This is a genomic window from Serratia sp. M24T3, from assembly GCF_000257645.1.
Lineage (GTDB): Bacteria > Pseudomonadota > Gammaproteobacteria > Enterobacterales > Enterobacteriaceae > Rouxiella.
Genome location: NZ_AJHJ01000016.1, coordinates 52,033 through 93,896 on the forward strand (window position 1 = coordinate 52,033; position 41,864 = coordinate 93,896).

A 41,864-nucleotide genomic window follows, 5' to 3' on the forward strand; every position below is an offset into this window, starting at 1 on the left:
TGCCCTTATCGAGGGTGCTAGGTCATAAGTTTCAAAATAAACAGTAGCAATCAAGAGTGGAGAGGCTCTGGTTGATAGGAGCTGTGTCACAGGGATGTGGTTTGAGGAGACGTTTGATTAGTACATTAAGGAGAAGGTATGGCATTTAACGACTTAGAATTTCACGCGATTAAAAAAGAAGTGGAAGTGTTCGTTGAAAGCATTCGGCCTCCTGTACACATCAGGGATGGACTGGATATCGTCTTCACTATTGATGACCAGTCAATCGAAATAGGTGAAAAACGCCCTGTCTGGAGAGGCGAGCCGGGCGAGTTTTCTGTTCTCGCATCGGTAAAAATAACCTACGTTCGCACGGGGAGTGAATGGAAACTCTACTGGATGCGTGCGAGTGAGAGGTGGGAGCTTTATCAGACAGTCGATACGCTTACCGAAGCGCTTGAGATAGTCCGCGCTGATACTCATTGCTGCTTCTTTGGGTGAGGCCTGAAGAGACGTTTGGGTGATTTTACAGTATTAATATATTTCTGTTAAGGGATTAAAATGACTACTTTTGCTATTTCAACATCAGATAAAAATGACAAATTAAACAGTAAGTTAATATCTCTTTATGGTACACAGAACTTTCTTTTAGTTGACGATTTTTTGCGTATTGTCATTTCAGATAAAGATGTAACATCCGAAGATGTTTTTAAAAAGCTTAATCATCAAGGTGATGTTGATGGGAAACTTGTTATATTCGCAGTGAACTCCTACTTCGGATTTCATAACAAAACTACCTGGGAGTGGCTTAAGGCTCGGGGGGTATAAAGATGCGTGGCAATGATAGAGATGCTATAGTTACCCCAACAAGTGATAGTGCATCAACTGGGGGTGGTTCTACAGAACACGCCCTTCAGCAATGGATTATTCAGACTATCAATAGCCTCAAGGATGATTTTGCGACATCTAATGCGAGGAGTGAAACTATGCATGGCAATATTACTGATCACACTATTTCGCTTGGTCGCATGGCTTCGTCTCTTGAGAGGATAGAAGAACTTCTTAAAAACCAGACAGCTAAAGTTGAAAAGCTAGATATATCTGTCAAAGATGTTGATGCTACTATTAAAAAATATAAATATATTATTTTAGGGTTCACAATTGCTCTTAGTGTTGTAGGGACCATAATTACTTACTTTTTTGGATCCACCTTGTCTACGATAGCTCATGCTGTGATGGCCCTGCATTGAATTAACAATAAACACAGTTTCTTAGCCATTTTTTTTCTCTTACCTATTGAATGCCTATAACAACACTAGTCCGTACTATGCTGTTCGCCGGGACCTTACCCGGCTTTTTTGTGGACGCACCTTACCTCAAGTTTTGTATGCACAGCAATTACCCAAAACGATCCAATACCCTGATAAATACACAGTGTGAATTTTTTGTAAAATGTAATATTATGCTGTTATCAAAGGCTTCCAATCGAAGTCTACCATTGAATACTTATAATAAAACTGTGTGTAGCATTCCTTTTGACGCCGGGTTCACCGGCTTTTTTTTTGCCCAAACTTTGACCATAAGCAAAATTATTGTTAATCTGCTAAAGCAAGACCAGTGATGTGGTTGAGCATTATCCCTCCAATTGGTTTCTTATTTTCTGATACCTTATAATCCGATACTTCCGGCCATTGCGCCGGTTTTTTTTGCCCTTCATACCCCCTTCCTCACATGCTCAGCTGCATCCTGCAAAACGCCTACTCCTCCAAAATCCGTACTGCCAACTCCATACACTGAAGCTGCTCCTCATCCCACTTCTCTATGCCCTTTGCTAACTCAGTCCTGAGCACGTCGGCTATCGCCACCCTCTTCGTCTCATAACGTTCCGAAGTTAGTACAAAGACAGCATCCCCCACTATCCGACACATTTCTTGGTATCGGCGCTCTGCCTCTGCTTCGTAGTCCATAGCCAACCCTCAAGATAGATTGAATTTCATACAACATTACCTCCATGCACCTGCTTTTGGCTAGGTGCGATGAGTCACGTCTGAAGGAGAGTGAAAATAAATTATCAATTTAATCAAAATGATAATCTACCACCTTAGCAAATTTATCATTTTGCTATTGCCAATAATTTATCATTTAGATAAAGTCACTCCATCGAAACGAAACATCGATGCGGAGCAAGAGGCGCCGTGAAGTACTCACCAGGATGGTGAATCAATCGAGCGCTGAAAAGTGCAAACAACCAAGCGAGATAGTTTTGGGGTGTGGTGAAGAGTTCATGGACGGGAATATGTCGCACGTAGAGCGGCGAGGCCAGCTCAATTCACTTAATGATGGTAAGCGGGTCACATTGGGAATCTCACCTACCACACCACCCAAACCATTTCAGGAGGTCATGATGATTAAGCTTCACAACATCAAAGCTAACGCTCGTAGCCGTCGTGACGAGCAGCGCAAAGCGAAGCAGCGGGTATGGGCCACCGCCAATCCATTACTCGTTGGCAGGACGTATCAGGTAGCACCTCAGCGCCTATCGCTCATCAAGCGTGCTGGTTACTCACCGGCACCACTGAAATTTCTCGCCGCCAGCGCTAAAAAGCGGGTGAAGGAATACAAGATGCAAATAATCAGAGCTTCGTACCTGTTCGAATATGAATTTAAACGCAAGCCTCTGACTGAGGGCTCTATCTGCTTGCCAGATGTTGCACGATTCGCAGCCGGGCATCGTAAACCAGTTGAAACAGTAACAGCGAGGTAATCAAGAGATTCCATGACGCCATCTACACTACCTAACAAGCTCTGGCGGGCCGCCTCTCAAGTTAAAAGCTTCGTTGAGAAAATGCCTAATGGTGTTTCATTATCTGTTATACGAGACAAGGTTAGCGCTTATAGCTCCCTTATAAATCATGACAGAAAGAAATTAGTTGAGCACCTCAAGCAACGGGAGAATATTTTAGTTTTTGAAGTAAAGCCCCCTGCAGGCGGCAGGAAAGCAACCTTTTTGCGTCACAAGAAATTCGGGTGGCCAAAGGATATGCCATGCAATCTTGCACCAGAAATAAAGAGCTGCTCCAAATGTCACTTAGAAAAGCCAACCGGTGAGTTCTATAAAAACTCTACAACTTCTGATGGTAAGCAATCTTATTGCATTGAATGCGTAAAGGCCTCGTCAGCAGAAAGGAGTTGGAAAAAAGGCGACTCTTATGCAAAACGCCCCGCCACGACAATAAACGAGATTAATGAAATGGAAATTAAGCCAGCTATTACAGTAAGCCCTACGGCCCTTCGTCAGCAGGCCGAAGAGTTAATTCGCAAGGCTGAAGAAGCGGAGAACGCTGCCAAAAACAATGACCTGTTCAATAAAAAACTACAACCAATTCGTCTTGAGATTCTTCAGGCAATAGCTGGGGCTCAAAAGCTATTCGACCAGCAAATGGATGCCATGGCCTCACTTGAAGTAGCAGCAGCAAAACTCAGAAATCTGACTGCTTAAGGCAGGCCATCGTAAATCATCAGAAACAGCTCGATAAGGAGTGAGTATGGAAGAGTTAATTCAAGAAATTAAAGTGGCTTACAACGAATCGGAAAAGGCTTTCACGCACGAACCAATGAATTTTGATGAACGCATTTTCGCAATGAATTCTTGGTGGGCAGCCGTAACGCCAGAGAAGGTGATGAAGTTGGTAAGGGCACTTGAAAAAGGCGGATATTCAGCACCGCCTGAAGGAGAAGGCGCAGCATGTTCAGGCTCAGCGTCTAGCCTTGGGAAGTTGCCACGACCACCGCAAAGTTTCTGAAACCAAAACATGTGGATGTATGTTTAATGCGTTAGCAATTCCAAAAACCTGTTCCCTGACCTGTAAAGCGTTGAGGTTATTCTCTCCTACATACTCCGCATCAGGAAGCTGATAGCTGACCCCATCATCTCCTGTTATTTCTCTGGAATATCCGTGCTCCTTCATTTTTTCATGAAGCTTGTTATATGTATCCCAATCAGAACCACGCAATTCAACCCGAACTGTGAACATCGGCATTTATAAGACCCTATCTTTGACTGTGGAATAACCAAATTATCAGTTTCCTTTGACTGTGGAAAGCAGGGAAACCACCTCGCCTGACGTGGCTAAAAGCAGGCACTATCCAGTGACTTTACCCTGCGCCTACTCAGCAAGGGCGCATGAATAAAGGCATTAACAACGAGCTGACTTAGGTCGGCTTTTTTTGTACCTAAAAAACAGGAAAACAGAATGAGCAAAGAGAAAGTCATTGCCTATAAGGGTTTCGACAAAAACATGCAGTGCCGTGGATTTCAGTTTGAAATGGGTAAAACCTTTGAGCACACCGGCAAGGTTGAAGCTTGTGGCTCTGGCTTTCATGCCTGTGAAAACCCTCTGGACGTATTCAGTTATTACCCGCCAGGTGAAAGCGTTTATGCCGAAGTTGAATCATCAGGCGAAATTGATCGCGATGGTGACGATAGCAAAATAGCCAGTGCGAAAATCACAATCACTGCTGAAATTTCGATTCATCAAATGGTGGCGAAAGCTGTTGAGTGGATTTGGGGCAAGATTGATAAAACCATTGAACAGACGATCACCAAAGGCAACTGGTCAGCGGCAACTAACACTGGCAACCGGTCAGCGGCAACTAACACTGGCGACCAGTCAGCGGCAACTAACACTGGCAACCGGTCAGCGGCAACTAACACTGGCGACCAGTCAGCGGCAACTAACACTGGCTACCGGTCAGCGGCAACTAACACTGGCAACCGGTCAGCGGCAACTAACACTCGGCTACCGGTCAGCGGCAACTAACACTGGCTACCGGTCAGCGGCAACTAACACTGGCAACCGGTCAGCGGCAACTAACACTGGCGACCAGTCAGCGGCAACTAACACTGGCGACCAGTCAGCGGCAACTAACACTGGCTACCGGTCAGCGGCAACTAACACTGGCTACCGGTCAGCGGCAACTAACACTGGCGACCAGTCAGCGGCCGAAGTGAGTGGATCACAATCTGTGGCAGCATCATTCGGAGAAAGCGGGAAAGCTAAAGCCTCTGCGTCTGGCGCTATCGTGCTGTGCTACAGAAATGACGACGGTGAAATTATTCACATCCGGGCTAGCAAGGTTGGTGACAACGGCATTAAGCCCGACACATGGTACTCGCTGAGTGAAGATGGTGAATTTGAAGAAACAAAAGCCGCCTAGAGCGGTTTTTTGTTACCCCTACCCAAATCAGTATCGGAGCTTATATGTCTTACAACGAAAAGTTTTGGCCTTCATTAACGTTTGGTTGCGTGCTGTTTTGGGTGTTGATGGGATTTCTAACTTTTATTTTTCTGATGTGAGGATCGGATTATGAGCAAAGAAACAGGTGGTCCAGCATTTCCTAGATCAAACAATTTCTCGTCAGGCGGTGGTGGTGGTAACTCTAGCGGCATGACGCTGCGCGATTACCTGGCTGCTAAGGCGATGCAGGCCACTCAATCAAACCCTGAGTGGAATCACTGGAGTACGGAACAACATGCTGTGTATGCATATGGAGTGGCTGACGCCATGCTGGCAGAAAGGAGTAAGCCATGAGTAATTGCAATAATAGGTATTGCATAGGCGGCGTTGAATTTATTCCCTGCTGTTCTGGCATTGAATGTGGCTGTATGGGTCAGCCTGTAGCAGCAAAATACTGCCCCGAATGTAATACAGAAAAGCGCGAACCTACCCACGGAGATGCAATTGAACGCCTCGAATACGTTGAGTGGCTTGACGAATAGCCCCATCCTGCTGCGCATTCACTGAGTGCTCAGCGTGAAAACCCCTCGTTGTTCTGTTTAGCCCTCCAAGTGAGGGCTTCTTTTTGTCTGGAGAAAATCATGAAAGAGTTGCGGTTCTATGGTGCCAGTGACGATCTTTTTGAATGCGACGGCGCCATTCGAGAGGAAATTAGCTGCTTCGATAGTGTTGGTTTATATCACCTGAAATCTGCCGATGGCGAGGTTATGGTGGTCGCACAATATCTTGAAAGCGGTCTATGGAGTATCGGTATATCGCCAGTAAATGAAGGTTTACCAGTACCGTCTTGGCCTTGCTCCTATTCAATTTACAAGCACGGCTACAGCACACTGTTGACCATGCAGGTACCGGACGACACAGAGATTGTGAGCAAAGAAGATTGAATAGCAGCCGCTTAACTAGCGGCTTTTTTTCGCCTGTACATATCCCAAGGAGATCGCCGTGAGCGAGACAACGGAATTATCAGTAATTGAGATTAAGCCGGAACAGGCTCCGGCGATTTATGTTGCCAATGGGCTTGACCAGTATCTTTTGCAGATCCGTGAGTACGCGAGGGAAGCGCCAGACGTTACAACCAAAAAAGGACGTGACCGCATTGGATCACTTGCCCTGCTAGTCGGGAAAAGCAAAAAGCTGATTGAAGAGCCAGGCAGATCTTACCTAAAGCACCTCAAAGAAGCGGTTAAACCAGCAGAGGAAGAGCTGCGCCGCTTTACTCGTGAGTGCGATGCAATTCGTGACGCAATTTTAAAACCCCGCGCAGAGTGGGAAGCCGAGCGGGAACGCATCGCCGCGGCTAAAGCAGCCGAACAAGAGAAGCTGCGTATTGAGGCCGAGCAACTAGCGGCGGCGGAAGTACTGAGGAAGCAGAAGGAAGTAGACCACGAGTTAGCCCTTCTCATGAATACCCAGTTCGACCGTGATGCCGCCGACGCTCAAGCCGAAGCAGAACGCCAGCGCATTGCTCATGAAGAAGAGATTAAGCGTCAGGCGGTCGAGCAGGCCCGAATTGATGCCGAACAGGAGGCAAAGCGTGAACGCGAGGAATCAGCCCAGCGCGAAGCTGCTTTAAAGCTCAAGGTTGAGCAGGAAGAACGGGCGAAAATTGAAGTTGAACAGAAAGCTGAGCGTGAAAAGAAAGAAGCTTCTGAAAAGGTCGAGCGCGATAAGAAAGAGGCGCTGGAACGCGCTGAGCAAGAAAAACAGGACGCTATCGCAGCAGAACAGCGCAAGCAGCAGGAAGCTGAACAGCGCCGACTGGCAGAAGAAAAGCGCATCAAGGATGAAGCCGACAAACGCGCTGCCAATATCGAACATCAAAAAAACATCAACCACCAAGTGATCGCAATTCTCACCAAGTCGGGTATTTCAACCGAATGCGCTCAGGATTGTGTGATTGCCATCGTTAAGCACCAAAGAGAAGCGGCCGCATCCGGCCAGCACCCGCCCGTTCAAATCAACTATTAGCAATCTGGAGTATCCCATGCAAACAACGCAACTTGCAGGGTGGCCTTGCGTGGGCTGCTCTGAATCACTGCTCGACATCATCTTTCGTAATGCCAAAGACGCGGCTAAGCGCATTTGGAAAACACTTCAGCAGAAAGGTGAGCCATGAACATCAAGCGCGCAATACAGCTTTTAGCCGCCTTGGCTATAGAGAAGCACGACAACGATTTATTCAGCGTTGCGCACTGCCTATTTAATCAACGGGAGGCTTCAAAATGACACTTGCAGTATCAATTAAAGAAAGCGAGGAAAAGCGCAAGGGGCATCTACAAGACGCGCTGTACTTTCGCAGAAATCGACTGACTAAAGCAAAGCAAACGGCATTAATGCGAGCAAAGATTGAAAAGATGAATCAGCAGTATTTCTTGGGCGAACAACCATTCTGAGGTGTTATGTGAGCATAGCAACATTAATACTTGGTGAGTCAGGAACAGGTAAGTCAACCAGCCTGCGCAACCTAAATCCAGAAAATACCTTGCTAATACAGTGCATAAGTAAATCACTGCCCTTTCGGTCACCTGACTGGAAAACTTTCACCACAGAAAACCCAAAAGGTAACGTTTTCCGAACCGATAAATCAGCAGATATTCTGCAAATCATCAAAAAAACCAAAAGAGATATCATCGTTATTGATGATTATCAGGCGGTCATGGTTAACGAGTTGATGGAGCGTTCTGGTGAGCGTGGGTATGACAAGTTTACTGACATTGGGAAAAATGCATGGAACGTATTCAATGCAGCCGGATCGCTCGCTGAGAATAAGCGAGTCTACATTATGGCGCACACTCAAACTGACGATTTCGGCAGCACGCGGATGAAAACAGTAGGAAAAATGGTTGATCAAACCATAGTCCCTGAGGGCTATTTCACTATAGTTCTGCGTACCCACGTACAGAATGGTAGCTATCAGTTTTCCACCCAAACAAACGGTCAGGACTGCTGTAAAAGCCCGATGGGAATGTTCACAGACCTTTTGGTAAATAATGACTTATCTCTTGTTGATGGAGTTATTAGCGACTACTACGGTATCAATAAAATAGAGGACAAAGCATGAGCAATGTAATTTTTACATACAACCAAGAGCAGGCGCTTTCTGCGGGGCAAAGTGGTTTTATAAACGAGTCTGGCGCTTACATCTTCACCATCACCGAAGCTAAGTGCATGACCAGTTCTGGCGGTGCGAAATCTATTGAATTCTCTGTTGAAGCTGATGACGGGCGTAAGGCGAACTACCTGAATGTCTATACGGAGAAAAAAGATAAGACACCAAACCAGTTCGGCATCAACATGATAAACGCCATCATGGGCTGCACATCAGTAAATTCACTGACCATGGTAATGAAAGATATTAATACCCATTTGGTTCCAGAGCTTATAGGTAAGAGGGTTGGTTTTGTTCTGCAAAAAACGCTCAAGAGTAAACAGGATGGCTCTGATACTTATAATTTCGACATCCGCATTCCGTTTATTGCCCAGACCAATCAGACTCTACAAGAAAAAATTGACGGTAAGCCTGCAGAAACCATTGCGAAAATAGCATCTACCCTAAAAGACAAAGACGAGCGTAAGCAGGGGAATAATCACCAACCTCAGCATTCAGGTGGATATCCGGGTGATGATCAGTTCTTCAATCAATACGATAACATCTAAATTTTAGGGTAATCATCATGACGCCAGTCGGAATACTGGCACTCCTCCGTAAGCACCCCGATGCAAATATCACCTTCTTCCAGCGCAATTCAACCAGCGCTGGGCGTTCTGGTGGGCGCTTGTCTGGCGGTGCGACAGTGGGGTGCACAATTAACTACACAAACCCCAACTATGCGGGTTGGGGTCGCCTCATGGAAGAGGAATCAATTTTCATTCAAATAGTCTATGTGCAGCAAATTCAGCACCTGCTTACGGAAGAGAAATGGAGTATTCCACACCTCAAGGCTGAGGGGACTATCTATCGGTTGAAGCCTGAATATTTTGCACATGACCGCCCCGCTTATTTCACCACTCAACAGCAGTTGGATCAGTGGCATGAGGAGTGTCGCCAGTTAATCAGCTAGAAGCTTGCCGCCTAACCCTCTCAAGTAAGGAATAAATCATGACCCGCGAGGTTGTTTGTGATTACTGCGGCAAGACTGCTGCATTCGTAACCGGTAGAAAGATTTACCCGCACCGCCCTGACCTATCCTTACTCCATTTTTATCAGTGTGAACCATGCAAAGCATATGTCGGTTGCCATAAAGGCAGTAATGGCGTTCCTCTTGGTCGCCTGGCTAATGCTGAGCTACGAGCAGCTAAAAGCAAAGCCCATGCTGCCTTTGACCCAATTTGGAAGGGTCGTTCCATGAGTCGCGGTAGCGCATATTCATGGCTCGCTAAATCTCTCGGCATTCCTCAGCAGGAGTGCCATATCGGAATGTTTAATATCGAAATGTGCGAGCAGGTTGTCATTGCCTGCGAGCTGAGGGCTCAATCATGACCATTCAAATATTCAAAGGCGTAAAGAATCAAGAGCTGGTTCTTAAGTCGGACTATGACGCAGTAGCTGAGATGGCGGGAGCCGCTGAAATTCTGGCTGAGTTGCTGAAGGCATCAAAGGCTGACTGCGGCTCCCTGCAACGCCGATACGACGACTTAGCAGCAATGTTCGACACGGTGAATGCGGCGTCGAAAGCGAAAGATGTGCGTATTGCTGAGTTGGAGGAAGTTGAAGAACAGCTTATTAGCATGGAAGGAATAGCATCCCTTGCAGTCCAAAAATACAACGAATTAAAGGCCGAGATTGCAGAGATGCGTGGTGCTGCGGTGGCTGTGGCCTATATGCACCATAGCGGGCAAGTGGTTACAAGAGCGGAGTGTTGCGACGATAAAACTTTCGCCATTTGCTGCAAGGTAGAGACGCCACTATTCACCCACCCTGCGCCGCCTGTCGTGGTGCTGCCGATTCGCGCCGAGCACGCCGAATGGTCTCAGGCCACGTTCGGTAATGTCGGTCCAGTCGGGCCGCTAAAGCATCTATCCAAAGAGGCTATCGAAGCCGCCGAAGCGCCAGAGGATTTATCCGAGTGGGCCGATATGCAATTCCTATTATGGGATGCCCAGCGCCGCGCCGGTATCACTGACTCGCAGATTGAGCAGGCAATGATCGAGAAGTTGGCAATCAATAAGGCGCGTTCATGGCCTGAGCCAAAGGACGGTGAGCCACGCCTGCATGTTAAGCAGCCTAAATGGCCGCGTATCTAGTTAGTTACAATCGTCAGAAATTTTTACCAACGCCGCATTTAAGACTTCATCGTTATCTGAAGAAAACACAGCGTTTCCTTTCACAGGCTTACCATATTTCAACATGCCACTAGTTAATTTTTCATCAACAGTGTCAAGATTGAACTCTTTATTGTCCTTGGAATAAGCCTTTAAGCAAAGCTTTGATATATCAACACTTTCTCCTGATAAATTTGCTAAGACGACCTCGAAGGTTTTTGTATAGGCGTTTTTACTTCCAATAGATACAGAACCTTGAGATTCTTGTGTGGAATACACCCCAATATTATCGAGCGTCGTAGCATTTGCCCCAACACAAATGCTACTCAGAGCCAGAGATAAAACAATAGTATAAACCTTCATATCAATTCCCTTTTTTAGGTCAATAATCTTTGCCGTACATGTTAATAAAGCAGATTCATCATGATTGTACACTGTACATACTGAATAATCACTTTATGGACAATTTCACTTCACCAGTTTTGCGGATTTTCTGGGTGTTGATCGAGAGTAATGAATGATGAGTAAATATTGTTACGCTATTTCTGTTTTTACTTGTTCAGGTGATAATGGTTTCCTAATTAAACATGGCAAGTGCATTCTTGATTTAACTCCTGAATTATCCCGGCGCTACACTCCCCCCAACAAGGAGGAATCATGTCAAAGAATCTCGCCAATTTACCCAAAGAAGAAATGGAAAAAATCAACGTTGATAAAGCAGCGGGTGTTGTCGCGTTCAAAGAGCGCTACAGCGTGCCAGTTGTCGCTGAAATCGTTGCTCGGGAGCAGCCGGAGCATTTGCGCCAGTACTTCATGGAGAGGCTTTCACATTATCGAAGCATGAAGGACAGTCTTGGCAAAATGGACCCTCCGCCACCAAATCCATAATTAATGCCTGTATCTAACGAACCTCGCAAATGCGGGGTTTTTTATTGCCAAAAATCGAGGGCAACCCTATGCGAATAACTGTTAATGCTCCAGACAAGGAATGTGCTGGGGTTGCGATGTCTTGTGCTCAGGATTTTATAGCCAAGAAAAAAGACGACGACGGAACGTCTGATGGCTGGGGGTATCTGCCGAAGGGATTCAACGTTTACGTGGTGAAAAAGAAGAATGGGAACATCTCCGCCACCTGCCACCGAGCACCAATCAAAATTCAGGAGGCCGCATAATGGCTGATGTAGCAGACGACGCAGCAAAAGAATTTGAACAACACTTAACCGCGGCTATCGCGAACCGCGCCAAACCGGAACCACCCTCACCTGTTTGCAGGAACGGCGACTGCGGTGAGCCCTCAGTCGGCAAGTCCAGTTATTGCTGCAGTGAATGCCGGGAAGATGCGGAGAAGGTTGAACGGGCTAAGCAGCAAAGGAAGGCAGCATGAGCTATCAACTTATCTACGCCGATCCGCCCTGGCATTACGATAACGTAATCAGCAATGGGGCTGCTGGTAATCACTACGGCACCCTAACGCTCACTGATCTTATGCGCCTGCCGGTCTGGTCAATTGCCGCCGATAACGCTGTGCTGGCGATGTGGTACACCGGCACTCACAATGCCGAGGCAGTCAAGCTTGCTGAGGCGTGGGGCTTTAAAGTTAAAACGATGAAAGGTTTCACCTGGGTGAAGCTGAACCAGCTGGCTGAGCAGCATATCAATAAAGCACTGGAAGCCGGTCAGGTTGAGGATTTTTATGATTTCCTCGATCTGCTGAATACGCAGACGCGCATGAATGGCGGGAACTACACCCGAGCAAATAGCGAGGACCTGCTGATCGCGGTGCGCGGTGCGGGTCTGGAAAGGCAAAACGCCAGCCAGAAGCAAGTGATCTACTCCCCTCTTGGAGAGCACAGCGAGAAGCCTTGGGAGGCGAGGCACCGGCTTGAGCTGCTTTACGGTGATGTGTCACGCATTGAGTTTTTTGCCAGACAGGAAGTACCTGGTTGGGACACGTGGGGGGATGAATCACCAGTCAGCAGCATTCAAATTTCACCGGCTAACTTTCAACAAACAGCGCAGCCAGTCGAGGTTAAAGCGGAGTAATCCATGACACCCGAAGAGACCGACAACGCCGCCCGCGCAATAGCAAAGAAACTCATCACAGAACTCAACAGCAAATCAAACAAACTCACCTTCCGCCAACTCCTCGATAAATACGCCAGCCAGGCTAAGCCGTTCTGCCCTAAAAAGCATGAGCCTTGGCTCTGGCTATGCGTCATCGTGCATAGAGTAGTGGAAGGTAAATAGAAGAGGTAAATTATCATGAGAGAACTAAAACACGATTCCCTGATTACTATGAAGGATATGACGGAGGATTCAGGCTTTACCGCAAAATACTTCTATTCTCAAATCAAGGGGGGTAGACTCCCAGAGCCAACAAAATTCGGCCATCATTCCCGCTGGCTATATTCCGATTATCAAGATTGGAAATCGAGCTACTTCCCCTCCTTAAAAAAAGCCTCTTGATGACCTTTGCGGGTATAAATGCGGGTATAATTCTTCAATCAATCTTAAAAATCCTTTCATATAAGTCCCTTACCTACCCTGTTTGATGTCTGTAGGGGACACCAATAACTCATTACCTCCTGATACCCAATCAAACCAAAACCATTGCAGTACTTAGCAAAACCCCTTTAAATCAGCACCGCCGTCAAGAAACAGTTCGCCACAGTTCTTACTAGTGTGTTGACAGCCACCCTTTGCTGGGTAAAAACTGGGTAAATAATTTTACCCAGTTTTTACCCATGTTGGCCGTAAAGCAGGTCGAAGCTGCAAAGCCTCAGAAAAAACCCTACCACCTTTTAGATGGCAATAGCCTCTATCTATACATCCCAGTTTCCGGCAAAAAAGTTTGGCAGTTGAGATTTTTTTGGCAGGTAAAGAAAAGGTAATGACAGTGGGTAAATACCCATTCATTTCATTGCAGGAAGCAAGGGAAAAATCCTTCCTTGCTCGCAAGGAAATATCCGAAGGGATAGATCCAACCAAAAAAAAGAATAAAGTCGATTCTGACGATAGCTTCTCTTTCATATTCCGTGAGTGGTTCGACCATAAGAAAAAGTCTGGTCGCTGGTCTATGCAAATGAATCAGAAAGGATCTTTATGGAGGACGTTTTGCCCATTACAGGCTCGATGAAAATAACGGAAATCGAGCCAGTAATGTTGTAGCTTCAGAATTCATGCTATAAGTTATATTTAACATTCCATGCACTTTATTCCGCTACCCAGATCTAAAATAGTTCGCCAACTGTTCTTTCTCAACCATAACTGATGGAGAATAATAGCCTATGTCAAGCACTGATCCTTACGAGTTGGAAACCAAGATAATGGCAGGTCTGAAAGGATTTTTTGGCCCTGGAGATGTCTCGCCAACAACACATTCTAGCCCACCGAAGAGTAAATCAGTTCGATCACTCCTTATCCACTTTGCCAACTACACGAGCTTAAATCTCGCAATTAATAACGTAGAAGGCCCATTCGGGCGTTACGCTCCTAATACCAGCAAACTCTTCGAATATAGCGGAAAAGGGGGTTATGTTCAGTGGCTAGCTGAAATCGACCACGACGATACTTTAATCATCTCTATGGACTTTTTTCTCCAGGCAACTCCCTATTCGCCTCATGTTGATGAGACAACAATTCCATTTAACCTGAATGCTTATGTTGAAGGTAGGAAAGCAGAAGCAGACTTGTCATGGCTCGACGGTAATACTTTTGAGCAAGTCATAGATGGCAAAGAAATAAGGCTGAGCCACACCATTATTTATCCAGATTCTAATGGACGCGCTATCCTTAATGCCAAGATAGAGCAAGTAGGATATGACGGATAACGCGGCTCAATAACAAGCAGATATTTAGTAAAACATTAGCACCTACCCACCTCGCAAATGCGGGGTTTTCATTGCAAAAGCAAGATTTAATAATGTTATGTTCATAACCCTATTAAAGAAATTACTAGGTCAGACTTATAGCACTCATAAACCCATTTTTTTGGAATTCCTCTGCACCCCTTGTTTTTAGCTATTATTAAATTTAATAATAAAAACATTTCTTAATGAAAAACAATAAATACTGATCACTCAACACCCTTTCTATTAAAGAGAATACTAGGCTCTAAAATTTCTGATGTTTTAAAGATATGATGACTATTTTCAGTAATGGAGAAGTAGAGATCAATAATATTTATCAGCCTTGCATTAATTGGTGTCTAGTGTATTAACAGATAACCTATATAATGAAGTAACATATTTTTGTAACTTAAAAATGGGATCTTAAATGAAGAAAATAACGACTTTGCTGATATTAACGCTAACCTTAGCTTTTGCCTCCAGCGCAATAGCCTGCCCAAGGGGAACTCATCCACATGGTGGTTCGGGATCCCATCATAAAGGTGGAACCTGCTATTAATTAATTTAGCCCGCAAATGTGGGCTTTCACTTATCAGTGGCATTTTATAGTTTAAAATAAACTTTATGTTAGTAACCAAGGTTACTATTAAATAAATTTCACCATTGGTTAATTAATATTTTAAACATAGACATTCTCTTCATTTAAAGAGATCCTGAGATAAGTCAAATTTCTCAGTAAATAAATCACGTATTACCGTTGACGACGACTACTCTCATTTTCACTTACTAGCCTGTTGTTAGGCTTTATTTTCTAAACATGTCGTTTTCAGGGAAGTATAATGATTATTTCACTGGTTGTTCCTGTATATAATGAACAAGACGCAATCCCAATATTTTATAAATCGGTGCGGGAAGAGTTAGCAGAATTTACCATTGAGATAGTGTTTATTAATGATGGGAGCAGTGACGCTACTGAATCTATAATAAATAAGTTAGCCGCCGATGACTATTTAATTAAAGCCCTTAATTTTGTTCGTAATTTTGGTAAAGAAGCTGCTTTAATAGCCGGTCTGGAATCCTCAACCGACGATGCAATCATCCCGATTGATGTTGATTTGCAAGATCCTCTTCACATCATTCCGTTACTAATTGAAGAATGGAAAAAAGGTTTCGACGTTGTTTTGGCAAAAAGAATTGATCGAACATCAGATGGTACGATGAAAAGAGTTTCAGCTGAACTGTTCTATAAACTGCACAATATGATTAGCAAACCCCGAATAGTTGAAAACGTAGGTGATTTTAGACTAATGTCGCGCGAAATAGTCGAAAGAATCAAACTTCTACCTGAAAGAAACGTTTTTATGAAAGGGATATTAAGCTGGGTAGAGGGAGAAGAATCAATAGTTGAATACACACGCATGGCTCGCATCAGTGGAGTTTCTAAATTCAATAGCTGGCGGTTATGGAATCTGGCACTTGAGGGCATTACCAGCTTTTCTACGGTTCCCTTACGAATCTGGACCTATGTCGGCGTCTTTGTTGCCTTTTGCTCGTTAATATATGGGACGTTAATGCTAGTCAAAGAGATCCTTTGGGGAAATGTCGTACCCGGCTACCCTTCTCTAATCGTTTCCATTCTCTTTCTGGGAGGCATACAGTTGATAGGGATTGGGGTATTGGGCGAGTACATTGGCCGTATTTATGTTGAAGTAAAACACCGGCCACGCTTCATACTTAAGAAAACCAAAAAGCCCTGAGTTCTCACCGCAACTGCCGTTAACAAGGATGAGTCATGAAAGAGAGTAATACTGGAACTGCCGAACCATCATTAAAAAAAGTAAAATTTGACCATCTTCGTTTTCATCGCAAGCATCATAAATTATTACCGACTTTTGGCGAGAGCTGGTTTGCTCTCAAGGCTGAAGCTTTCGCTCGTTTTTTTGGTACACCGCTTTTTTTAGGTGGGCAGACTGCAATAGTCATTTTATGGGTGGCGGTTAATGAATTGGGATGGGTTAAATTTGATATCTATCCGTTCATTTTGCTTAATTTGGCATTCAGTTTACAGTCGGCTTATGCCGCGCCGCTGATCCTGCTGGCGCAAACTCGCCAGGCAGAAAGGGACAAAGCCAATGCCGAAGCGGATGCTTTGCACCGAGAAGATCTTGCTCATCTTAACGATCAACGTTTGGAAACGGCTGCCAGGCAGAACGAGCAAATGCTTCATTTACTGCAACAAAACACTGAATTAACTACGTTGACTAAACAGCTTACAGAACGTGTAGAGCACTTGACGATAGAGCTACATAAAAAGTTGATGGAAACAAAAGAGACCTGATTCAGAAATCAGGCCTTTTGGGAGTGCTTAAAATTTTAGCGACGCTTAACGCCAGCCCATTGCCGGAGCGATATGCGTAAGAATCGACTGCAGAACGTGAACGTTGTAATCGACACCCAGCTGGTTAGGCACGGTTAACACTAGGGTATCAGCCTCGGCAATGGCTTCGTCCTGTTTAAGCTGTGCAATCAGCTTCTCTGGTTCAGCGGCGTAGCTGCGGCCAAAAATAGAACGGTTATTTTCTTCCAGGAAACCGACCTTATCGCCTTCCTGCCCGCTGCGTCCAAAGTACGCGCGGTCCATATCGTTGATCAGCGCGAAAATACTGCGGCTTACCGACACGCGAGGTGTTCGTGTGTGCCCACTTTCCTTCCATGCCTGGCGATAAGCGCGAATTTGCCTGGCCTGTTGGATGTGGAACGGCTCGCCAGTCTCATCATCCTTCAAGGTTGAACTTTGCAGATTCATGCCCTGTTTTGCCGCCCATATCGCCGTGGCATTTGAACCGGCACCCCACCAGATTCGTTCACGCAATCCCTCAGAATAAGGTTCGAGGCGCAACAATCCCGGAGGGTTCTGGAACATCGGCTGAGGGTTTGGCTCAGCGAAACCTTCCCCTTTCAACACCTCTAGCAGCGCCAAAGTGTGACGACGCGCCATGTCAGACTCGGTCTCGCCTTCAGCAGGTTGATAACCGAAATAGCGCCATCCGTCGATGACCTGCTCTGGTGATCCACGGCTCAGTCCGAGCTGCAAACGACCACCTGAAATCAAGTCGGCCACGCCGGCATCTTCCGCCATATACAGCGGATTTTCATAGCGCATATCGATAACGCCGGTTCCGATTTCGATGCGACTGGTTTTCGCGCCTACCGCTGACAACAACGGGAATGGCGAACTTAGCTGGCGAGCAAAATGGTGAACGCGGAAATAGGCGCCATCGATGCCCAGCTCTTCGGCCGCAACGGCGAGATCGATAGACTGCAACAGGGCATCAGCCGCAGAACGGGTGCCAGATTGCGGTGAAGGAGTCCAGTGACCAAAAGACAGAAATCCGATCTTTTTCATGAGACATTTGTCCTGTTATGACGAAAATATATTAGAGCCATCATATAACAATGAGTGACGAGAAATAGTGGCAAGACATGGCAAAATTATTGAAGATTTCTGATGGTTTAGTTCCAATATACTGAACGATAGAAACAGGAAGAGCGCAATTAAGCGCTCTTTAATAAAATAATTGGAGTTAAAAATTTCGTTAGCGGTTCAGTAATTCGCGCTCAATGCGTTCTCGAGTGGCGACGGCCTGCTGAGGCATTTTTTCCGGATAACCAAATAATGATGTGGCAATAATCGACTCACCACCAACTTTAAATTTCCGATTAGCAAAATCCATCTGGCGCAGGCTTTCAAACAGCGCCTCAAAATTCACTTCCCCTTCCCCTATCCCGACGTGCTGATGAACAACCGCGTCAACACCCGGCGGATTAACAATATAGCGGCAATGTTTAGTGTGATTCATGGTATCGGCAATCAGCACGTGCGACAGGTCGTCACCGGCATATTGCAGCATGCTGGCTACATCGCCCTTGCCTTTGTCGTAAAAGAAGGTGTGCGGTACGCTGTAAAGATATTTAACGTGGTCGCTGCGCAGCGATTTTACAATGTCAGCCGTTTCGTTATTTTCTTCGCAGAAATCCCACGGATGTGACTGAATCTCGACGCGAATACCCTCACGTTCGATGATTGGCAACAGTTCTTCCATCGACTGGTACCAGCGTTCCTCACAGATTTCTGGCTGATTAGGATCGCCAGAAAGCTCGGTATTAATAACCTCTACGCCCATATCTACGGCGATCTCAATCATTCGTTTCCAGTTACGCACCGCGGCAACACGGCGATCTTCATCCGGTCCAGACCAGCGATATACCACGATAAAGGACGAAATCTCCACGCCATAGTTCGTCAGCGCACGTTTATATTCATTCATCACATCCAAACCCGCTTTCGGATGTTTATAGAAAGGATTAATGCGCGGATGGGGGGATTGTTCAATGTATTTATAGCCCCATTCGGACACCTGGCGCACCATTTCGGTGATGCTTCGATCCCTGATTACGTCAACGTCAAAAGCAATTTTCATATCCTGCTCCGATCTTATGTTCAGAATTAAAGACGGTTTTACGGGATGCAATAAAACTGGCATCCCGTAAACGCGATTAGTATTCGCGTGCCTTATCAATATTTTCGCGCAGCATCTGCGCCACTTTATCGACTAATTCGCTCTCAGAAACCATCGCCCCGCCCACGCGCCACCAGCTGAAATACTTGTGGATCATCGTCTTAGGCAATACTTTGATATCGATAAGCGTCGAGATAGTTTGACGTTTGGCGTCTTCAAGTGCTTCATGCAGCTGTTCAAGCGTGGTGACCGAGTAAGTTTTGCAGCCGTAACCTTCAGCAATTTTGGCGAAGTTAACCGGTACAAAACCGCCGTCGAGCTTAGACGTTGAATCTGCTCTAAAACGGAATTCGGTGTTGAAACTGTCCATGCCGTGCTCCATTTGCAAATTATTGATGCAGCCATTGGTCATGTTATCGAGCAGGATCACGTTGATTTTCAAATGTTCCTGTATCGACGTTACCAGTTCTGAATGCAGCATCATAAATGAACCATCTCCTACCAGCGCATAGACTTCACGCTCTGGCTCGGCCATCTTCACACCCAGCGCCGCATTGACCTCATAGCCCATACAGGAGTAGCCGTATTCAACGTGATAACCATTGGTATCGGTGGTGCGCCAGATACGCTGCAGATCGCCAGGCAAGCTTCCCGCCGCCGCAACAATCACAGCATCTTTGTCGATCGCGCTATTCAAAGTGCCAAGTACGCGGCTTTGGGTGAGTATCGATCCGGTAATCGCTTCGAACTCGGCATAAACCTTTTTACGATCCAGGTGATCGTTAATTTCCGGAATAAAATCTTCACCGCTGTAATCCACCTGATATACGCGTTTTGTTTCGGCAATCAGTTCTTCGCGCACGTCAGCAATCTTATGACCCCAGCCAGCACGGAAATCGCTGCCTTGCAGAGCCTGATTCAGGGCTTCCAGCCCCAAACGAGCATCTGCAATCACCTGCACGGCATCGAGCTTGAAGGCATCAAAGCGGTTAACATTGATGTTAATGAAAGAAACTTCCGGGTTTTGGAATATCCATTTCGACGAGCTAGTGAAATCGGTGTATCGCGTGCCTACGCCGATAATCAGATCGGCTTCTTTGGCTAGCTGATTGGCTGCCAACGTGCCGGTTTCACCGATACCGCCGAGATTGAACGGATGTTCAGAGGTCAGCGTGCCTTTACCAGCTTGCGTTTCAGCAAACGGTATCCCATAAGTTTCGGCAAACTGTTGCAACGCAATACCGGCCTGTGAATATTTTGCCCCACCGCCGCAAACGATTAACGGTTTACGTTTACCTTTGAGCAGCGTTAAGGCATCGGCCAGCGCGCCTTCGGTAACCGGCAGACGATCAATGCGATGAACGCGTTTCTGGAAGAAATATTCCGGATAATCGTAAGCTTCACCCTGCACATCCTGCGGCAGAGAAAGAGTCACTGCACCGGTTTCAGCGGGATCGGTCAGCACACGCATGGCGCTGATACAGGCGGTCATCAGTTGTTCAGGACGCACGATCCTGTCCCAATACTTGCTAACAGTGCGGAACGCGTCGTTGGTGCTGATGCTGAGATCGTGACTTTGTTCTATTTGCTGCAATACCGGATCGGGTTGACGCGAGGCGAAAACATCACCCGGTAACAGTAATAGCGGAATTCGGTTGGCTGTTGCCGTCGCGGCAGCGGTCAGCATATTGGCTGCACCGGGACCGACGGACGAGGTGCAGGCGTAAATCTGCTGACGTAATTTCTGCTTGGCGTAACCGGTAGCAGCATGCGCCATCCCCTGCTCGTTACGTCCCTGATGAACAATCAGTTTGCCGCTGTCCTGTTCAAGCGCCTGGCCCAGCCCGAGCACATTACCGTGTCCGAAGATGGCAAAAATGCCGGTCACAAATTTAATTTCTTCGCCGTCTACACTCACGTATTGCTGATCCAGAAAGCGGACCAACGCCTGTGCCATGGTTAATCTGATCTTTTTCATCTTCCATTCCTTGCGGTTAACGCCGATACCGTGGTGATGTTTTTATCTAAAATGATATGAAAAGATTATAAAGATTTTATTGCGCAGTGAAATGAAAAAACCGAACCAATTTTTCATTTTGAGACTGATATCATAAAAATAAAACAAAAATATCGTAGATAGGCATGGTTGAGTGTTGATGTGAATGAGGTAAGTGCAGCAATATAAACTAATTTACCCTTTGTTTTTTATCGTTTTATTTTTAAAATTCGTTAATTTCAAGCTGGAAAATCAAAATGAATCAAAATTTTCATTTTTATTTATTTTGAAATTAAAGGATTTTAGTTCTGAGATACCTGTTCCCCCACGCGTGATAGAGGGGGTAAAATTGTGATTCATTGGTTCGCCCCTCCACATTGAAGGTGAAGGGAGCAAGAGCTGGCCCCTCGCCTTTTGGTCGAGGGGAAAAATCGTGATTCAGAGGCGGTTAACCATGCGCTGGCTGCGGTTTACTTTTAAAGCCTACGCTGCAAAGAATAATTGCTCCGGCCATGAGTACCATATCGGCAACATTAAACACCCCAGTGTGCAAGCTGCCCGCGCTGATATTCATAAAATCAACCACATAACCGCCGTAGACGATCCGGTCAAGCAGGTTGCTGATACCGCCCGAGAACACCATGGTCAGGGAAACCACGGTCATAGCATTGGCACGCTTGTTGATTAGCGTATAGATCAACAGAGCTAACAAGAAAGCCCCTAATCCGATAATCATCAAACCGTAGCGGACATTTTCGGGAAGCGTTCCACCTAATCCCAGAAAAGTACCGGTATTGTGGGTCAGTAAAAGTTTGATGCTTCCGCCCAGATATTCACGAACATAATCCATCGACAGCGTATTTTTGGCTATCGCTTTGGTGATTTGGTCGATTCCAACGCATAGCGCGAATACGAGAGTAATCAGGCTAAGCCGTTTGCTGAATTTCATTGTTTACACCATTGATAAAAGAGATAGCAGCAGTATAGCCAGCCTCTTCGGCAGCATCCAGGTATCTAAGGCGGAGGGCGTTATTCATTAAGTTTCTTTACAAAAACAGAAGCACGGCGCGATGGCGCCTGCAGAGTCGCTTAATCGAAAGCGAAATAATAAAACCGTCTGCAAACTCACCCTTGGTGTCTGGAAAGCAGTGAGCATTAACCGAGATTTTGTGCTCTATGTCATAAATTCAAATATTCCAAATAAATTTAATTTGAAATATTAATTTCGAATGTTTATATTAATTTCCACGGCATGACTTCTCTCCCATGAAGAGAGACAGTTAAACGTGATTTACAGAAGCAAGTCAGGGAAGGCGAACAGATTCATGCATATCTGGAAAGGCTAACGTTCATCGTCTCGGTTGCGGCAGTGCTCCCTGCACGTCCCGAGGTTACACCGAAGAACGTAAACCCTTTCAGCGTATGGCCATTTACGACAAGGATGTCGTAAAGCTGGCTGTTATTTTGCTGCTATCTTGCTGGCGCTACTCAATGCCAGCGACATCATCAGCGTTTGTGCCAAACACATCGAGGCAATCTGCGAGCGGAAACCGTCGACCTGTGCTTCGCGCACGATAAAGCAGACTTCACTAAATGCGGTAAGCGGGCTGACAAGACTGTCGGTAATTGCAATTTGCTTCGCACCCTGTGCGGCACCCATCGCAACCAGATCGACCACCTCTTGTGCATACGGTGAATTACTGATTGAAATTACCACATCGGTAGGCCGTACCATGTTCAGCTGTTCGTTGAACATTCCCCCGAGTCCATCAATCAAAAATGTGCGTCGCTCCAGATGGCGAAAAGCGTAGGTCAGATAGGCTGCGATACTGAACGAACGGCGAAAACCGATAACATAAATATTCTCGGCTTCGTCGAGCAATTTTACCGCGCGTTCGAGATCTTCTGCCTTAATTTGCCCGCTAAGCTGCTGTAATGCCTGCTCGTTAACCATGCTGAAAACCTTGAGAATTTCAGCGGGCGTTTCTGGCGCACCGGGATCGTCGCTGGCCGTTTGCCGCGACAGGCTGGCCCGTTCGGCATAATTTACCGTTCCTTCCATCAAATGCTGACGGAATACCTGTTTCATCTCGTTAAAACCATCGAAGCCATAGTTATTGGCAAAACGGATCAAGGTAGAGGGAGGGACATCGGCTTTTTCAGCGATTGAAGCGATAGTTTCAAAAGGGATCGTGTTGCCGTTATCAAGAATATAACGCGCCACCTGCTTAAGCCTTTTGCTTAGAGAATCATAGCTGGTACGGATCTGATCTTGCAGCTGCGCGAGTTGTGAAGGAGTAGCCATAATGATTATCAACACCTTAAGTCAAACTATCTTGGCAGCAAGGGGCTCCCTCTCTGCTCCATACTCATAACTTTCATGAGTTTATCTTAACAACTCACCCCGTTACTGAGAAAGTAGTTTACCCGTTTCAGACAGAGACAAACAGGACGCGGATCAGAATTTAGTAAAACTGTGCTGGTTTAACAATCAGTTAAGCTTTCAGGCCGCGCATTACTTGCCCGGCATCATCCTCTTCAAGGTGTCATCCTTGATAAAATAGTGATGGAACAAAGCAGCTATCGCGTGCAATCCGACCAGATAATATCCGATGGTAGCCACCAGCTCGTGAGTATTTCTTAACCCCGAACGCCACTCAGGGTGCGGAGTGATGAACTGTGGTATCTCCCAACCCAATAGATAGATGCTGCGCCCGGCAAACATTACTGTCAGGAATCCCAGCGTCGGCAACGATAAAAAAAGCAAATAGAGTAGCCAATGCGTCAGCGTAGCGACGTGAGCCTGCCAGCGCGGCAACGACGGCGTGATCGGTGGAGTACGATAACGATGGCGAATAACAATGCGGATAAGGACCAACAGCCAAACGCTTAAGCCAAAGTTATAATGCAGTTGGCGTACCAGTTGCCGATAATCATCAGGAAAATAGTCGCGGCCTAGCATCATGGTATAAGCAAGAATGATCATCAGTAATGTCAGCCAGTGAAGGCTGATTTGCAGCAATGAATAGCGATTCTTCATCAAATATCCCCAAAAATGCCAAGAGTGACAAAGTACGTCAGGTTATTAATAAATAATAGACTTAAATTGGGGAGGGTTTGTGAAGTGGAAGATCGGATGAAAGCAAACACGCCTAAAATTAAAGACCGGGCATCGTGGCCCGGCCTTTTCAGATAAAAACCTAGCGAAAATCAGACTTCGTCGCTGAGCGTTTTCTTTTCATGAGAGCCGGCATCAGCGGTGGTTTTCTTTTGCGGGATTAAGCCGTCGGCACGGAACATGGCTTTGATACCACGCACTGCCTGTCGAATACGGTCCTGATTTTCGATCAGCGCAAAGCGCACGTGAGTGTCGCCGTAATCACCAAAACCAACGCCGGGAGAAACGCAAACCTTGGCTTCGGACAACAAACGTTTGGCAAACTCCAGTGATCCTAACTGCGCATAGGCATCAGGTATTTTCGCCCAGACATACATTGAAGCCTTGGGATTTTCTACCATCCACCCAGCTTCATGCAGACCGCGAACCAATACGTTGCGACGCTGGCGATACTGCTCGGCAATATCTTTCACGCACTGCTGCGGGCCTTCCAGCGCGGCAATAGCCGCCACTTGCAGCGGCGTAAAGGTGCCATAATCGTGATAACTTTTGATACGCGCCAGTGCGTTCACCAACTCTTCGTTGCCGACCATGAAACCAATTCGCCAGCCCGCCATATTGTAGCTTTTCGACAGTGTGAAGAACTCTACCGCGATGTCTTTCGCCCCCGGCACCTGCATGATAGACGGCGCTTTCCAGCCGTCGTACACAATATCGGCATAAGCCAGATCGTGAATAACCATCACGTTGTACTGTTTCGCCAGCGCCACTACGCGCTCGAAGAAGTCCAGCTCCACGCACTGGGCCGTAGGATTGGACGGGAAACCGAGAATCATCATTTTGGGACGAGGAATACTTTCTTTAATCGCGCGTTCAAGCTCGCCAAAGAAATCCACCCCCTCGACCAGCGGCACGGAGCGTACTTGCGCACCGGCAATTACCGCGCCGTAAATATGAATAGGATAACTTGGATTGGGCACCAGCACGGTATCACCATGATCCAGCGTTGCCAGCATTAGGTGAGCCAGGCCTTCTTTCGAACCGATAGTCACAATCGCTTCACTTTCGGGATCGATTTCCACCTGATAACGATCGGCATACCAGCGAGAAATAGCGCGACGCAGACGCGGAATACCGCGTGAAGTTGAATAGCCGTGAGTATCATCTCGCTGGGCAACGGTCACCAGTTTTTCGACAATGTGAGGAGGCGTTGGGCCGTCAGGATTCCCCATACTGAAATCGATAATATCTTCGCCGCGACGTCGCGCAGCCATTTTCAATTCAGCAGTAATGTTGAAAACATAAGGGGGAAGACGATCAATGCGGGTAAAACGGCGTTTAGGACTGGATTCAGTCATGATTTCCTCGATTAACGTAAGCGCCCGGACCATCCGAGCGACGCTGGTTTATTTCCTTTGCCGTGGGGGCTAGAAAACAAACCGATAAATCAACATATCGCAGTGAGGAAAAACTGTCGATAGATTAGGCAAATATTTTTTACTCAAACTCAGGTCGTAGCAATATCGCTGCGCAGTAATCCTAAAAGCCAGTCATTATGCCACTCTCCGCCGATGCGGTAGCTTTCTCGCAGTGTACCCTCAAGACGAAAACCGCATCTTTCAAGTAAACGTCGCGAGGGAAGATTACCTTCAAGCACGTTGGCCTGTAGCCGATGAAAACCACACATCTTAAAGGCGTAATTCACCACTTCATGCAGTGATTCCTGGCCGTAGCCTTTGCCCTGATACTCTGGCAGCAGCATAAATCCCACTTCGGCCTGCTGATAAGGCCGCCAGTCGGGGAAAAAGCCGGTCAGGCCGATAGCCTCGCCGGTAGCTCGCTCGCGGATCACCAAACATAACCAGAAATCGGAATATTTGTCCCATTTCCCCAGGCGCTGATCGAAGCGATAGCGGATCTGGGCCGGTGTTTCTATGTCGCCAATGAATTTCATTACGTTATCGTTTTGATATAACTTCAAAAATAGCGGCCATTCTTCTCGTTCGATTGGTCTCATTTCCAGCCGGGGTGTGGTCAATACAATCATGGCAACAGGCTCTTTTTATAGATTAAATGTGCATCCGGGTACGCTTTAAATATACGCATTTGCGGCAGCTTCTTGACAGTAATTTCATCGATTTTTCTATAACCCTGCTGCTTATAGCGACCGGGGGCACAATTCCCTATAATCACACCATTCCCTATAAGCGCGATGCCCAGGCATCCTACCGAGAGTCTGTTGTGCAACACATCTTTGATATGACGCTTGCGGTGTTTGACCGCGCGGCGTTAATGCTGATTTGCCTGTTTTTTCTGACCCGTACCCGCCTGTTCCGCAGACTGCTACAAAAAGAAAATGATGCGCACACGCCGCTGGAACTGGCCGCCGTTACGGCAATATTCTCGCTGTTTGCCATTTTCGGTACACTTTCGGGTATTAACGTTGAAGGCTCACTGATTAACGTTCGTACCATCGCGATTGTCGCAGGCGGTATTCTTTTCGGGCCTTGGGTCGGCATCATTACCGGCCTGATTTCAGGTACTCACCGATTTTTGATTGATATTCACGGCGTGACCTCGGTGCCGTGTCTGATCACCAGCGTAATCGCCGGTTTCCTTTCGGGCTTTATTAATCTGAAAGTTAAGAAAAATCATCATTGGAAGGTGGGTATAGCCGCAGGCATGCTGTGCGAATCGTTGACTATGGTACTGATTTTACTGCTATCTCGGCCATTTTCACTGGGCCTGGATATTGTGATGAGTATTTCTGCCCCACTGATCCTCGGTGCGATTTCCATCGGCCCTATCGTGCTGCTGGTGCAAAGCGTCGCCGACGAAAAAGAGGCTATCGCCGCGCGTCAGGCTCGTCTGGCACTGGATATTGCCAACAAAACGCTGCCCTATTTTCGAAATATCAATGCTGAGTCGATGGCTACGGTCTGCAATATCATTCGTGAAGATATCAATGCCGACGCGGTTGCAATTACCGATACCAAAAACATTCTTGCCTACGTCGGCACAGGCGCAGATCAGTACAATATTGGCCACGAAATTATCAGCGAAAACACCAAAGAGGTGATCAGCAGTGGCAGGATCACGATTAAAAACAATGATGAAATGGACCGCACCCCGCAGATTCACTCGCAGATGATCATTCCGCTGTGGGAAAAAGGGGTGATCACCGGATCGCTGAAAATTTACTATTGTCACGCGCACCGCATCACTTATTCGCTAAAAGTCATGGCCGTCGGGCTATCGCAGATTATCTCGACTCAAATGGAAGTTTCCCGCGCCGAGCAGCTACGGGAAATGGCCAATAAAGCTGAAATGCGGGCGCTGCAAAGCAAAATTAATCCTCATTTTCTGTTTAACGCGCTCAATGCAATCTCCTCGTCAATCCGTATTAATCCAGACACCTCGCGGCAGTTGATCATCAATCTGTCGCGCTATTTACGTTACAATCTTGAGCTTAATGACGAAATGATCGACCTGCGAAAAGAGCTGCATCAGGTGCAGGATTATATCGCTATCGAGCAGGCCCGGTTTGGCAGCAAACTCACGGTGATTTACGATATTGACGATGATATTTCCGTTTCAATTCCTAGCCTGTTAATTCAGCCGCTGGTCGAAAACGCTATCGTGCACGGTATTCAGCCACGAAGCGGCAAAGGCGTAGTGGTGATTGCCGTTAAACATGCAGGCGATAAAATTAAAGTGTCGGTGAAAGACACCGGGCAAGGTATTCTGCAATCGGTGATCGAGCGAGTCGCTAAAAACGAAATGCCGGGCAATAAAATCGGCCTGCTTAATGTCCATCACCGCGTAAGCCTGCTGTACGGACAGGGATTACAGATCCGCCGACTCGAACCGGGTACAGAAATCTCATTTATGATCCATAAAGGGTAAACGGTTGAAAGCAATCATTGTCGAGGACGAATTTCTGGCTCAGGAAGAGCTTGGTTACCTGATTAGCACCCACAGCAGCATCAGTATCGTCGAGAAATTTGACGATGGATTGGCAGTGCTGAAATATTTGCAAAATCATCAAGTTGACGCCATTTTTCTGGACATTAATATTCCCTCGCTCGACGGCGTTCTGCTGGCGCAAAACATCAGCAAGTTTGCCCACAAGCCCTACATTATTTTTATCACCGCCTACAAAGAACATGCCGCAGAAGCTTTTGAAATTGAAGCATTTGATTACATCCTCAAGCCTTATCATGAGTCGCGTATCGTCACAATGCTGCAAAAGCTCGAGATGCATTTCAAACGCGATAAACAGGCCGAAGTTCCGGCGTCGAGCGGCAGTAATCGGGTCAGCCACAGCATTAATTTAATCAAGGACGAGCGGATTATCGTTACCGATATTAACGATATTTATTACGCCGCCGCGCAGGAAAAAGTAACGCAGGTTTATACCCGCCGTGAGGAATACACTATGCCGATGAATATCTCCGAGTTGTGTAACCGGCTGCCGGAAGAACATTTCTTTCGCTGCCATCGTTCCTATTGCGTCAATCTGTCGAAAATACGCGAAATCGTGCCGTGGTTTAACAACACCTATATTTTGCGATTAAGCGATCTTGATTTTGAAGTTCCAGTCAGCCGCAGCAAGGTGAAAGCTTTCCGCCAATTGATGGGGCTTTAAAAATTTCATGGACATAAAAAACTTCGCCTCCTCAGGAACCGGTCCTGAGGAGGCGAAGTTAAATCTACTGCAACCTAAAAACTAGGCTACCAGCGTAAAGCCGATTGACTGACGCAAGTAAGCGCCCGCACCCAGCAGGCCTGGCTGATCGTGGGTAATCAGATAAACCGGAATATCAATGAGATAATCTTTGAAACGTCCCTTGTCTTCGAACGCGGCACGGAAACCGGATGCCTTGAAGAACTCGAGGAAGCGCGGCACGATGCCACCCGCAATGTAAACACCGCCAAAAGTGCCCATAGTCAACGCCAGGTTGCCACCGAAACGGCCCATGATGACACAGAACAATGACAGTGCGCGACGGCAGTCAAGACAGTCTTCCAACGCCAGTTTGGTGACATCTTTCGGCGCGTAGTCTTCTGGTTCGCGTTTATCTGCCTTGACAATTGCACGATAAAGATTAACCAGACCAGGGCCGGACAAGATACGTTCAGCGGAAACGTGTCCCATTTCAATACGTAACTGCTCGAGGATGATGTCTTCTTCTTCACTGTTAGGTGCGAAGTCAACGTGTCCACCTTCGCCCGGCAAGCTCAACCAGCGATTTTCCACGTGAATAATGTGCGCCACGCCCAAACCCGTACCCGCGCCGTAGATCACTGCCGGCTTACCATCCTGCGGTTTTTTACCGCCGAACTGCAACAGGTCACTTTCTTTCAGCATCGGGATTGCCATCGACACGGCGGTAAAATCATTGATGACTTCAAGATGTTCGAGGCCCAGGTTTTTCTTCATCTCGGCGATGGAGAATTTCCAGGTATGGTTCGTCATCGCAACCCAATCGCCCACAATAGGACAGGCGATAGCAATACAGGCATCGACAACTTCTTCGTGCTGCTGCAATTGCAGATAGTGGCGGACTGCCGCTTCAAGACTGTCGTAATCCAAGCCGGAAAAAGTCTGGGCCTGAGAAATCTCACCGCTGTCGAGAGCGCAAAGCGCCAGGCGGCAATTAGTGCCTCCGACATCGCCAACCAGGGCGTACTTGGTCATTTTTATCTCCGCAAAAATTAAATTGCTCGCCCTGCTTCGGCTCGCATCGAGTGATAATAATCAGCCTTTTATGACACACCCAATTGTGGGCTGGAAAATCCAGGCTAGCAGGACTATAAGTGCTAAGTGCTTACATATTCGTGAGGGCAAAATAGCGGTAATTGCCCTATGCTGCAACGCCGATTTAACCTATCGATGATATAAGCAGCTGCATACCGCAAAATAAAGCGGTAGAAATCTAAAATCCGACGATCTTCTATACACTGGACTCAGCAGAAAAATAAGGGAATTCTTGCATGTTGCATCCTCGTGCAAAAACCATGCTGACCTTCGGGGTCCCGGCATTGGTTATTGGATCCGCGTCCAGCATCATTCTGGTCGCCGTAATGCGTTTTGCCAACGCGCTGCAAACGCTGCTGTGGCTAAAAATCCCCGATGCCCTAAACATTAACACGCAATCAGCGGGTTGGGTGCTGTTTATGCTCACCCTAACGGGGGTCGGCGTCGGCGCGCTAATTCGCTACATGCCCGGTCACGCAGGCCCCGACCCGGCCACCGAATCGCTAATCGGCATGCCAGTGGCGTTAAATGCCATCCCCGGACTGCTGCTTGCGCTGGTTATTGGGCTAGCCGGTGGAATAAGTCTCGGCCCTGAAAACCCGATAATTGCCATTAATATTGCCGTCGCCGTTGCCGCAGGCTCCGTTTTATTTCCACGGGTCCCCGGTACCGACTGGATTATTCTCGCCGCAGCGGGCACGCTCGGTGCGCTATTTGGTACCCCGGTCGCCGCCGCGCTTATCTTCTCACAAACTCTTAATGGAGGAAAAGATGCGCCTCTGTGGGATCGACTGTTTCCTCCTCTGCTTGCTGCCGGTGCAGGTGCTTTTACGGGGAATTTGTTCTTCGAACCTGACTTTACGCTAAGCCTTGCGCCCTACGTTGAGACGCATTTAGTTGATGTGCTGAGCGGCTCGGTGGTGACGCTAACCGCGATTGCGCTGGGGATGCTGGCGGTATGGTGTTTCCCTCACATTCATAGGCTGTTCCACTCTATTCCCAATCCAATGATTATGCTGGGAATTGGCGGTTTTGTGCTCGGCCTGCTGGCGCTGATTGGCGGGCAAATCACTCTGTTTCGCGGTTACGATGAAATGAAATTGCTGGCCCTGAGCAGCGATAGCCTGTCGTTGGGGCAACTGCTGGCGATCACTCTGAGCAAGCTGGCGGCGTTGGTTATTGCGGCGGCCTGCGGTTTTCGAGGTGGTCGAATTTTTCCGGCGGTGTTTGTCGGCGTTTCGTTAGGAATTATGCTGCATAATCACGTGGATTCGGTACCCGCGGCAATTACGGTGTCTTGCGCGGTCATGGGATTGGTGCTGGTAGTCACGCGCGACGGCTGGCTGAGTCTGTTTATGGCACTGGCGGTGGTACCGGACCTAAAATTGCTGCCGGTGTTATGCATTGTGATGCTGCCAGCCTGGTTACTGCTGGCCGGAAAACCGATGATGCTGGCTGTCCGGCGCGAAAAAGGGCTCGATAAAGAGTCTGACTAATCGTTTTACTGATTTAATGAAAAAGCAGCGGCAGCATGGGCATGGATAGCCGTGGTGTCGAACACCGGCACGCTGGCATCCTGCTGGCCAATCAATAGCGTGATTTCGGTGCAGCCTAAAATAATGCCTTGCGCGCCCTGCTGTTCCAGCGACTGAATAATCCGCCGATACTCTTCCCGCGAGCCGTCGAGAATTTTTCCCAAACATAGCTCTTCATAAATGATGCGGTGAATAATCTCCCTGTCGGCTTCATTGGGAGTCAAAACCTCAATTCCCTGCGCCTCTAAGCGCCCACGATAGAATGTCTGTTCCATGGTAAAACGAGTTCCCAGCAGGCCAATACGACCGATATTTTGTTGCTGGATAGCCTGGCCGGTAGCATCGGCAATATGTAACAGAGGCAGGCCGCCAATGCGCTCGATAGCATCGGCGACTTTATGCATAGTGTTGGTACAAACGACAATAATCTCTGCCCCGGCTTTTCTTAATGATTGTGCGGCTTCACCCAGGATTTGCCCGGCCTGCTCCCAATCCCCCCGCGCCTGCAACTGTTCAATTTCATAGAAATCAACGCTGTAAATCACCATTTTTGCCGAATGCAAACCGCCCAGAGCTTGCTTGATTTGCTCGTTGATGGTGCGGTAATACGGCACGGTCGATTCCCAACTCATGCCGCCGATAAGTCCCAGGGTTTTCATTTTTTTATCCTTTATCGTTAGTCTATAGAACAAAATAACGGGCCCAATGAGTCCTCACAAGCTCGATTAATGCCTTATCGGCAACTGGTTTGCGCCTTATGGGCAGCGCAACGACGACGTGCAATTAAACGTTGGCGCAGCGTATCGTAGATCCAGTTGTAGGCGATAGTGTAGGGCAAAAAGAATAAGAAAAAGCCAATCTCCAGCAGGAAAGCATCGAGCAAACCAATCTGCAACCAGGTTGCTGCAATGGGCAGCCCAAAGAGGATGAACCCGCCTTCAAACCCCAGCGCGTGGGCGATACGAAAAGCAAATGTTCGCTTTACCCGGCTCTGCGGCCAAAAATAATCGAAACCGCTGTTATAGACCACGTTCCATACCATCGCCGTGGTGGATAACAAAATCGCCAGCACGCCCATTTCAAAAATGCGTTTGTTCATCAGCCAGGCTGCCGTCGGTGCACAGATGACCAGAGCGAGCGCTTCGAATCCTACCGCGTGGAAAATGCGCTCAGTGAGACTTTTTTTAGCTTTCATTGAGGCGTTTAACGATGACATTTTTAACCTACCTTGAGTAATTAATTCCTTGAGAGATCGAATGTAAATATTGACCTTTCCGTGTCGCTGGGCAGGATTATCATCGGTATTAAAGATAGAATAAAGATAGATAGTATCGATAAAAACGATGGCTATCGTTATCGCCTTTCATTTTGAGGAACGTTTTATGCGCTATTCGCCTGAAGCACTGCTGGCTTTTGTCGCCACCGCCGACAGCGGTTCTTTCTCTGCAGCGGCCAGAAAGCTGAATAAAAGCCAGTCAACCGTGAGTACAGCAGTGGCGAATCTTGAGATTGATCTCGGAATTACGCTGTTTAATCGCGAAGGCCGCCAACCGCGGCTAACGCCTGAGGGTCAGCGGGTATTGACTCACGTGCAGGCGATTTTGTCGGCCAGCGAACAGCTCGATCACTTGGCAGTGCGTTTGTCTAAGCAGGCCGAACCGCGTCTGACTTTTGTTTTATCAGATACTTACCAGCCAACGCATTACGAGATGCTGCTTGGCCGTTTTGAGCAGCGCTACCCGGACATCGAATTCGAGTGCCTGATTGCCGAGGATCAAGACGTCATCGACCTGCTGCATAGCGGGCGTGCGCACGTTGGTATGCTTGAGGTGCAGGAAAATTATCCGCCAGATATTGGCTATTCCCGATTACCCGACCAGACTGAAATGGCGCTGTTTGTGTTTAAAAATCATCCACTCGCGGCAATAAAAACGCTGCGCCGCGAAGATTTATCCACTTATCGCCAGCTGTGCCTGCAAACCTACGGTCGGCAGGAAAAACCCAAGGCGCTGGGACAAACCTGGTCGGCACCGAGTTATCTCATGCTGCTTGAAATGGCGGAACAGGGATTTGGATGGTCTATTCTACCGCGCTGGCTGGTGGCACAGTTTGGTCACCACAAGCTGATTGAGCTGGAGTTGCGCGGCTGGCCTAAACTCATCTCGATTGATGCAGTGTGGTGCAAAACTAATCAACCCGGTCCGGCGGGAAGGTGGTTTATTGATAGCCTGCTCGATCCTTTGCGTCTTACCGGACAATAATTAGGCGTTAAATGCGAACAAAATAACCGACCGGGAGAAAATGCTCTTTTATTGATTAGACAGATTAAGAGTTTTCCTTTGATAAAAAAAATAGTGGCAGCTGTGATCAATGCAGCCGAAACTATAAATGAAAACGCATACACTAAAACGCTATTTTATTCCTGTAAGCTTTTTAAAAGGACCCCTATGTCTTATCAAGCCTCCCCCTCTCGTTATGAAAATATGCTCTATCGTCGCTGCGGAATCAGTGGCCTTAAACTTCCAGCCGTTTCATTAGGCCTGTGGCACAATTTTGGCGATGCCACACGTTTTGAAAACAGCCGCGAATTGATTCATCACGCTTTTGATCACGGGATTACTCATTTCGATTTAGCGAATAACTACGGCCCGCCTCCCGGCTCGGCCGAAGAGAACTTTGGGCGCATTTTGCGAGAAGATTTGTTGCCGTGGCGCGATGAGTTAATCATCTCCTCCAAAGCGGGTTATACCATGTGGGACGGGCCTTACGGCGATTGGGGTTCGAAGAAATATTTGGTTGCCAGCTTGAACCAGAGCCTGAAAAGACTGGGGCTTGATTACGTCGATATTTTCTATCATCACCGCCCTGATCCAAATACTCCGCTGGAAGAAACCATGGCAGCGCTGGATTTAATCGTCCGTCAAGGCAAGGCGCTTTATATTGGTTTGTCTAACTACCCGGCGGATTTGGCGCAACAGGCCTTTGATATCCTTGATAAGTTGGGAACGCCTTGCCTCATCCACCAGCCAAAATATTCGATGTTTGAACGTTGGGTAGAAGATGGCCTGCTCGATACTTTGCAGCAAAATGGCGTTGGCTCGATTGCCTTCTCTCCCCTGGCGGGCGGCGTGTTAACCGATCGCTATCTTAAAGGAATTCCACAAGATTCTCGCGCGGCCAGCGGCAGTCAGTTCCTGAAGCCTGATCAACTCACCGAAGCGAAGCTCGAAAAAGTCCGTAAACTCAATGAGATTGCTCTGGCTCGTGGTCAAAAACTGTCGCAAATGGCGCTGGCCTGGGTATTACGCGGCGATAAGGTCACTTCGGTGCTGATTGGTGCGAGTAAGACCAGCCAAATCGATGATGCGGTCAATACGCTGAACAACCTGCAATTAAGCGAGCAGGAAATTAATGATATAGAAAAGATATTGGTGTAACCGTTTACTAGAAACAGGAAAAGTTTGTTAACAATGCTGTCAGGGACTTACTGTAAGTAAATCGTTAAACTGGGTAAAATAATCAAAACAGGATTGCGGGCAATAGATTACCCGTGGTCCAGGCCTTATAACTGTGTGCATCGAAAACGTTATCTAACGAATTAATACAGACCCAATAATTTCACACGCAGTTATCTGCATGCTGAAAAGGCGGGAATAAGGTTGAATGGAGAAGCAAAATGAAAACATTACCCGTTAAGATTGCTCTGGGTGCCCTGTTGTTCGGCCTGTTGCCAGCCACTATGCCGGCGCACGCTGACGGCATTAGTATCAGCGTTCCTGGTTTAAACGTCAGTATCGGCCAACGCGATCACCGCGGCTATTACTGGGATGGTTATGACTGGCGCTCCCCGTACTGGTGGCAGCACCGCAATGAATATTATGGTCACCGCAATAACCGTGGTGATTACTGGGATGGCGGTCGCTGGCGTGACGGCGGCTGGTGGAACCAGCACGGTCGCGGACACGGTGGTCCTGATCACGGACACGGCGGTCCTGATCATGGACACGGCGGTCCTGGCCCTGGTGGTCATGGCGGTCCTGATCACGGCGGCGATCACGGTGGTGGCCCTCGTCCTCCGATGGGTGGACCTGGCGGTCATCCGTAATAATCTGCGAAGTTATAATACCAGGGCACTGAAAAGTGCCCTTTTTTATTGCCTGTGATCCTTGCTAAACAGCTAACGAAGTTTATTTCAACATGCCTATTAACAGGTAAAGGTTCAGACTCACCACCACGAGAACAATAACTCGCCCCGCCCACTGCATTGACCGTGAGTTAACCATATCGCCCATCAGTTCGCGGTTGCCGGTGAAAGCCAGCAGAGGCAGCAAGGCCAATGCAATCCCGAAACTTAACAGCACCTGACTCATCACCAGAATTTTGGTCGCATCCATACCGGCAAGTATCACGATAAACGATGGTGCCATTGTCACCGCGCGGCGCACCCACAAAGGAATATAAAATTTAACGAAGCCCTGCATGACCACCTGACCTGCCAGCGTGCCGACTACGGTCGAAGAAAGTCCCGCAGCAACCAGACTCAGCCCGAAGATCGTCGCCGCCGCATGACCTAATAATGGTGACAAGGTGAGATAGGCTTCCTCAAGTTCGCTAATACCTTTATGACCGCTGAAATGGAACGCCGCCGCCGCGGTTGCCATCATGGCCAAATTAACGAATCCGGCTATGGTCATCGCCACGCCGACGTCCAGCTTGGTTGAGGAATAGCGCTGCTCTTTGGAGATTTTGCTCGAGCGCTGGGTTAACGAAGAGTGTAGGTAAATCACGTGCGGCATTATCGTTGCGCCAAGAACGCCCGCAGCCAGATATACGGAATTCGCATCCGGCAGGCTTGGCGTCAACATCCCCTTACCCAGCTCAATCATTTTAGGCTGCGAGAAAAACAGCTCGACGATGTAGGCCATCGCGACAAACAGCAGCAGGCCGCCAATTACCAGCTCAAGAGGTTTTTGCCCGCGCTTTTGCAGCCCCAGGATAATAAAGGTGGCAATGCCGGTGAGCACCGCGCCTTGCAATAGAGAAACACCCAGCAACAGTTTGAAGCCAATGGCAGCGCCGATAAACTCGGCCAGATCGGTCGCCATGGCGATAATTTCAGCCTGCACCCAATAAGCCCAAACGGCGGGACGTGGGAAACGGTCGCGAATATGTTCGGCCAGATTTTTACCGGTTGCGATACCTAATTTCGCAGACATCAGTTGAATCAGCATCGCCATGATATTGGCCCAAACCACCACCCACAGCAGCTGATAGCCGTAAGACGCGCCAGCCTGAATATTGGTAGCGAAATTACCGGGATCGATGTAGCCGATGGCAGCAATAAAAGCAGGCCCCATCAATGACAGCTTGATCTTCCGGGAGGTGCGGCTGGAGGACTCAGCTCGGCTATTCAGCATTTCAGTTAACCCTTACAGTTTTTGCGCGTATAGACATAATACTTAACTGAGAATGATTATCAAGCGCATTTAGAAAGAAATTGATTATTTCTGTGATAGGGAGTGAGTGGCTAAAATGAAATTGAGTACTTTTCGGGATTAGAAGCCAAAAGAGTTAATCATGACTCGCTTTCCTAATGCAGACTTTTTAGAATACGGCTGCCTGAACACACAAAGTGTAGGGTGTAATACGGCTTCTGATAAAGTTAGCACAATAAATCAAATGATGGGTAATTTTCTTCGCATCTTCACAATTCGTGTTATGTGGCTGGAAATCTTGCTTTTTTTAAACCAAATTCATATATTTGCAATAGATATCACATTTTTTATGTACGCGTTACATAAAATGTCCGTCGAAATATCGCCTGCCTCATAATTTGGAGCAAACATGTCCCGAATACTGCACTTTGTTTTAGCCTTGGCTGTTGTGGCAGTACTGGCCTTACTGGTAAGCCGTGACCGAAAAAACATTCGTTTACGTTTTATTGCCCAGTTATTGGTCATTGAAGTCTTGTTAGCCTATTTCTTCCTCAATTCTGAAATTGGATTGGGTTTCGTAAAAGGTTTCTCAGACTTGTTTGAAACGCTTCTGAAATTTGCAGCACAAGGAACTGGTTTTGTATTTGGAGGCATGAACGAAAAGGGATTAGCGTTCTTCTTCCTCAATGTATTGTGTCCAATCGTGTTCATTTCAGCACTGATTGGTATTTTGCAGCACGTGCGCATCCTTCCGGTGGTCATTCGTATCATCGGTACTGTTCTTTCAAAAATCAACGGCATGGGGAAGCTGGAATCCTTTAACGCCGTCAGCTCGCTGATCCTTGGTCAGTCTGAAAACTTCATCGCATACAAAGATATTTTGGGAAAAATGTCTGAAAAACGTATGTACACCATGGCAGCAACGGCGATGTCGACAGTTTCTATGTCGATCGTTGGCGCTTACATGACTATGTTGGAGCCTAAGTATGTGGTTGCCGCGCTGATTCTGAACATGTTCAGTACCTTCATCGTGCTTTCTTTGATCAACCCTTATAAGGTTGATAGTGAAGAAGATTTGCAGTTGACCAACACCCACGCGGGCCAGAGCTTCTTTGAAATGCTGGGTGAATATATTCTGGCCGGTTTCAAGGTGGCGATTATCGTTGCAGCAATGTTGATCGGCTTCATCGCTCTGATCTCTTGCCTGAATGCGTTGTTTAACAGCGTGTTCGGCATCAGCTTCCAGGGTGTGCTGGGCTATGTCTTCTACCCATTTGCCTGGGTGATGGGCGTGCCAAGCCATGAAGCGTTGCAGGTTGGCAGCATTATGGCCACCAAGCTGGTTTCCAACGAGTTTGTTGCGATGCTGGATCTGCAAAAAGTGGCTCACGACCTGTCTCCACGCGGCGTAGGTATTCTGTCGGTGTTCCTGGTGTCGTTTGCCAACTTCTCGTCAATCGGGATTGTCGCGGGCGCTATCAAGGGCCTGAACGAACAGCAGGGTAACGTGGTTTCACGTTTCGGCCTGAAACTGCTGTACGGCTCAACGCTGGTTAGCGTGCTGTCTGCCTCTATCGCAGGACTGGTATTGGCATAAGATTGCGGTAAGTGATTAAAAAGGCGCTACGGCGCCTTTTTTTATGGGCGCAGTTGAGCAACAGCGCTGTGTTTACAGAATGCAGAAAAGCAAAAACCCGCCGAAGCGGGTTCTTAAAATTTGGTGGAGATAAGCGGGATCGAACCGCTGACCTCTTGCATGCCATGCAAGCGCTCTCCCAGCTGAGCTATACCCCCACGGGTGTTCGGATTTACTGTCTTCTGCTGACACCTTGGGAAGATGTTAGCGACCAACCTGCTCTGAGAAGAAGATTGGTGGAGATAAGCGGGATCGAACCGCTGACCTCTTGCATGCCATGCAAGCGCTCTCCCAGCTGAGCTATACCCCCGTTCCAGACACATTAAATCTTGTGAACGGGGCGCATAATATGAAACCCCACCAAGGCTGTCAACGGCTAAATTGCATAATGCAATCAAGCGCTGAAAAAGACGCCAAATAGCGGTCACAACAGCGATTTCCCTTTAAATATGAACAAAAAATGCGCAGTTAATCTACTCGGTGGATTTAAACATCCCAGGTTAATTATCCGCACTTATCTGATCCTGCTGATGATTTTTGGCAACAATTTTTCAATTAAATTAACGAACCGTTAACGAGCATAAAATAGCATCTTGTGATCAGACAATTCTCATAATAGACTTCAATCGCAGCATCAATGTCGTTTATCACTTATTAAAACAATTCATCACATTCGAGCCAAATCATGTCCCTGTATTCACCCAAAGAAATCGCTTCACTCGCCGTTGCGGCCGGAGTGAGCAAAAGTCGTGCCTCTGTTGCCAATTTATTGATCCTGGGTTTTCTGGCCGGAGCCTTTATTGCTATAGGCTTCCTGCTGGATCTGCATGTAGTAGGGACACTGCCTGCTTCCTGGGGCTCGTTTGGCGGTCTGCTGGGTGCAGCTGTATTCCCGGTAGGTCTGATCCTTACCGTATTAGCCGGCGGCGAGTTGCTGACTGGTAACATGATGACTCTGCCGATGGCATGGTTTGCTCGTCAAATCAGTCTATTGGCTGTAGTGCGTAACTGGTTTTGGGTCACTATCGCCAATCTGATTGGCAGCATCGCCGTGGCTTACTTCTTTGGCCACGTATTAGGCATGACCGAAGGCGTATTCCTGGCTAAATCAGTAGCCACCGCGCAAGCTAAAGTCAGTGCCGACTTTATGCACTCCTTTATTTCAGGCGTGGGCTGTAACTGGCTGGTATGTCTGGCGGTGTGGCTGGCTTATGCCAGCAAAGAGATGGGCGGCAAAGTAATCGGTATGTGGTTCCCGGTGATGGCGTTCGTGGCGATCGGCTTCCAGCACGTGGTGGCCAACATGTTCATCATCCCTGCGGCAATTTTTGCCGGTGCCCTGACTTGGTCACAATACTTCCCGAACTTCGTTGCCGTTTTCCTGGGTAATGCCTTGGGCGGTGCCGGATTCGTAGGCCTGATGTACTTCATGGCTTACCGTCCAACCAAAGAGAGCGCGGAATCAACCTCACAGTTGCGTTGATTTCCTTCTCTTTTGTGCAATAAAGTCACGCACAATAAAAAGGCCAGTCGGATCGCTCCGCTGGCCTTTTTAGTTTTCTAAAAAACTTACTGCTGAGTTTCGCGCTCGGTGATATAAGCCAATGCTTTGTCGATGCGAGTCAGTGTACGGCTCTGACCGATGGCGTGAACGGTTACGTCCATACCCGGCGACATGCCAGCACCGGTCACGGCAACGCGCAATGGCATACCCACTTTACCCATGCCTACGCCAAGCTCATCCGCAGTGCCCTGAATCGCGTTATGCACATTCACGGGAGTCCAGTCGGTAATGGCTGCCAAATTGGCACGCACGGCTTCCAGTGGCTGACGCGCAACCGGGCGCAGGTGCTTTTTGGCCGCTGCTTCGTCAAACTCGCTGAAATCTTCGTAGAAATAATGACAAGATTCAGCCATTTCTTTCAACGTCTTGCAGCGTTCGCCCAGCAGTTTAACCAGCGCAGCGAGCTCTGGGCCGTTACGGGTATCAATGTTCTGCTGCTCAATGTGCCATTGCAGATGCGTCGCCACATATTCTGGTGCCAGCGAATTGATGTAATGGTGATTCAGCCATTGCAGCTTTTCAGTGTTGAAAGCACTGGCAGATTTGCTGACGTTATCGAGGCTGAACATGGACTTCATTTCGTCAACGGTGAAGATCTCCTGATCGCCATGGGACCAGCCCAGACGCACCAGATAGTTAAGCAATGCTTCGGGCAGGTAGCCATCATCGCGATATTGCATTACGCCAACCGCGCCGTGACGTTTTGACAGCTTTTTGCCGTCATCGCCCAGAATCATTGAAACGTGAGCATATACAGGCACCGGTGCACCCAATGCTTTAAGGATGTTGATCTGGCGCGGTGTGTTGTTGATATGGTCTTCGCCACGAATAACGTGGGTGATTTCCATGTCCCAGTCATCGACAACCACGCAGAAGTTGTAGGTTGGCGCACCCTCGGTACGACGAATGATCAGGTCGTCCAGCTCAAGGTTGCTAAATTCGATCGGCCCACGAATTTGGTCATCAAAAATAACCGAGCCTTCCTGCGGATTGCGAAAACGCACAACGCAAGGCTCGTCAGCAGCATGATGCTCATGGCTGTCGCGGCAACGACCGTCATAACGAGGCTTCTCGTTGTTAGCCATTTGCTCTTCACGCAGCGCTTCCAGACGTTCTTTAGAGCAGTAACATTTATAGGCAGTGCCGTTTTCCAGCATTTCGTCGATTACCGCATTGTAGCGATCAAAACGTTTAGTCTGGAAATATGGGCCTTCGTCCCAGTCCAGATTCAGCCAGTTCATCCCATCCATGATCGCATCGATTGCCGCCTGGGTTGAGCGCTCCAGGTCGGTATCTTCTATACGTAGCACGAACTCACCGCCCAGATTGCGGGCATAAAGCCAAGAGTAAAGTGCAGTACGAGCGCCGCCAACGTGCAAATAGCCAGTTGGGCTGGGAGCAAAACGGGTTTTGATTTTCATCTGGAAAGCAGCCTTAACTATGTTTCAAATAGATGTCGCGATTTAACGAGACTCTCATTAATACGATACTTAACGTACATAGAAGTGCGGCAAGACTGCTGCAGCTTCAAATACGCAGGATATAAAGTGGGCTCATTCTACCACCCTGCACTGGATCCTCAACGTTGATAGGTGGAAAGATAACAATATCCTTCCACATTAGTTGGGGAGAGCGGGAATTGAATGCAACCGGCAGCGGGGTAATTTCTGTGATAAACGGTTTTTCAGGTCGTTGATGCATAAAGAATAGACCGGATTGCATAATTTTTTGGCGTCTTGTCTAGTTTTACGCCGAACAGTCATTTTTGTTTTTAAAAACCGTTGACTCAATTCGAACTATCCCTATAATGCGACTCCATCACGACGGGGCGATTAGCTCAGTTGGTAGAGCATCTCCTTTACACGGAGGGGGTCGGCGGTTCGAACCCGTCATCGCCCACCACTCTTTTGAG

General features: G+C 47.6%; 50 protein-coding genes, 3 tRNA genes and 2 pseudogenes. 37 read left to right on the plus strand and 18 right to left on the minus strand.

All coding sequences use genetic code 11. The annotated features are described in order from the left end of the window. Positions 1-138 precede the first annotated feature (138 nt). From SPM24T3_RS13865 to SPM24T3_RS13875, 3 genes are read left to right on the plus strand one after another with little or no spacing between them, the layout of a single operon-like run. Positions 139-480, plus strand: coding sequence for a DUF3024 domain-containing protein (locus tag SPM24T3_RS13865; RefSeq protein WP_009637400.1), 342 nt, complete (start codon positions 139-141; stop codon positions 478-480). Positions 481-540: 60 nt separating this feature from the next. After that, a complete protein-coding gene (locus tag SPM24T3_RS13870; RefSeq protein ID WP_009637401.1) occupies positions 541-807 on the plus strand; it encodes a hypothetical protein in 267 nt (88 codons plus the stop codon). A gap of 2 nt (positions 808-809) precedes the next feature. Next, positions 810-1,229 carry a hypothetical protein gene (locus SPM24T3_RS13875; RefSeq protein ID WP_009637402.1) on the plus strand — a complete coding sequence of 140 codons (420 nt, stop codon included), beginning with the start codon at positions 810-812 and terminating at the stop codon, positions 1,227-1,229. 507 nt (positions 1,230-1,736) lie between these two features. Here the strand turns inward: SPM24T3_RS13875 and fumD are convergent. Then, complete coding sequence (gene fumD, locus SPM24T3_RS13880) at positions 1,737-1,946, minus strand: fumarate hydratase FumD (protein ID WP_009637404.1); 210 nt, start codon at positions 1,944-1,946, stop codon at positions 1,737-1,739. A gap of 434 nt (positions 1,947-2,380) precedes the next feature. Here fumD and SPM24T3_RS25490 point away from each other — a divergent pair, with 434 nt between their 5' ends. From SPM24T3_RS25490 to SPM24T3_RS25150, 16 genes and pseudogenes are all read left to right on the plus strand, one after another. Beyond that, positions 2,381-2,743 carry a hypothetical protein gene (locus SPM24T3_RS25490; protein WP_157135305.1) on the plus strand — a complete coding sequence of 121 codons (363 nt, stop codon included), beginning with the start codon at positions 2,381-2,383 and terminating at the stop codon, positions 2,741-2,743. Positions 2,744-2,755: 12 nt separating this feature from the next. Then, entirely contained in the window at positions 2,756-3,478 is a 723-nt protein-coding gene (locus SPM24T3_RS25140; RefSeq protein ID WP_009637406.1) for a hypothetical protein, read from the plus strand. Positions 3,479-3,524: 46 nt separating this feature from the next. After that, the gene (locus tag SPM24T3_RS25145) at positions 3,525-3,782 is read left to right on the plus strand and encodes a hypothetical protein (RefSeq protein ID WP_009637407.1); all 258 of its coding nucleotides are present in this window, start codon (positions 3,525-3,527) and stop codon (positions 3,780-3,782) included. Between the two features lie 450 nt (positions 3,783-4,232). After that, entirely contained in the window at positions 4,233-4,799 is a 567-nt protein-coding gene (locus tag SPM24T3_RS25925; protein ID WP_237713060.1) for a hypothetical protein, read from the plus strand. Positions 4,800-5,004: 205 nt separating this feature from the next. Then, positions 5,005-5,196, plus strand: a complete 192-nt coding sequence (locus SPM24T3_RS25930) for a hypothetical protein (protein WP_237713061.1) — start codon at positions 5,005-5,007, stop codon at positions 5,194-5,196. Positions 5,197-5,346: 150 nt separating this feature from the next. Beyond that, complete coding sequence (locus SPM24T3_RS13905) at positions 5,347-5,571, plus strand: hypothetical protein (RefSeq protein ID WP_009637408.1); 225 nt, start codon at positions 5,347-5,349, stop codon at positions 5,569-5,571. Further along, positions 5,568-5,759: a hypothetical protein gene (locus SPM24T3_RS25495; RefSeq protein WP_157135306.1), complete on the plus strand. Its 192-nt coding sequence runs from the start codon at positions 5,568-5,570 to the stop codon at positions 5,757-5,759. Before SPM24T3_RS13905 ends, SPM24T3_RS25495 begins: the two co-directional genes overlap by 4 nt. Positions 5,760-5,858: 99 nt before the next feature. Further along, the gene (locus SPM24T3_RS13910) at positions 5,859-6,161 is read left to right on the plus strand and encodes a hypothetical protein (protein ID WP_009637410.1); all 303 of its coding nucleotides are present in this window, start codon (positions 5,859-5,861) and stop codon (positions 6,159-6,161) included. Between the two features lie 58 nt (positions 6,162-6,219). Beyond that, positions 6,220-7,245, plus strand: coding sequence for a hypothetical protein (locus SPM24T3_RS13915; protein WP_009637411.1), 1,026 nt, complete (start codon positions 6,220-6,222; stop codon positions 7,243-7,245). 16 nt (positions 7,246-7,261) lie between these two features. After that, entirely contained in the window at positions 7,262-7,393 is a 132-nt protein-coding gene (locus SPM24T3_RS25305) for a protease FtsH-inhibitory lysogeny factor CIII (RefSeq protein WP_009637412.1), read from the plus strand. 106 nt (positions 7,394-7,499) lie between these two features. After that, a complete protein-coding gene (locus SPM24T3_RS25735) occupies positions 7,500-7,670 on the plus strand; it encodes a hypothetical protein (protein WP_009637414.1) in 171 nt (56 codons plus the stop codon). An 8-nt stretch (positions 7,671-7,678) separates the two neighbouring features. Then, complete coding sequence (locus SPM24T3_RS13920) at positions 7,679-8,338, plus strand: ATP-binding protein (RefSeq protein ID WP_009637415.1); 660 nt, start codon at positions 7,679-7,681, stop codon at positions 8,336-8,338. Then, complete coding sequence (locus SPM24T3_RS13925; protein WP_009637416.1) at positions 8,335-8,934, plus strand: hypothetical protein; 600 nt, start codon at positions 8,335-8,337, stop codon at positions 8,932-8,934. Before SPM24T3_RS13920 ends, SPM24T3_RS13925 begins: the two co-directional genes overlap by 4 nt. Positions 8,935-8,951: 17 nt before the next feature. Next, on the plus strand, positions 8,952-9,338 hold the full coding sequence (locus tag SPM24T3_RS13930) for a hypothetical protein (RefSeq protein WP_009637417.1): 387 nt from the start codon (positions 8,952-8,954) through the stop codon (positions 9,336-9,338). A gap of 38 nt (positions 9,339-9,376) precedes the next feature. Then, positions 9,377-9,757 (plus strand): zinc-finger-containing protein, encoded by a 381-nt coding sequence (locus tag SPM24T3_RS13935; RefSeq protein WP_009637418.1) that lies wholly within the window; start codon positions 9,377-9,379, stop codon positions 9,755-9,757. 464 nt (positions 9,758-10,221) lie between these two features. Next, positions 10,222-10,512 (plus strand): annotated as a pseudogene (locus SPM24T3_RS25150) (dATP/dGTP pyrophosphohydrolase domain-containing protein); the annotation flags it as partial. Positions 10,513-10,521: 9 nt separating this feature from the next. On the opposite strand, the gene SPM24T3_RS13945 reads toward SPM24T3_RS25150, so the two are convergent. Beyond that, a complete protein-coding gene (locus SPM24T3_RS13945; protein ID WP_009637420.1) occupies positions 10,522-10,902 on the minus strand; it encodes a DUF4354 family protein in 381 nt (126 codons plus the stop codon). 294 nt (positions 10,903-11,196) lie between these two features. Between SPM24T3_RS13945 and SPM24T3_RS13950 the strand changes: the two genes are divergently transcribed. The 9 genes and pseudogenes from SPM24T3_RS13950 (at position 11,197) to SPM24T3_RS13995 (ending at position 16,725) form a co-directional block, all read left to right on the plus strand. Further along, a complete protein-coding gene (locus tag SPM24T3_RS13950; protein WP_009637421.1) occupies positions 11,197-11,427 on the plus strand; it encodes a DNA polymerase III subunit theta in 231 nt (76 codons plus the stop codon). A 68-nt stretch (positions 11,428-11,495) separates the two neighbouring features. Further along, a complete protein-coding gene (locus SPM24T3_RS13955) occupies positions 11,496-11,711 on the plus strand; it encodes a hypothetical protein (protein WP_037378567.1) in 216 nt (71 codons plus the stop codon). Further along, positions 11,711-11,923: a hypothetical protein gene (locus SPM24T3_RS13960; protein ID WP_009637423.1), complete on the plus strand. Its 213-nt coding sequence runs from the start codon at positions 11,711-11,713 to the stop codon at positions 11,921-11,923. Before SPM24T3_RS13955 ends, SPM24T3_RS13960 begins: the two co-directional genes overlap by 1 nt. Then, a complete protein-coding gene (locus tag SPM24T3_RS13965; RefSeq protein ID WP_009637424.1) occupies positions 11,920-12,582 on the plus strand; it encodes an MT-A70 family methyltransferase in 663 nt (220 codons plus the stop codon). The genes SPM24T3_RS13960 and SPM24T3_RS13965 overlap by 4 nt, the downstream gene beginning before the upstream one ends. 3 nt (positions 12,583-12,585) lie before the next feature. Then, positions 12,586-12,786: a hypothetical protein gene (locus tag SPM24T3_RS13970; protein ID WP_009637425.1), complete on the plus strand. Its 201-nt coding sequence runs from the start codon at positions 12,586-12,588 to the stop codon at positions 12,784-12,786. 497 nt (positions 12,787-13,283) lie between these two features. Next, positions 13,284-13,704: pseudogene (locus tag SPM24T3_RS25500) on the plus strand (tyrosine-type recombinase/integrase); the annotation flags it as partial. 122 nt (positions 13,705-13,826) lie between these two features. Further along, positions 13,827-14,369, plus strand: a complete 543-nt coding sequence (locus SPM24T3_RS13985) for a hypothetical protein (protein ID WP_009637428.1) — start codon at positions 13,827-13,829, stop codon at positions 14,367-14,369. Between the two features lie 857 nt (positions 14,370-15,226). Beyond that, on the plus strand, positions 15,227-16,144 hold the full coding sequence (locus SPM24T3_RS13990) for a glycosyltransferase family 2 protein (RefSeq protein ID WP_009637429.1): 918 nt from the start codon (positions 15,227-15,229) through the stop codon (positions 16,142-16,144). Positions 16,145-16,179: 35 nt separating this feature from the next. Continuing rightward, positions 16,180-16,725, plus strand: a complete 546-nt coding sequence (locus tag SPM24T3_RS13995; protein ID WP_009637430.1) for a DUF1003 domain-containing protein — start codon at positions 16,180-16,182, stop codon at positions 16,723-16,725. 45 nt (positions 16,726-16,770) lie between these two features. Here the strand turns inward: SPM24T3_RS13995 and SPM24T3_RS14000 are convergent, their stop codons facing one another. The 8 genes from SPM24T3_RS14000 to SPM24T3_RS14035 form a co-directional block, all read right to left on the minus strand. Further along, the gene (locus tag SPM24T3_RS14000; RefSeq protein ID WP_009637431.1) at positions 16,771-17,793 is read right to left on the minus strand and encodes an LLM class flavin-dependent oxidoreductase; all 1,023 of its coding nucleotides are present in this window, start codon (positions 17,791-17,793) and stop codon (positions 16,771-16,773) included. Positions 17,794-17,983: 190 nt separating this feature from the next. Beyond that, positions 17,984-18,868 carry a sugar phosphate isomerase/epimerase family protein gene (locus SPM24T3_RS14005; RefSeq protein WP_009637432.1) on the minus strand — a complete coding sequence of 295 codons (885 nt, stop codon included), beginning with the start codon at positions 18,866-18,868 and terminating at the stop codon, positions 17,984-17,986. Positions 18,869-18,944: 76 nt separating this feature from the next. Next, positions 18,945-20,885, minus strand: coding sequence for a 3D-(3,5/4)-trihydroxycyclohexane-1,2-dione acylhydrolase (decyclizing) (gene iolD / locus SPM24T3_RS14010; protein WP_009637433.1), 1,941 nt, complete (start codon positions 20,883-20,885; stop codon positions 18,945-18,947). 466 nt (positions 20,886-21,351) lie between these two features. Then, positions 21,352-21,852, minus strand: coding sequence for a signal peptidase II (gene lspA / locus SPM24T3_RS14015; RefSeq protein WP_009637434.1), 501 nt, complete (start codon positions 21,850-21,852; stop codon positions 21,352-21,354). Between the two features lie 510 nt (positions 21,853-22,362). Next, positions 22,363-23,208 carry a MurR/RpiR family transcriptional regulator gene (locus SPM24T3_RS14020; protein WP_009637435.1) on the minus strand — a complete coding sequence of 282 codons (846 nt, stop codon included), beginning with the start codon at positions 23,206-23,208 and terminating at the stop codon, positions 22,363-22,365. A gap of 210 nt (positions 23,209-23,418) precedes the next feature. Then, positions 23,419-23,943 carry a cytochrome b gene (locus SPM24T3_RS14025; RefSeq protein WP_009637436.1) on the minus strand — a complete coding sequence of 175 codons (525 nt, stop codon included), beginning with the start codon at positions 23,941-23,943 and terminating at the stop codon, positions 23,419-23,421. 170 nt (positions 23,944-24,113) lie between these two features. Continuing rightward, positions 24,114-25,379, minus strand: a complete 1,266-nt coding sequence (gene alaC / locus SPM24T3_RS14030; RefSeq protein WP_009637437.1) for an alanine transaminase — start codon at positions 25,377-25,379, stop codon at positions 24,114-24,116. A 149-nt stretch (positions 25,380-25,528) separates the two neighbouring features. Further along, complete coding sequence (locus SPM24T3_RS14035; RefSeq protein WP_009637438.1) at positions 25,529-26,068, minus strand: GNAT family N-acetyltransferase; 540 nt, start codon at positions 26,066-26,068, stop codon at positions 25,529-25,531. Positions 26,069-26,262: 194 nt separating this feature from the next. Here SPM24T3_RS14035 and SPM24T3_RS14040 point away from each other — a divergent pair, with 194 nt between their 5' ends. Together SPM24T3_RS14040 and SPM24T3_RS14045 are read left to right on the plus strand one after the other, a co-directional pair. Further along, entirely contained in the window at positions 26,263-27,927 is a 1,665-nt protein-coding gene (locus SPM24T3_RS14040) for a sensor histidine kinase (protein WP_037378601.1), read from the plus strand. A gap of 4 nt (positions 27,928-27,931) precedes the next feature. Next, on the plus strand, positions 27,932-28,669 hold the full coding sequence (locus tag SPM24T3_RS14045; protein ID WP_009637440.1) for a LytTR family DNA-binding domain-containing protein: 738 nt from the start codon (positions 27,932-27,934) through the stop codon (positions 28,667-28,669). A gap of 81 nt (positions 28,670-28,750) precedes the next feature. Here the strand turns inward: SPM24T3_RS14045 and glk are convergent, their stop codons facing one another. After that, positions 28,751-29,722: a glucokinase gene (gene glk, locus SPM24T3_RS14050; protein ID WP_009637441.1), complete on the minus strand. Its 972-nt coding sequence runs from the start codon at positions 29,720-29,722 to the stop codon at positions 28,751-28,753. A gap of 296 nt (positions 29,723-30,018) precedes the next feature. Between glk and SPM24T3_RS14055 the strand changes: the two genes are divergently transcribed. Then, positions 30,019-31,278, plus strand: a complete 1,260-nt coding sequence (locus tag SPM24T3_RS14055; protein ID WP_009637442.1) for an ion channel protein — start codon at positions 30,019-30,021, stop codon at positions 31,276-31,278. Between the two features lie 5 nt (positions 31,279-31,283). Here SPM24T3_RS14055 and SPM24T3_RS14060 read toward each other — a convergent pair whose 3' ends face one another. Further along, positions 31,284-31,976: an aspartate/glutamate racemase family protein gene (locus SPM24T3_RS14060; RefSeq protein ID WP_009637443.1), complete on the minus strand. Its 693-nt coding sequence runs from the start codon at positions 31,974-31,976 to the stop codon at positions 31,284-31,286. A 74-nt stretch (positions 31,977-32,050) separates the two neighbouring features. Continuing rightward, complete coding sequence (locus SPM24T3_RS14065) at positions 32,051-32,533, minus strand: multidrug/biocide efflux PACE transporter (protein WP_009637444.1); 483 nt, start codon at positions 32,531-32,533, stop codon at positions 32,051-32,053. Between the two features lie 166 nt (positions 32,534-32,699). On the opposite strand from SPM24T3_RS14065, the gene SPM24T3_RS14070 reads away from it, so the two are divergent. The 3 genes from SPM24T3_RS14070 (at position 32,700) to SPM24T3_RS14080 (ending at position 35,422) form a co-directional block, all read left to right on the plus strand. Continuing rightward, the gene (locus tag SPM24T3_RS14070; RefSeq protein ID WP_009637445.1) at positions 32,700-33,578 is read left to right on the plus strand and encodes a LysR family transcriptional regulator; all 879 of its coding nucleotides are present in this window, start codon (positions 32,700-32,702) and stop codon (positions 33,576-33,578) included. A gap of 186 nt (positions 33,579-33,764) precedes the next feature. After that, positions 33,765-34,754 (plus strand): L-glyceraldehyde 3-phosphate reductase, encoded by a 990-nt coding sequence (mgrA, locus tag SPM24T3_RS14075; RefSeq protein ID WP_009637446.1) that lies wholly within the window; start codon positions 33,765-33,767, stop codon positions 34,752-34,754. A 239-nt stretch (positions 34,755-34,993) separates the two neighbouring features. Then, entirely contained in the window at positions 34,994-35,422 is a 429-nt protein-coding gene (locus SPM24T3_RS14080) for a DUF2502 domain-containing protein (protein WP_009637447.1), read from the plus strand. Positions 35,423-35,504: 82 nt separating this feature from the next. On the opposite strand, the gene SPM24T3_RS14085 is transcribed toward SPM24T3_RS14080, so the two are convergent. Beyond that, positions 35,505-36,734: an Nramp family divalent metal transporter gene (locus SPM24T3_RS14085; protein WP_009637448.1), complete on the minus strand. Its 1,230-nt coding sequence runs from the start codon at positions 36,732-36,734 to the stop codon at positions 35,505-35,507. A 427-nt stretch (positions 36,735-37,161) separates the two neighbouring features. Between SPM24T3_RS14085 and SPM24T3_RS14095 the strand changes: the two genes are divergently transcribed. Further along, on the plus strand, positions 37,162-38,349 hold the full coding sequence (locus SPM24T3_RS14095; protein WP_009637450.1) for a NupC/NupG family nucleoside CNT transporter: 1,188 nt from the start codon (positions 37,162-37,164) through the stop codon (positions 38,347-38,349). Positions 38,350-38,470: 121 nt separating this feature from the next. On the opposite strand, the gene SPM24T3_RS14100 is transcribed toward SPM24T3_RS14095, so the two are convergent. Together SPM24T3_RS14100 and SPM24T3_RS14105 are read right to left on the minus strand one after the other, a co-directional pair. Continuing rightward, a tRNA-Ala gene (locus SPM24T3_RS14100) sits at positions 38,471-38,546 on the minus strand. A 76-nt stretch (positions 38,547-38,622) separates the two neighbouring features. Further along, positions 38,623-38,698, minus strand: a tRNA-Ala gene (locus SPM24T3_RS14105). Between the two features lie 375 nt (positions 38,699-39,073). On the opposite strand from SPM24T3_RS14105, the gene SPM24T3_RS14110 reads away from it, so the two are divergent. Then, positions 39,074-39,871 carry a formate/nitrite transporter family protein gene (locus SPM24T3_RS14110; RefSeq protein WP_009637451.1) on the plus strand — a complete coding sequence of 266 codons (798 nt, stop codon included), beginning with the start codon at positions 39,074-39,076 and terminating at the stop codon, positions 39,869-39,871. Positions 39,872-39,957: 86 nt separating this feature from the next. On the opposite strand, the gene gltX is transcribed toward SPM24T3_RS14110, so the two are convergent. Further along, positions 39,958-41,373, minus strand: coding sequence for a glutamate--tRNA ligase (gltX, locus tag SPM24T3_RS14115; protein WP_009637452.1), 1,416 nt, complete (start codon positions 41,371-41,373; stop codon positions 39,958-39,960). Between the two features lie 106 nt (positions 41,374-41,479). Then, on the minus strand, positions 41,480-41,653 hold the full coding sequence (locus tag SPM24T3_RS25935) for a hypothetical protein (RefSeq protein WP_237713063.1): 174 nt from the start codon (positions 41,651-41,653) through the stop codon (positions 41,480-41,482). A gap of 125 nt (positions 41,654-41,778) precedes the next feature. Here SPM24T3_RS25935 and SPM24T3_RS14120 point away from each other — a divergent pair. Next, positions 41,779-41,854, plus strand: a tRNA-Val gene (locus tag SPM24T3_RS14120). Positions 41,855-41,864: the final 10 nt, after the last annotated feature.

Bases quoted from the DNA above. Each gene is read 5' to 3' on its own strand.
- SPM24T3_RS13865 (WP_009637400.1), top strand. From the start codon at position 139: ATGGCATTTAACGACTTAGAATTTCACGCGATTAAAAAAGAAGTGGAA.
- SPM24T3_RS13870 (WP_009637401.1), top strand. From the start codon at position 541: ATGACTACTTTTGCTATTTCAACATCAGATAAAAATGACAAATTAAAC.
- SPM24T3_RS13875 (WP_009637402.1), top strand. From the start codon at position 810: ATGCGTGGCAATGATAGAGATGCTATAGTTACCCCAACAAGTGATAGT.
- fumD (WP_009637404.1), bottom strand. From the start codon at position 1,946: ATGGACTACGAAGCAGAGGCAGAGCGCCGATACCAAGAAATGTGTCGG.
- SPM24T3_RS25490 (WP_157135305.1), top strand. From the start codon at position 2,381: ATGATGATTAAGCTTCACAACATCAAAGCTAACGCTCGTAGCCGTCGT.
- SPM24T3_RS25140 (WP_009637406.1), top strand. From the start codon at position 2,756: ATGACGCCATCTACACTACCTAACAAGCTCTGGCGGGCCGCCTCTCAA.
- SPM24T3_RS25145 (WP_009637407.1), top strand. From the start codon at position 3,525: ATGGAAGAGTTAATTCAAGAAATTAAAGTGGCTTACAACGAATCGGAA.
- SPM24T3_RS25925 (WP_237713060.1), top strand. From the start codon at position 4,233: ATGAGCAAAGAGAAAGTCATTGCCTATAAGGGTTTCGACAAAAACATG.
- SPM24T3_RS13905 (WP_009637408.1), top strand. From the start codon at position 5,347: ATGAGCAAAGAAACAGGTGGTCCAGCATTTCCTAGATCAAACAATTTC.
- SPM24T3_RS25495 (WP_157135306.1), top strand. From the start codon at position 5,568: ATGAGTAATTGCAATAATAGGTATTGCATAGGCGGCGTTGAATTTATT.
- SPM24T3_RS13910 (WP_009637410.1), top strand. From the start codon at position 5,859: ATGAAAGAGTTGCGGTTCTATGGTGCCAGTGACGATCTTTTTGAATGC.
- SPM24T3_RS25305 (WP_009637412.1), top strand. From the start codon at position 7,262: ATGCAAACAACGCAACTTGCAGGGTGGCCTTGCGTGGGCTGCTCTGAA.
- SPM24T3_RS25735 (WP_009637414.1), top strand. From the start codon at position 7,500: ATGACACTTGCAGTATCAATTAAAGAAAGCGAGGAAAAGCGCAAGGGG.
- SPM24T3_RS13925 (WP_009637416.1), top strand. From the start codon at position 8,335: ATGAGCAATGTAATTTTTACATACAACCAAGAGCAGGCGCTTTCTGCG.
- SPM24T3_RS13930 (WP_009637417.1), top strand. From the start codon at position 8,952: ATGACGCCAGTCGGAATACTGGCACTCCTCCGTAAGCACCCCGATGCA.
- SPM24T3_RS13935 (WP_009637418.1), top strand. From the start codon at position 9,377: ATGACCCGCGAGGTTGTTTGTGATTACTGCGGCAAGACTGCTGCATTC.
- SPM24T3_RS13945 (WP_009637420.1), bottom strand. From the start codon at position 10,902: ATGAAGGTTTATACTATTGTTTTATCTCTGGCTCTGAGTAGCATTTGT.
- SPM24T3_RS13950 (WP_009637421.1), top strand. From the start codon at position 11,197: ATGTCAAAGAATCTCGCCAATTTACCCAAAGAAGAAATGGAAAAAATC.
- SPM24T3_RS13955 (WP_037378567.1), top strand. From the start codon at position 11,496: ATGCGAATAACTGTTAATGCTCCAGACAAGGAATGTGCTGGGGTTGCG.
- SPM24T3_RS13960 (WP_009637423.1), top strand. From the start codon at position 11,711: ATGGCTGATGTAGCAGACGACGCAGCAAAAGAATTTGAACAACACTTA.
- SPM24T3_RS13965 (WP_009637424.1), top strand. From the start codon at position 11,920: ATGAGCTATCAACTTATCTACGCCGATCCGCCCTGGCATTACGATAAC.
- SPM24T3_RS13970 (WP_009637425.1), top strand. From the start codon at position 12,586: ATGACACCCGAAGAGACCGACAACGCCGCCCGCGCAATAGCAAAGAAA.
- SPM24T3_RS13985 (WP_009637428.1), top strand. From the start codon at position 13,827: ATGTCAAGCACTGATCCTTACGAGTTGGAAACCAAGATAATGGCAGGT.
- SPM24T3_RS13990 (WP_009637429.1), top strand. From the start codon at position 15,227: ATGATTATTTCACTGGTTGTTCCTGTATATAATGAACAAGACGCAATC.
- SPM24T3_RS13995 (WP_009637430.1), top strand. From the start codon at position 16,180: ATGAAAGAGAGTAATACTGGAACTGCCGAACCATCATTAAAAAAAGTA.
- SPM24T3_RS14000 (WP_009637431.1), bottom strand. From the start codon at position 17,793: ATGAAAAAGATCGGATTTCTGTCTTTTGGTCACTGGACTCCTTCACCG.
- SPM24T3_RS14005 (WP_009637432.1), bottom strand. From the start codon at position 18,868: ATGAAAATTGCTTTTGACGTTGACGTAATCAGGGATCGAAGCATCACC.
- iolD (WP_009637433.1), bottom strand. From the start codon at position 20,885: ATGAAAAAGATCAGATTAACCATGGCACAGGCGTTGGTCCGCTTTCTG.
- lspA (WP_009637434.1), bottom strand. From the start codon at position 21,852: ATGAAATTCAGCAAACGGCTTAGCCTGATTACTCTCGTATTCGCGCTA.
- SPM24T3_RS14020 (WP_009637435.1), bottom strand. From the start codon at position 23,208: ATGGCTACTCCTTCACAACTCGCGCAGCTGCAAGATCAGATCCGTACC.
- SPM24T3_RS14025 (WP_009637436.1), bottom strand. From the start codon at position 23,943: ATGAAGAATCGCTATTCATTGCTGCAAATCAGCCTTCACTGGCTGACA.
- alaC (WP_009637437.1), bottom strand. From the start codon at position 25,379: ATGACTGAATCCAGTCCTAAACGCCGTTTTACCCGCATTGATCGTCTT.
- SPM24T3_RS14035 (WP_009637438.1), bottom strand. From the start codon at position 26,068: ATGATTGTATTGACCACACCCCGGCTGGAAATGAGACCAATCGAACGA.
- glk (WP_009637441.1), bottom strand. From the start codon at position 29,722: ATGACCAAGTACGCCCTGGTTGGCGATGTCGGAGGCACTAATTGCCGC.
- SPM24T3_RS14055 (WP_009637442.1), top strand. From the start codon at position 30,019: ATGTTGCATCCTCGTGCAAAAACCATGCTGACCTTCGGGGTCCCGGCA.
- SPM24T3_RS14060 (WP_009637443.1), bottom strand. From the start codon at position 31,976: ATGAAAACCCTGGGACTTATCGGCGGCATGAGTTGGGAATCGACCGTG.
- SPM24T3_RS14065 (WP_009637444.1), bottom strand. From the start codon at position 32,533: ATGTCATCGTTAAACGCCTCAATGAAAGCTAAAAAAAGTCTCACTGAG.
- SPM24T3_RS14070 (WP_009637445.1), top strand. From the start codon at position 32,700: ATGCGCTATTCGCCTGAAGCACTGCTGGCTTTTGTCGCCACCGCCGAC.
- mgrA (WP_009637446.1), top strand. From the start codon at position 33,765: ATGTCTTATCAAGCCTCCCCCTCTCGTTATGAAAATATGCTCTATCGT.
- SPM24T3_RS14080 (WP_009637447.1), top strand. From the start codon at position 34,994: ATGAAAACATTACCCGTTAAGATTGCTCTGGGTGCCCTGTTGTTCGGC.
- SPM24T3_RS14085 (WP_009637448.1), bottom strand. From the start codon at position 36,734: ATGCTGAATAGCCGAGCTGAGTCCTCCAGCCGCACCTCCCGGAAGATC.
- SPM24T3_RS14095 (WP_009637450.1), top strand. From the start codon at position 37,162: ATGTCCCGAATACTGCACTTTGTTTTAGCCTTGGCTGTTGTGGCAGTA.
- SPM24T3_RS14110 (WP_009637451.1), top strand. From the start codon at position 39,074: ATGTCCCTGTATTCACCCAAAGAAATCGCTTCACTCGCCGTTGCGGCC.
- gltX (WP_009637452.1), bottom strand. From the start codon at position 41,373: ATGAAAATCAAAACCCGTTTTGCTCCCAGCCCAACTGGCTATTTGCAC.
- SPM24T3_RS25935 (WP_237713063.1), bottom strand. From the start codon at position 41,653: ATGCATCAACGACCTGAAAAACCGTTTATCACAGAAATTACCCCGCTG.